At 43.0% G+C, this 57,671-nt stretch carries 47 protein-coding genes, 3 tRNA genes, 1 other RNA gene and 1 pseudogene (1 of these 52 running past the window's edge); 26 read left to right on the top strand and 26 right to left on the bottom strand.

The features are described 5' to 3' along the window. A protein-coding gene (locus tag EWV60_RS04460) for a DNA-directed RNA polymerase subunit beta' (RefSeq protein WP_043998417.1) crosses the window boundary here: on the top strand, positions 1-118 show its 3' end. The gene continues 3,890 nt to the left of window position 1, outside the view; 118 of the gene's 4,008 nt are visible here — the last part of the coding sequence; the start codon falls outside the window, past its left edge; its stop codon occupies positions 116-118. A 189-nt stretch (positions 119-307) separates the two neighbouring features. Here EWV60_RS04460 and EWV60_RS04455 read toward each other — a convergent pair. The 3 genes from EWV60_RS04455 to EWV60_RS04445 all read right to left on the bottom strand — a co-directional run bounded on the left by EWV60_RS04455 (position 308) and on the right by EWV60_RS04445 (position 1,128). After that, positions 308-381 (bottom strand) — tRNA-Pro (locus tag EWV60_RS04455). Positions 382-421: 40 nt separating this feature from the next. Next, positions 422-937: a GNAT family N-acetyltransferase gene (locus EWV60_RS04450; RefSeq protein ID WP_002736326.1), complete on the bottom strand. Its 516-nt coding sequence runs from the start codon at positions 935-937 to the stop codon at positions 422-424. Positions 938-1,043: 106 nt separating this feature from the next. Next, positions 1,044-1,128, bottom strand: a tRNA-Ser gene (locus tag EWV60_RS04445). A 748-nt stretch (positions 1,129-1,876) separates the two neighbouring features. On the opposite strand from EWV60_RS04445, the gene EWV60_RS04440 reads away from it, so the two are divergent. From EWV60_RS04440 to EWV60_RS04430, 3 genes are all read left to right on the top strand, one after another. Further along, complete coding sequence (locus tag EWV60_RS04440; protein WP_016515284.1) at positions 1,877-2,638, top strand: peptidylprolyl isomerase; 762 nt, start codon at positions 1,877-1,879, stop codon at positions 2,636-2,638. Between the two features lie 76 nt (positions 2,639-2,714). Further along, entirely contained in the window at positions 2,715-5,708 is a 2,994-nt protein-coding gene (locus EWV60_RS04435) for a peptidase domain-containing ABC transporter (protein WP_287231231.1), read from the top strand. Between the two features lie 131 nt (positions 5,709-5,839). Further along, on the top strand, positions 5,840-7,609 hold the full coding sequence (locus EWV60_RS04430; RefSeq protein ID WP_287231229.1) for a beta-barrel domain-containing protein: 1,770 nt from the start codon (positions 5,840-5,842) through the stop codon (positions 7,607-7,609). On the opposite strand, the gene hisA is transcribed toward EWV60_RS04430, so the two are convergent. Further along, positions 7,606-8,367, bottom strand: a complete 762-nt coding sequence (hisA, locus tag EWV60_RS04425; protein WP_002774339.1) for a 1-(5-phosphoribosyl)-5-[(5-phosphoribosylamino)methylideneamino]imidazole-4-carboxamide isomerase — start codon at positions 8,365-8,367, stop codon at positions 7,606-7,608. The genes EWV60_RS04430 and hisA overlap by 4 nt on opposite strands. A 426-nt stretch (positions 8,368-8,793) precedes the next feature. Between hisA and pedR the strand changes: the two genes are divergently transcribed. Together pedR and EWV60_RS04415 are read left to right on the top strand one after the other, a co-directional pair. Beyond that, on the top strand, positions 8,794-9,075 hold the full coding sequence (pedR, locus tag EWV60_RS04420; protein WP_002737431.1) for a photosynthetic electron transport-dependent transcriptional regulator PedR: 282 nt from the start codon (positions 8,794-8,796) through the stop codon (positions 9,073-9,075). Continuing rightward, positions 9,059-9,610 carry a TolB family protein gene (locus EWV60_RS04415; protein WP_002774341.1) on the top strand — a complete coding sequence of 184 codons (552 nt, stop codon included), beginning with the start codon at positions 9,059-9,061 and terminating at the stop codon, positions 9,608-9,610. Before pedR ends, EWV60_RS04415 begins: the two co-directional genes overlap by 17 nt. Before the next feature lie 220 nt (positions 9,611-9,830). Here the strand turns inward: EWV60_RS04415 and EWV60_RS04410 are convergent. From EWV60_RS04410 to EWV60_RS04400, 3 genes and pseudogenes are all read right to left on the bottom strand, one after another. Continuing rightward, positions 9,831-10,046, bottom strand: a pseudogene (locus EWV60_RS04410) (IS5/IS1182 family transposase); the annotation flags it as partial. A gap of 138 nt (positions 10,047-10,184) precedes the next feature. Further along, positions 10,185-11,048: a glycosyltransferase gene (locus EWV60_RS04405; protein ID WP_002774343.1), complete on the bottom strand. Its 864-nt coding sequence runs from the start codon at positions 11,046-11,048 to the stop codon at positions 10,185-10,187. A 64-nt stretch (positions 11,049-11,112) separates the two neighbouring features. Then, complete coding sequence (locus EWV60_RS04400) at positions 11,113-12,717, bottom strand: glycosyltransferase 87 family protein (protein WP_287231223.1); 1,605 nt, start codon at positions 12,715-12,717, stop codon at positions 11,113-11,115. A 240-nt stretch (positions 12,718-12,957) separates the two neighbouring features. Here EWV60_RS04400 and EWV60_RS04395 point away from each other — a divergent pair, with 240 nt between their 5' ends. Both EWV60_RS04395 and EWV60_RS04390 read left to right on the top strand, forming a co-directional pair. Then, a complete protein-coding gene (locus EWV60_RS04395; protein ID WP_287231221.1) occupies positions 12,958-14,616 on the top strand; it encodes an ArnT family glycosyltransferase in 1,659 nt (552 codons plus the stop codon). Continuing rightward, a complete protein-coding gene (locus EWV60_RS04390; RefSeq protein ID WP_287231219.1) occupies positions 14,613-15,578 on the top strand; it encodes a glycosyltransferase family 2 protein in 966 nt (321 codons plus the stop codon). The genes EWV60_RS04395 and EWV60_RS04390 overlap by 4 nt, the downstream gene beginning before the upstream one ends. A gap of 44 nt (positions 15,579-15,622) precedes the next feature. Here EWV60_RS04390 and EWV60_RS04385 read toward each other — a convergent pair whose 3' ends face one another. After that, entirely contained in the window at positions 15,623-15,988 is a 366-nt protein-coding gene (locus EWV60_RS04385; protein ID WP_002754785.1) for a DUF1815 family protein, read from the bottom strand. A gap of 498 nt (positions 15,989-16,486) precedes the next feature. Here EWV60_RS04385 and rpe point away from each other — a divergent pair, with 498 nt between their 5' ends. Further along, complete coding sequence (gene rpe / locus EWV60_RS04380) at positions 16,487-17,194, top strand: ribulose-phosphate 3-epimerase (RefSeq protein WP_002736739.1); 708 nt, start codon at positions 16,487-16,489, stop codon at positions 17,192-17,194. Between the two features lie 266 nt (positions 17,195-17,460). Here the strand turns inward: rpe and hisN are convergent, their stop codons facing one another. Continuing rightward, a complete protein-coding gene (gene hisN, locus EWV60_RS04375) occupies positions 17,461-18,267 on the bottom strand; it encodes a histidinol-phosphatase (RefSeq protein WP_016514762.1) in 807 nt (268 codons plus the stop codon). A gap of 354 nt (positions 18,268-18,621) precedes the next feature. Between hisN and EWV60_RS04370 the strand changes: the two genes are divergently transcribed. The 3 genes from EWV60_RS04370 to hypF are packed head-to-tail and all read left to right on the top strand — an operon-like array spanning position 18,622 to position 22,157. Then, entirely contained in the window at positions 18,622-19,116 is a 495-nt protein-coding gene (locus EWV60_RS04370) for a coiled-coil domain-containing protein (RefSeq protein ID WP_016514761.1), read from the top strand. 52 nt (positions 19,117-19,168) lie between these two features. Then, entirely contained in the window at positions 19,169-19,843 is a 675-nt protein-coding gene (locus EWV60_RS04365; RefSeq protein ID WP_016514760.1) for a hypothetical protein, read from the top strand. A 49-nt stretch (positions 19,844-19,892) separates the two neighbouring features. Then, complete coding sequence (gene hypF, locus EWV60_RS04360) at positions 19,893-22,157, top strand: carbamoyltransferase HypF (RefSeq protein WP_287231211.1); 2,265 nt, start codon at positions 19,893-19,895, stop codon at positions 22,155-22,157. Between the two features lie 88 nt (positions 22,158-22,245). Here hypF and EWV60_RS04355 read toward each other — a convergent pair whose 3' ends face one another. Beyond that, positions 22,246-22,539 (bottom strand): hypothetical protein, encoded by a 294-nt coding sequence (locus tag EWV60_RS04355; RefSeq protein WP_061431498.1) that lies wholly within the window; start codon positions 22,537-22,539, stop codon positions 22,246-22,248. A gap of 365 nt (positions 22,540-22,904) precedes the next feature. Here EWV60_RS04355 and EWV60_RS04350 point away from each other — a divergent pair, with 365 nt between their 5' ends. Next, entirely contained in the window at positions 22,905-24,635 is a 1,731-nt protein-coding gene (locus EWV60_RS04350; RefSeq protein ID WP_287231208.1) for a diflavin flavoprotein, read from the top strand. A gap of 494 nt (positions 24,636-25,129) precedes the next feature. Here EWV60_RS04350 and EWV60_RS04345 read toward each other — a convergent pair. Beyond that, positions 25,130-25,202: transfer RNA gene (locus EWV60_RS04345), tRNA-Arg, on the bottom strand. A gap of 57 nt (positions 25,203-25,259) precedes the next feature. On the opposite strand from EWV60_RS04345, the gene surE reads away from it, so the two are divergent. Together surE and EWV60_RS04335 are read left to right on the top strand one after the other, a co-directional pair. Continuing rightward, positions 25,260-26,072, top strand: coding sequence for a 5'/3'-nucleotidase SurE (gene surE, locus EWV60_RS04340; RefSeq protein WP_002778245.1), 813 nt, complete (start codon positions 25,260-25,262; stop codon positions 26,070-26,072). 47 nt (positions 26,073-26,119) lie between these two features. After that, positions 26,120-26,701 (top strand): DUF3727 domain-containing protein, encoded by a 582-nt coding sequence (locus tag EWV60_RS04335; RefSeq protein WP_002744906.1) that lies wholly within the window; start codon positions 26,120-26,122, stop codon positions 26,699-26,701. A gap of 246 nt (positions 26,702-26,947) precedes the next feature. Here EWV60_RS04335 and EWV60_RS04330 read toward each other — a convergent pair whose 3' ends face one another. From EWV60_RS04330 to EWV60_RS04305, 6 genes are all read right to left on the bottom strand, one after another. Further along, a complete protein-coding gene (locus EWV60_RS04330) occupies positions 26,948-27,778 on the bottom strand; it encodes a metal ABC transporter permease (RefSeq protein ID WP_002744907.1) in 831 nt (276 codons plus the stop codon). 100 nt (positions 27,779-27,878) lie between these two features. Continuing rightward, positions 27,879-29,237: a thioredoxin-disulfide reductase gene (gene trxB, locus EWV60_RS04325; protein WP_287231203.1), complete on the bottom strand. Its 1,359-nt coding sequence runs from the start codon at positions 29,235-29,237 to the stop codon at positions 27,879-27,881. A 105-nt stretch (positions 29,238-29,342) separates the two neighbouring features. Further along, a complete protein-coding gene (locus EWV60_RS04320; protein WP_002759689.1) occupies positions 29,343-29,720 on the bottom strand; it encodes a hypothetical protein in 378 nt (125 codons plus the stop codon). Next, positions 29,692-30,279 (bottom strand): Panacea domain-containing protein, encoded by a 588-nt coding sequence (locus EWV60_RS04315; protein ID WP_002744910.1) that lies wholly within the window; start codon positions 30,277-30,279, stop codon positions 29,692-29,694. The genes EWV60_RS04320 and EWV60_RS04315 overlap by 29 nt, the downstream gene beginning before the upstream one ends. A 134-nt stretch (positions 30,280-30,413) precedes the next feature. Next, on the bottom strand, positions 30,414-31,184 hold the full coding sequence (locus EWV60_RS04310) for an HAD family hydrolase (protein WP_002755415.1): 771 nt from the start codon (positions 31,182-31,184) through the stop codon (positions 30,414-30,416). Positions 31,185-31,226: 42 nt separating this feature from the next. Beyond that, positions 31,227-32,420, bottom strand: a complete 1,194-nt coding sequence (locus EWV60_RS04305) for a lipase family protein (protein WP_002738991.1) — start codon at positions 32,418-32,420, stop codon at positions 31,227-31,229. 220 nt (positions 32,421-32,640) lie between these two features. Here EWV60_RS04305 and EWV60_RS04300 point away from each other — a divergent pair, with 220 nt between their 5' ends. Continuing rightward, positions 32,641-33,273 carry a Uma2 family endonuclease gene (locus tag EWV60_RS04300; RefSeq protein ID WP_287231197.1) on the top strand — a complete coding sequence of 211 codons (633 nt, stop codon included), beginning with the start codon at positions 32,641-32,643 and terminating at the stop codon, positions 33,271-33,273. A gap of 48 nt (positions 33,274-33,321) precedes the next feature. Here EWV60_RS04300 and EWV60_RS04295 read toward each other — a convergent pair whose 3' ends face one another. Further along, entirely contained in the window at positions 33,322-34,272 is a 951-nt protein-coding gene (locus tag EWV60_RS04295; RefSeq protein WP_287231194.1) for an ABC transporter ATP-binding protein, read from the bottom strand. A gap of 263 nt (positions 34,273-34,535) precedes the next feature. On the opposite strand from EWV60_RS04295, the gene dacB reads away from it, so the two are divergent. Continuing rightward, positions 34,536-35,426, top strand: a complete 891-nt coding sequence (dacB, locus tag EWV60_RS04290) for a D-alanyl-D-alanine carboxypeptidase/D-alanyl-D-alanine endopeptidase (protein ID WP_002739413.1) — start codon at positions 34,536-34,538, stop codon at positions 35,424-35,426. A 145-nt stretch (positions 35,427-35,571) separates the two neighbouring features. On the opposite strand, the gene EWV60_RS04285 is transcribed toward dacB, so the two are convergent. The 6 genes from EWV60_RS04285 to patD form a co-directional block, all read right to left on the bottom strand. Next, entirely contained in the window at positions 35,572-35,838 is a 267-nt protein-coding gene (locus EWV60_RS04285) for a DUF6761 family protein (protein ID WP_002739044.1), read from the bottom strand. A gap of 381 nt (positions 35,839-36,219) precedes the next feature. Further along, the gene (locus EWV60_RS04280; protein ID WP_016516590.1) at positions 36,220-37,185 is read right to left on the bottom strand and encodes a M48 family metallopeptidase; all 966 of its coding nucleotides are present in this window, start codon (positions 37,183-37,185) and stop codon (positions 36,220-36,222) included. A 231-nt stretch (positions 37,186-37,416) separates the two neighbouring features. Further along, positions 37,417-39,552: a glycosyltransferase gene (locus EWV60_RS04275; RefSeq protein ID WP_287231188.1), complete on the bottom strand. Its 2,136-nt coding sequence runs from the start codon at positions 39,550-39,552 to the stop codon at positions 37,417-37,419. After that, entirely contained in the window at positions 39,546-39,791 is a 246-nt protein-coding gene (locus tag EWV60_RS04270; RefSeq protein ID WP_002738900.1) for a hypothetical protein, read from the bottom strand. The genes EWV60_RS04275 and EWV60_RS04270 overlap by 7 nt, the downstream gene beginning before the upstream one ends. A 55-nt stretch (positions 39,792-39,846) precedes the next feature. Beyond that, on the bottom strand, positions 39,847-41,472 hold the full coding sequence (locus EWV60_RS04265; protein ID WP_287231186.1) for an ABC transporter ATP-binding protein: 1,626 nt from the start codon (positions 41,470-41,472) through the stop codon (positions 39,847-39,849). A gap of 264 nt (positions 41,473-41,736) precedes the next feature. After that, complete coding sequence (gene patD, locus EWV60_RS04260; RefSeq protein WP_002778268.1) at positions 41,737-42,096, bottom strand: heterocyst frequency control protein PatD; 360 nt, start codon at positions 42,094-42,096, stop codon at positions 41,737-41,739. A gap of 221 nt (positions 42,097-42,317) precedes the next feature. Between patD and EWV60_RS04255 the strand changes: the two genes are divergently transcribed. The 3 genes from EWV60_RS04255 to leuC all read left to right on the top strand — a co-directional run bounded on the left by EWV60_RS04255 (position 42,318) and on the right by leuC (position 47,450). After that, entirely contained in the window at positions 42,318-44,615 is a 2,298-nt protein-coding gene (locus EWV60_RS04255; protein WP_002778270.1) for a RelA/SpoT family protein, read from the top strand. A gap of 157 nt (positions 44,616-44,772) precedes the next feature. Next, a complete protein-coding gene (locus EWV60_RS04250; RefSeq protein ID WP_287231182.1) occupies positions 44,773-45,771 on the top strand; it encodes an MraY family glycosyltransferase in 999 nt (332 codons plus the stop codon). A gap of 278 nt (positions 45,772-46,049) precedes the next feature. Further along, positions 46,050-47,450 (top strand): 3-isopropylmalate dehydratase large subunit, encoded by a 1,401-nt coding sequence (gene leuC, locus EWV60_RS04245; RefSeq protein ID WP_052275952.1) that lies wholly within the window; start codon positions 46,050-46,052, stop codon positions 47,448-47,450. A gap of 708 nt (positions 47,451-48,158) precedes the next feature. Here leuC and EWV60_RS04240 read toward each other — a convergent pair. Next, positions 48,159-50,597, bottom strand: coding sequence for a phospholipid carrier-dependent glycosyltransferase (locus EWV60_RS04240; RefSeq protein WP_287231178.1), 2,439 nt, complete (start codon positions 50,595-50,597; stop codon positions 48,159-48,161). Positions 50,598-50,734: 137 nt separating this feature from the next. Here EWV60_RS04240 and zds point away from each other — a divergent pair, with 137 nt between their 5' ends. The 6 genes from zds to EWV60_RS04210 all read left to right on the top strand — a co-directional run bounded on the left by zds (position 50,735) and on the right by EWV60_RS04210 (position 57,247). Then, positions 50,735-52,195, top strand: a complete 1,461-nt coding sequence (zds, locus tag EWV60_RS04235) for a 9,9'-di-cis-zeta-carotene desaturase (RefSeq protein ID WP_002755392.1) — start codon at positions 50,735-50,737, stop codon at positions 52,193-52,195. 229 nt (positions 52,196-52,424) lie between these two features. Next, positions 52,425-53,120, top strand: a complete 696-nt coding sequence (locus EWV60_RS04230) for an aldehyde oxygenase (deformylating) (protein WP_002739386.1) — start codon at positions 52,425-52,427, stop codon at positions 53,118-53,120. A gap of 147 nt (positions 53,121-53,267) precedes the next feature. Continuing rightward, entirely contained in the window at positions 53,268-54,287 is a 1,020-nt protein-coding gene (locus EWV60_RS04225) for a long-chain acyl-[acyl-carrier-protein] reductase (protein WP_002739243.1), read from the top strand. A gap of 359 nt (positions 54,288-54,646) precedes the next feature. Further along, a complete protein-coding gene (locus EWV60_RS04220; protein WP_287231176.1) occupies positions 54,647-55,783 on the top strand; it encodes a DUF58 domain-containing protein in 1,137 nt (378 codons plus the stop codon). An 86-nt stretch (positions 55,784-55,869) separates the two neighbouring features. Next, an RNA gene (gene ffs, locus EWV60_RS04215) (signal recognition particle sRNA small type) lies at positions 55,870-55,966 on the top strand. Positions 55,967-55,975: 9 nt separating this feature from the next. Then, complete coding sequence (locus EWV60_RS04210; RefSeq protein WP_287231173.1) at positions 55,976-57,247, top strand: MFS transporter; 1,272 nt, start codon at positions 55,976-55,978, stop codon at positions 57,245-57,247. A 36-nt stretch (positions 57,248-57,283) separates the two neighbouring features. On the opposite strand, the gene EWV60_RS04205 is transcribed toward EWV60_RS04210, so the two are convergent. Further along, positions 57,284-57,671 (bottom strand): DUF3782 domain-containing protein (locus tag EWV60_RS04205; RefSeq protein WP_287231170.1); only part of this gene is annotated, 388 nt, incomplete at its 5' end.

Genomic DNA, 57,671 nt, shown 5'->3' with positions numbered 1-57,671 from the left:
TTTCCTATCTTCCCGCGGCAGCAGTCGCTTTAGTCGCCAACCCATCAGCGACAGCTGGTCAGAAGTCGATGAGGAAGGGGGAGAGGACGATTTCGAGGGGGATTACGAAGAAGAATAATCGTCTGTAGATATCTTAAAAGGAGGAGTGGCAGGAAAAACCCTTGTTATTCCCCAAAAACCTCCTCCTTTTCCCGACAAACTCCCTAATTTTTTAGCTAACTCACCAGAGTTTGGCAATAAAAGAAGGCAGCATTTTTTGTCAACCAGAAAGGGTACAAGGTTGAGATTTGAAGAATTTTCTCTCAAGTCGGGATGACAGGATTTGAACCTGCGGCATCCTGCTCCCAAAGCAGGCGCGCTACCAAGCTGCGCTACATCCCGAAGTAAACTCTTTTTTTAGTATAGCCTAAGAGCCGCATTATTAATCGGGATACCAAAACATCCCTTTGATACCTTCGGGATCGAGAACAAAACCGAGACGACGATAGAAATCCACCACCTGCGGATCGGCGAAAAGAGTTATATTACTGATGTCCTCACCCCGCAACTTCCTGATCATAAATTTCATTAATGCTTTACCAAAGCCTTTACTTTGATAGTGAGGATGAACAACCACATCCCAGACCGTAGCATTAAAAGCGTGATCGGAAGTGGCACGAGCAAAACCCACTAAACGACGGCGATTACCTCGCACTTCCCACATCGACACCACTAAAAAACTACATTCGATCGCTTTTTTAACCTTGCGTAAAGGACGACGGGCCCAACCTACCGAGTCACAAAGTTCTTCTAACTCATATAGATCTAGCTCTCGATCGGTACTAAAAAATACTCGCGTCTGTCCGAGGTCATTCTGGGCAACCTCTACCAAGTCTCCCGAATAGTCAGGTGATGCAGTGACTTCCGAGCTATTAAATAATCTCTTCCAAAAAACCATGCCGGGGGGCTACTGCCTCAATATTATCCTTTTAGCCTAGTATATTTTATTTTCCCCTCTCTAAGAACAATCGGGCAACCGGAGTCCAAATGTGATTGGGTGAGTACGGAGAGGGTGGGATTTGAACCCACGAACCATTGCTGGTTACTCGATTTCAAGTCGAGCGCGATCGACCACTCTGCCACCTCTCCAAGGCAGCTAGACCTATATCCTATCATTAGATTCCTTGCATAAATCAAAAAATTTTCCGCAAATGAAAGGAAAAGGTGTGCATATTAGACCTCTTGCAGAAATCAAAAATCGTTGTTAGGGTTAGGAGTCAGTAGCCAGTAGTCAGTAGTCAGGAGAATTAAGAATGAATAATAATCAATTAAATGGTCTATTTACAGATTTTTAGCGTTGGCTGAATAAGTCTGTTGGTGGAGTCAGTAGCCGGTCGTCAGGAGTCAGTAGCCGGTCGTCAGGAGATAGGAGTCAGGAGATAGGAGATTATTTTATTTATTCTCCCCACACCCCACACCCCACACCCCACTTCCCACTTCCCACACCCCACACCCTGTCCCCACGAAAAACTTTTTCAGCAGACCTTGATTATGCAAGAGGTTTACTATCGGGTTAAAGATTAAAATTTCCCCTTTCCCCCTTCCCCGACTTCTGCAAGAGGTCTATTCTAGTACATTAGAAGTGTGATTAGGGGTTTCTGAGCAGGATGTTGGGCGGAGGCCGATAGGCCCGACTACTTCCCCTCACTACCCCCGCCGGGATGACCGACTTATTCCTTTAATTTCTGTAATTTTCGGCTTTCAAAGGGGAAAACTCAAATTAGAATAGGGAAGGGTGCCTTAAAATTGCTGTTTTGGCGTATAATCACCTCAATAAAATTTAGAAGCTCCTAGAGTTGATAGTTTTAAACATTTCTGTGAGGAAAATGTATTTATTATGAGTTCAATTATTGAAATCGGCGACCAAAAAATTAGCGAGTCAGAGGTATTGCCTCTTTTGGCAAAATATGGTATGTTACCCCAGTTAATCCGGGAAGTAATTATCGAACAAGCGATCGCCAATATCACCTGCAATCCCGAAGAAAGAAACGCGGCCTATTCCCGTTTCTATCAAAATAATCAAATTGCCAACGATGAGCAAATGAAATCTTGGTTACAACAAAACGGGATGGATTCCGAGCAACTAGAATATCTAATTCTGCGGGACATTAAATTAGAAAAATTTAAACAGGAGACTTGGGATAACAAAGTAGAATCCTACTTCTTGCAAGTCAAAAGTCAATTGGATAAAGTGGTTTATTCCCTGATTCGGACAAAAAATATCGGCATTGCCCAAGAACTATTTTTCCGGATACAGGATCGAGAAAATAGCTTCGCTGAACTGGCCAAAAAATACTCCCAAGGATCAGAAGCGGAAACCGGAGGACTGCTTGGACCCGTGGAACTGAGCACTCCCCACCCCCAGATCGGGCAAATTCTCAAAGCAAGTAAACCGGGGCAACTGTGGCCACCGACGCAAGTGGGAGAATGGGTCGTGATTGTCCGGTTAGAAAAATATTTATCCTGTGAATTGGACCCTCCCACCCGTCAACGCTTACGGAATGATTTATTCCAACAATGGTTAATGACTCAAATGCAAACAGTGAAATCTATCCCCGAATCAACCCCAGTCAATAGCGAGCAGGGATCGATTACATAGCATTTCCTTGCAAAACTGGGTAAACCCAGTCTTTTCGCTTAATTATTTGTCAAATTAGTCAATTTTCGCCTAGCTAATGAGTTATACCACTTTAGATTTTACCGCCTTTCTGGAGACTGTACAGCCCTTTGATCGCCTGCCCGTAGAGGTTAGACGTTCCCTCGGTCAGAAATTACAACCCTTTCGCTATGAGATGGGCAATGCCATACTCAAGTGCGATCGCTTACCCTCTCACCTCGTTCTTCTCTACGAGGGAGAGGCCAGACTTTTGGGTTACGATGCTAGGGTTAACAATTCGCTGCCGGTTACTTTGGCTAAATTGCAGCCCGGGGATTTATTCGGGTGGATGAGTCTTCTGCGCGGTACCCCCTGTGAAACGGTGATCGCTTCTTCGGAAGTCACGATCTGTTTAACCTTAAAAGAAGAGGATTTTTGGTCTTTAATCAATAATTACCCGGAATTTAAGCAATATTTCTTTGAACAAACCTCGATCGCTGAAGTTTATGCGACCCTAGGCTCCTATCTTAATCAACAGGCCTGGGGTGGGGGAGACCTGAAAGAAATTGCACAGGCTCTTTTAAACAGAGCTTGTGTGTCCTACAACCAGATTAACGATGATTATCTCTGGTTAGTCAGCGAAAATACCGACAATTATCCTATCGGCACAGTCATTACCCAAAATAATCCGACTAACACCCGTTTATTAGGTCTTTTCTCCAATCAGTTAGATGAATTCTTCGACGTAGCTCAGGGCAAGTTCTTGACAGTTGCAGCCGAATCGGCTGCGGAAACAAAAACCGATGATATCTGGGAAACCCAAGTCATTAAGGGAAATAAACCCACCCAGGTATTAGATATCCCTCAAGGAAAAATAAGCGACATCACCAGCGATATCGACCTTGACAAAACTCTCCAGAAAAACCGCAAATCCTATCCCTTTTTCAGGGGAAAAACGGAACTAGAGGCGGTGAGTGCCTGTTTTCAGATGATCTGCAAATATTTTAATATCCCCTTTCGCAAGGACGTGATCCAACGCATCCTAGGGGATCAACTGCAAAGAACTGGCAGCCTTTCCCTGCCCCTGTGTGGGGCTGTGGCCGAGGTAGTGGGACTCCATAGTCAATTAGTGCCTTTACCTGCTACTTCCTTGCCCAATATCAACCCTCCTGCCCTAATTCGCTGGCAAGACAGCATCGTTATCCTCTACGAAATCAATCAACGGGAAACCACGATCGCTGTTCCCGAACGGGGGATAATTAAACGCAAAACCAGCGAATTTCTGGAATCTTGGGGCGAAAAAGGGGAAGTAATTCTGCTCAAACCCACCAAACACACCCAGCAACAGCGTTTTGGCCTATCATGGTTTTGGCCTTCTGTCAAGAAACATAAACGAGTCTTAATAGAAGTTTTTATTGCTTCTTTCTTCGTGCAGTTATTTGCCCTGGCCAATCCCTTGATGATTCAGGTGATCATCGATAAAGTGATCGTGCAGAATAGCCCAGAAACTCTGAATACCCTCGGGGTTTTCCTGTTAGTAATTGCCGTTTTTGAGGGAATTTTAACCTTTTTGAGGACATCCCTGTTTGTCGATACCACTAACCGCATCGACATGACCCTCGGTTCAGAAATTATCGATCACCTGCTGCGCTTACCCCTGAAATACTTTGAACGGCGACCTGTGGGGGAAATTTCGACAAGAATCAACGAATTAGAGAATATTCGGCAATTTTTAACGGGTACAGCCCTAACGGTGGTGTTAGATGCCATTTTCTCGGTTATCTACATCGTGGTTATGTTGATCTATAGCCCGATTCTAACCGTTTGGGCGCTGGGAGTCGTACCGATTTTAGTTCTGTCCACAGCTATTTTCGCACCAATCGTGCGGCGACAACTGCGAGCAAAAGCGGAACGAAACGCCGAAACCCAATCCTATCTGGTGGAGGTGATGACGGGAATCCAAACAGTAAAAGCACAGAATATCGAATTGCGTTCCCGTTGGCAGTGGCAAGAACGTTATGCTCGCTATGTGGCCGAAGGTTTTCAAACGGTAATGACCTCAACTTTGGCTGGTTCCTTTAGTCACTTCTTTAACCAATTATCGGGTTTATTAGTGCTGTGGGTGGGAGCAGCCTTAGTTTTAGACGGACAACTCACTCTTGGTCAATTAATTGCCTTCCGGATTATCTCTTCCTACGTTACCTCGCCGATTCTGCGTTTGACCCAACTCTGGCAAAACTTCCAAGAAACTGGCTTATCCCTGGAAAGATTAGCCGATATCGTCGATACTCCCCAAGAAGCGGAACTCGATCGCCAAAACATCCCCATGCCCTTAATTAAAGGCACTGTCACCTACGAAAACCTCGCTTTCCGCTTCAATCCCCACGGTGCCCTGCAACTATACAACATCAATTTAGAATTCCCCGCCAGCACTTTTGTCGCTTTGGTGGGAGAAAGTGGCGCTGGGAAAAGTACCATCACTAAACTATTAGCCCGTCTCTACGAACCAGAATCGGGACGGATTCTCATCGATGGCTACGATATCAACAAAGTGGAACTCTATTCCCTGCGTCGTCAAATTGGCATGGTTCCCCAAGAAACTCTATTATTTGACGGTACGGTACAGGAAAATATCGCCCTGACTAACCCCGATGCGACGGTGGAGGAAATTGTCTCGGCAGCGAGAGCAGCTGCAGCCCACGAATTTATTATGACCCTACCCAATGGCTATAATACCCGCGTCGGTGAACGGGGGGCATCCCTATCGGGGGGACAACGACAACGGGTTGCGATCGCTCGTTCCGTCCTGCAAAGACCGCAAATTCTCATTCTTGATGAGGCCACCAGCGCCCTCGACTATAACACCGAACGGCAAGTGTTTCTGAATCTCAAGGAAGTTTTCAAGGATCACACGGTCTTCTTTATTACCCATCGTTTAGCTTCGATCAAATCCGCCGATATTATTGTCATGATGGATAAAGGGACAGTAGCGGAGGAAGGCACCCACGAGGAATTAATGGCCAAAAAAGGCCTTTACTATACTCTCTATAAACAACAGGATTCGCAAATCTAGTTAGTCAGTTATCAGTTATCAGTTATCAGTTATCAGTTATCAGTAAACGGTTATCAGTTATCAGTAAACGGTTATCGGTTCACTGATTACTGTTCACTGCTCACTGAAAAAATAAATATAGGAGAATCCCCATGAACAGCAATTCTAATAACGGTCAAAACGGCAAGGGCAATGGTAAAAGCGATGAACTGACCCAAGCAAGTAAAAACGTGGCCACTACCACGAAAAATAAAAGTATTACCCCTTCTTTACCCACTTTCAGCCCACCAGAACAATCGGTGATTCTGAAACAATCGCCCATTTGGTCGCGGACGATTATCTGGACATTAATGAGTGTCACCACTGCCGCTTTAATTTGGTCAGTGTTCGCCAAAATCGAGCAGGTGGTCGGTGCCCAAGGACAACTTAAACCCCAGGGCAAAGTGCAAGAAGTACAAGCACCGGTGAATGGGGTGGTACAGTTCGTTAAAGTTAAAGATGGCGATCGAGTTAACAAAGGGGATGTACTGGTTTTAATGGATTCCAGTGCCTCGCAAGTGCAGTTAGAATCTTTGAAAAAAATTCGCGCCACTGCTGAGAAGGAAAATCAATTCTATCGTCTCTTAATGGCGCAGGATCTGACACCGGCAGCAGTGGAAAGTTCGATCGCTCAATTAAAATTACCGAGTGAAATCGCCGATTTAGCCCGTAATCGTGCCGCTTTGGTGGCAGAAAATCAACTTTATCAAGCACAGGTCAATGAAGGTGCCTCTAGCTCTGCTCTACAAGGGGAAGAGTTAGCCCGTTTAGAGGCTGCCCGACGGGAGGCCAATTCTCGACAAGCGGCCGCTAGATTGGAAATGGAACAATTAGCAAAACAATTGGCCCAAACCAGGGTACAGTTGGCCGATGCCCGCTCCCAATTAATCAATGATCGCTTCGTCTTAGAAGAAATTAAGACTCGTAATGCCAATTCGATGAAACAAGGCCAAGAAGGCTTGGATATCGAGCGTAATATTCTCAAAGATATTGAACCCTTGGGGGATGAAGGAGCGATCGCCCGTTATCAGATTAATAAACAAAAACAATCGGTAACTGATCGCCAGAATGAATTACAGCAGCAAGAGGCTAATGGCAAAATCGATCGAGAAAAACAAGAGAAAGAAGTACAAACCCGCATCGCCGAAATTTCCCGTTTGGAACAGGAAGAAAAGCGTTATTCCCTATTGATCTCCCAAGCGCGAGAAAAGCTGATTAATACCACAGTAATCACGGAAAAAGATGTGCGCGATAAAATGGCGGACAATCAGAAACGGATCGCTGAAATCGATAGTCAGATCAGTCGCGTTATCATTGATAACAACAAGCGCATTGCTGAGTTAGATAGTCAAATTAGTCAAGCACAACAGACGATTAAATATCAAAAAATTACCGCCCCTATCGATGGTGTGGTCTTTGATCTCAAGGCGCGGCCTGGGTTTGTTCCCCAACCAAGTCAAGCGGAAGCATTGTTAAAAATTGTTCCCGATGGCTGTCCCACCCAGATCAAAGATGCTGCTAAAGGTTGTTTAGTGGCAGAGGTGGACGTGACTAACCAAGACATCGGTTTTGTGCGCGTGGGACAAAAGACCGATATTCGCATTGATTCCTTTTCCTACAGTGAATACGGCGATATTAAGGGAGAAGTAATCTCGATCGGTTCTGATGCTTTACCTCCCGACGAAAATCACCGTTTTTATCGGTTCCCTGTCCGGGTAAGCTTGAGCAGTCAAGAGTTAGTTTTGAAAGATAAATCTACTCTGCCGCTGCAATCGGGGATGTCTGTGAGTGTCAACATCAAAGTCAATGAAAATCGCACGGTTTTGGGACTATTTACCGATATGTTCAATAAACAGGTGGATACTCTCAAACAAGTCCGTTAGGCGAAAAAATTCGGGGGTACATCCTGCCAACGGCCTGAACCGATCGCGCTAATCGCTTCCGAGAGGTTAACCGCACCGGTATAAAGAGCGCGGCCCACGATTACTCCCGTTACTCCCAAAGGTTCCAAAGACAATAAACTCAGTAAGTCTGTCAGGGAACTAATACCCCCGGAGGCGATGACGGGAATTTCGACAGATTCGGCTAATTCTCGCAAAGCGGCGAGATTCGGGCCAGAAAGGGTGCCATCTCGATGAATATCAGTGTAGATAATCGTGCTGGCTCCTCTTTTTGCCATATCTTGACCGAGTGCGATCGCATCTACTGAGGAAGTTTCTAACCACCCCCTGGTGGCTACTTTACCATCGCGAGCATCAATACCAACAATTATTTGCCCCGGAAAGCTTTGACAAAGTTCGCTGACCAATTCTGGCTTTTCTACGGCTACTGTCCCCAAAATCGCCTTTTCTACCCCGATTTTTAGGAGATTAGTCACCGTTTCTACATCCCGCAGTCCACCCCCCACCTGTACGGGAATGGCAATATCATTAAGAATTGTTTCAATGGTTGACAAATTAACCGATTTACCCTCTTTGGCTCCATCCAAATCGACTAAATGTAATCTGGTTGCCCCCTGATTGACCCATTCTCGCGCCACTATTGCGGGATTATCATTAAAAACCTGCGATTGTTGGTAATCTCCCTGATAAAGTCGCACACATTTGCCATCGAGAATATCAATAGCGGGGATAACTTCCATGTTTTTCTCAATATCTAACTAAGGAGCGTTTTTTATTATATATTACCAGCCTTGTCAGTTATCAGTTATCAGTTATCAGTTTTGAGTCTGAGAGGGGAACAATCCCTCTCAACGCATTGTCCACAAAGGTTTTAAAGTGCCAGCCATTGCGGGGATCGGGGGGAAAATTCCTGGACTTTTTCCCTGAAAATTAGGTAACTGACTACCTCAAAACTGGTAAAACCCCACACCCCAAACCCCATACCCCACTCCCAGGAAAAGCTTTTTGCCGCAAACCATCTATATTAAGTGTGCATGATCAAATGGCAGTAACAGTGCTGTCTTTTCACTGATTACTGTTTACTGATCACTGATTACTGATTATCGATTCCTAGGGGAAAAAATTCTTCTAGAATGATAAGTACATATACGAGAGGAATTATACTCATGTCTGCTGGGAAGTTTCAAACAGCCGCTTCATTATCCGATCGAGAGCTAGAAATACTCGATTTAGTGGCTAATGGTTTAACTAATCAAGAAATCTCGGAAAAGCTGGAGATTAGTAAGCGTACCGTTGATAATCATATTAGTAATATCTTGACGAAAACAAAAACCGATAATCGGGTGGAATTGGTGCGTTGGGCATTGCATTGGGGTAAAGTTTGTCTTGATGATATTAATTGTTGTATCCTTCCTTCCCCGGCGCTGACCGATGATCAGGTTTCCTAAACTTCTTCGACTTTTGCTTGCGGTTAATATCATCAGTCTGGGGGGATGTAGTGATGCGGGTTTTGTCACCCCTCCCCAACAGCTTTTAGGAAATACTTTAAATACCCCTTCCTCAGAAGATAATCCCCGTTTTAACTACGATGGTCGTTATCTGGTTTTTGCCTCTGATCGCAGGGGTCAACGAACGATTTATTTATTCGATCGAGTGGCTAATCGTTTAGTTCCCCTACCGGGGTTAAATCAAGCAAAAACCTATCAAGATCAGCCAGATATTAGTGCCGATGGTCGTTATATTGTTTATGTGTCGGAACAGTCCGGTAAACCCGATATATATATTTATGATCGACAAACTCTGCAAGCAAAAAATCTCACCGAAAATATCTTAGGAGAAGTGCGTCATCCGACGATTAGTGGTAACGGTCGTTTTATTGCTTTTGAAAGTAATCGTTTCGGTCAATGGAATCTGGAAATATTCGATCGAGGTGGCGAAATTTCTCCTTCTTTACCCCCGATAAATTCTTCCCCGTCCCGATAGTATTGGGAGAGAAGGGAGAAGGGTGCGGGGAACTCACAGGTGTAGGTATTTTACAAACCTGTGAAGAGAAGACAAGGAGGACAAGGAGGGAAAGTGGACAAGGAAGTTTTTAGGCGCAAAGAGCAAAAGTGAGATGAGGAAGTATTAACAGCAAGAGTAGATTTTGTCAGAGACTGTTGTGGAAATAAACCATTTAAAGAAATAGCGGCTCTTCTCGTTTCTGTTCAGTATTTTTATCAGCTACTAATTGGGATTTTAAAGTATGATAACCTCTTTTACTACCAAAAAAATCTTTCTGTTTCTTTTGGTGGCGTTCCCTGGGAGTTTCCGTTACATCCATTAACGTTACGACCGGTATCTCTGCTTGATTTAGTAGAGCTTTTTTTCCTTTTAAACGGAAGTTTCCCGATGGTAAAAGCATCCGTCTTTTTGAATTGTCCATCTGGTAAGTTTTGATAATCCATACTTTTGCTAATAAACATAGCAAAAGTATAGATGATTTCCTGACCTAAGATCACATTTTATTCTTTTTTCCACTTCCATCTAAAAATCGAGAAAAAAGAAAAACGCTGCATTATACCATAAAAAAATTATGTAAGAGGTTTATTCTTTGACAATAGAGTTGAATTCCTTGCAGCTTGGCTAAGGAGAATTTGGGTTTAATGGGAAGGAGCAGTAAAGACATAAAACTCATCCGCAGCAAGCGATAAACAAGGATAGTTAAAGTCGTATGTTTTTCGAGACTGAGAAGATAACCATAGATATTATGAGTTAGTCTTAGATAACCATAGCGTCGGGTGATAGAAGATGGTTCATGAATAATTTTAATCTGATTGGTAACAACGACTAAATAGCCTTGATTTGCGTATCTTCGGGAAAAATCAAAGTCTTCGTAGTAGAGAAAGTAATCGGGATCAAAATGGGGACAAGTGGAAAAATTAGAGAAATTAATTAATAAACTGCATCCCGTCACCCAGTCAGGAATAAGATAGGGTTTATTTCCATAGTCTAAGGATTCCTCTACCACGTTAATTGTGCCGATTTTAGCATTAAATTTTCCCCAACCAAACCAGATTTTACCATCCGGTTCGTAAATTTCTGTACCAGCGATGGCAACTTCGGGATATTGCTGAAAAAATTTGCTTGCTTTCTCCAGAGAGTCCGGTAATAAGTAAGCATCGGGATTAACTAACCAAACGATAGCTTCTTTGTCTTGTTGATAAATCCAATCAAGTCCTAGATTACATCCTTTCCCAAATCCTAAATTTTCTCCCGCTTCAATAATCTTGACTCTTTGCGCTGCTAAAGATTGGATATTTTTATCTTCAGTGGAATTGTTAATAATGATGAGAGTAGCAGATAAGTTATCGTTGAGGGAAGCGATTAAACGCTTAATTAATGCCCCGCAATTGTAGTTAACCGTCAATAGATAAATCATTACAGATAAAAGGTAGGAGTCACTGGCAATTAATAATGGTTAGAGAATAGCTTTTCCGTACTAATTACTTTTTTTGGAGAGGACAGAGATTATACTTTTCAATTTTACTGGAAAAGGGTTGACAATTTTGGAAGTCAATCTCTAGATTTTCTTTAGCTAAATCCTTCCCTAGCTCTGGAGATTTGCTATTAAAGTCAGTCATCAGAATATAGAGATTACCCACGGTGGTTTCTGCGATAAACTTTTCAGCATTTTTTCGCATTAAAGTTCCCTCACTAACTCCCATATTTCCTCGCAATCGCACAAAACGAGTCGAAGCGGGAAAATGGGGAACTAGATAACCCGTTCCTTCATCTCCCCACATAACAATCGTGGAATTTTCGTAGGGTTTTAATGCTTGACTATCGATACCAAAGTAATTATCTGACCATCCCATTCTCCACCAGTCTAAGGGTTTGACTGTAGCGGCAATTAAGGCAAAAATAGCGATCAAGATTATAAAAACTGTCCTTTTATGAGGATAAAGATAGGCAATGATCAGGATAATTAAAACTGGTGTAATTAACTCTAAAACTATCAAGTAACGATAGATAGAAAAACCCTTTAACCAGATCAGATAGGCACTACAATAAAAAGGTAATAGAAATCCGAGAATGGGTACATGGACTAAATTATTTTTTTGCTCTAGAGAACGGCAAGAGGTGTACTGATAAATAATCACTCCCAGAAGAATGACAATTAAAAGATAGGCAATGGCAAAACGAGTCTCTTTAAATTTTACCTCAGCCACTAGGGTTTGTTCCTGCACAAAATAAAAGGGATAAAATAAAAATTGCCAAACATCTTTCGGTAAAAACCGGGTATCTTGCAGGTTAAAATCTGTTTCGATGTAGGGAGATTGAAAAATTTTGTTGAAAAAGGGAAAAAGGGGATTAGCAAAATTAGTCCACATCAGCATTATCCAATAACCCATCGTCAGGGAAAAACCCACAGCCATAGAGAGAATTAAAGTCAGAAGATTACGCAGCTTTTCCTTGATGGTATTGGTTAAAAAACTAATCGCCACGATTAAACTGATACTATACAGTGCCGTGGTCAATTTTAGTCCCGTTGCTAGTCCTAAAAGCAATCCTGCGAAAATTATCGTTTTAAGCTTAACTGGTTGATTACGACCAAGACAAGCGATAATCAAAAATAATCCTGCCAAAACAAAAACACTGCTGGTACTATCTCCGATACTGGTTCCTAATTCGGAAATATAGGCTGCGCCAAAAATACTGGTAATCGCTGCCGCTATGCTTAAAGTTATCTTGTATCTTTCGCAAACCTTATCAAAGGAGTGATAAGTGATTAAATGAACTAACCACTGATTTAAACCGTGAAATCCTCCCAAGAAAAACCCAACCACCACCGGAGGTAGTTTTAGGTAATAGATAGCAACAAAAAAAGGAACATCCATCAAAGGATTAAAGAAAGTTTGTATCTGTGCTGGGAGGACATCATACTTAAAACGTCCCGTTAATAACATATAGGGATTATAAAAATGATAATTGCGTAAATCCCAGCTAACATCTTGACCTAAGATAACTGATAAAATCCCTAGTCCGATAAAATAAACTACTGCCCAGAGGAGGGGATGAGTCAGGTTGAACCGTTTTAATAATGTCATAACTTAATCAATAATTCTGGTGAATTTGACGAGAAAACTAACCCGTTTTTGTGCCATTAGACTAATTAGTAGCTCTGGGACGAGTCGGACTTTTAGCTGATAGCTTTTTACTTGATATACCATGTTTGGCTAACAAATACAAACGGAAACTTTTAACTCCCAAAAACGTCCTTAGGCGAGTTGACCAAATTTTGATATACTAAGGTGATAAAATTGCCCACCATACTGACTCGATCGCCCATGAAGTCCAGAAAAGGGTTAATCTCAGTCAAGCAAGCTTATCTAAAAATTCTATCGGTCATCCTAGTTCTGGCGATAATTGGTTTATCGGTGGTCAGAAACTATGGTATCACTTGGGACGAACCGATCGAAGTGGATATGGTCAATCATAATCTCGAATATATCCGAGAAAACAAGCCCATATCAGAAATGTCGCGTCATTACGGCTTTTATTTTAACTACATCTCCCAGCTCATCTACGAGAGCAAAGAAAAATTTTTCCCCGCTACCCCCAATCTTCCTCCCAATCCCACTGATAAGGAGGAATGGCTATCGAGGATCTGGCAAATAACCCGGGTTAAGCACGTCGTCACCTTTCTTTTTTCCCTGATTGCCTATCTATCGGTGGTGGGAATCGTCGCTATCTTAGCAGGAATCGAATCTGCTTGGTTAGGGGTGCTAATTTTAGCCCTATTTCCTGCTTTTTGGGGTCATAGCTTCTTTAATCCCAAAGATATCCCCTTTGCAGCCATGTTCACCCTCGGAACCTTCGCTGGTTCCGTATTACTAGATAAATATTTTCAGTCCGAAAATCAGACTATTAAACTAGGATTTAACCGTTTAACCGTTTATTCTTGCCTCTACGGGATTCTCGCTGGTTTAATCACCGGAATTCGCATCGGGGGCTTTTTTATCCTCTTTTATCTCATCTTCGCCCATCTGGTGGCCCGATGGAATTTAAAAACAATCCTCAAAACTCTCTGGCGTTTTCTGCCCCTATACGCAGTTATTATACTTTTTTGGGCAATAACCACCTATATAGTCTATCCTGCTGCTTGGAGAAACCCGATTACTTGGTTTATCGAAGCGATAACCCTCATGTCGAAGTATAACATCTGGGATAATACGGTTCTCTTTGACGGTCAAAATATCCCCGGTCGTTCCTTGCCTTGGTACTATCTACCCCGGCTATTTTCCCTCACCACCCCCGTCCTCCTGCAAATCGCCGTCCTATTGGGTGTAATGGGAATTTTGACAAAAATAACCAAATTAACGCCAAGCCAGCGTGCTTGCGCCATAATCACCCTACTGCAAGCGTTTTTACTGCCCACCTTTGCTATCCTGCGTCAATCTACTCTCTACGACGGCACCCGTCACTTTTTATTTGTCATTCCCGCCCTAGCAGCGATCGCATCTACGGCCATTATTTGGACATATCATAAACTCAAGCGAAAGTCAATAAAAATCTTTCTAACGACCCTGCTAATCCTCAACTTTAGCGTCATTGTCTATGACATGATCAGTCTGCATCCCTACGAATACACCTACTATAATCGCGCCTACGGAGGCTTAAAAGCGGCCCAAGGTCAACAGGAAACCGATTACTGGGGATTAAGTCTCAAGGAGGGGATGGAATGGCTTAATCAAAATGCCGCCGCTAACTCTACCATTGTGGTTGCCGGTCCGATATTTGCGGCGGAAATGGTAGAGAATCACCAACGAAACTTTACGATAATCTATCGAGATGACTTTGCTTGGGGAAAAGCTCCCGAACCCGATTATTACATGGGTTTATCCCGATACGATTATTTCCAAGCTTTCCCCCATTGTCCCATTGTTCACGCCGTCCAACGCCAAGACACCCCCCTAACCATCATTAAACGTTGTCCTCAGCTATGATCGAAATGACCGCTATTCCGCCGATTTCCTTGCAAAACTACCGTATCGCTGCGATTATTCCCTGTCACAACGAAGAACTAACGATTGCTAAAGTTGTCTCCCAATTCCAAACTTTTCTGCCAGAAGCGGCAATTTATGTTTATAACAACCGCTCTAGCGATGATACCGTGACCGAGGCCCTGAAAGCGGGGGCGATCGTGCGTCAGGAAACCCAACCGGGAAAAGGTAATGTTGTCCGGCGGATGTTTGCCGATATCGAAGCGGATATCTATGTTCTCATCGATGGTGATGATACCTACGAAATTGCGGCAGTACGACGCTTAATTGAACGAATGCTGCGGGAACAATTGGATATGGTCGTCGGTGCGCGTCGGGAAGCGGCAAAATCCTCCCAGGCTTATCGCCGGGGTCATCGCGCCGGTAATCTATTTTTAACAGGATTCGTTAAATTTCTGTTTGGAGCGCGTTTAATCGATATGCTCTCTGGTTATCGTGTCTTTTCCCGTCGTTTCGTCAAATCTTTTCCCGCTTTGTCCAATGGTTTCGAGATTGAAACCGAGTTAACTATCCACACTTTAGAATTAAAAATTCCCTTCGCTGAAGAACCAACCCTCTACGGGGAACGTCCCGAAGGTTCCCAAAGTAAGTTAAAAACCTTTCAAGATGGCTGGCGGGTATTGGGAACCGCTATTCTACTTTTTAAAGAAATTTGTCCTTTTCTCTTTTTTAGCCTTGTCTCGCTGATTTTGGCGGTTATTTCCCTCCTCTTAGCGATTCCCGTCCTGTTTGAATACCTCGAAACCGGCTTAGTACCACGTTTCCCCACCGCTATTTTATCGGCCTCGATCATGCTTTTAGCCTTTTTAAGTTTGACCTCTGGCATGATCCTCGATTCCGTCTCCCGGGGACGAAAAGAGATGAAACGAATGGCTTATCTAGCTAACAGTTGGCTGAAAGCTTAGGGAAAAAAGCTCCCTAAACATACAAGTCTAGGTCACATCTCCAGTTAAACCGTCTCTAACCGTTGCAGCACGGAGGAGGGTTTTTTGTCAATAAATTCCGCCGGCGGAATTTGATATTTAATCAGATTGGCTAATTCCTGTAGTTGGCTGATGGCTTCCGCGCCTTCGAGTTTCATTAACTCTCGATCATCGCGCATTTCTGTCCAGGTGATGCCGTAATCGGACACGAGAAACCGAATTAGATGGGTTTCACCCAATCCCACCATAAAAGATGCGCTATTCATTTGACCGCCACAGGTGTAGCAAGATACTAGATAACCTTGATTTTCTAAGGCGATCGCTAAAGCCTGTAAATCCATGACTAAGTCTTTGACCAGTTGGCGATGCTGTTCTGCAAGTCGTTTAAACACAATTTTCCTCCTGATAACACTCCTCAAGTATAAAACCTTAACACTTTTTTAAGATTCTTTTCTGAGAAAATAGGGTACGTGAACTAAGTTTTCTTACGGATGGTAAGTAACAAAATGTAAAGAACCCCAAATCTAGGGTAGCGTAAATTTCTGAGATAGCTAAGTATATATAACTACAGAACCACCAGTTTATCCATCTTTCCACCCCCTCGATCCCAACTATTCCCATCATGCCTATTTTTAAAGTTTATGATCCAGTTTCGACAAAAAAGTTCGTAAATCTATATTGACAATTACATAAACCTATGCTTCTATGCCGGATGCGGAGGGGTGTGGGGTGTGGGGTGTGGGGTGTGGGGTGTAGGGTGTGGGGAGAATAAATAAAAATAATCTCCTGTCTCCTGACTCCTGACTCCTGATCACTGATTACTGATCACTGATCACTGATTGCTGATAAGATTGTTACGAAAATATAAACACGAAATTCTATAGTTAGCCATGACCCAAAACGGAAGCTCGAAGTCGATCGTTGTCTCTCCCTCGATCCTATCGGCGGATTTTAGTAAATTAGGAGCCGATATCGAGGCTGTGGATAAGGCAGGAGCCGATTGGATTCACGTTGATGTGATGGATGGTCGTTTTGTCCCGAATATCACCATTGGACCCCTGATTGTCTCCGCTATTCGTCCCTATACGAAAAAACCTTTAGATGTGCATTTAATGATCGTGGAACCAGAAAAATATGTGGCTGACTTTGCGAAAGCGGGTGCTGACATTATTTCTGTTCACGCTGAACATAATGCTTCTCCCCACCTCCATCGTACTCTTTGCCAAATTCGCGAACTCGGTAAACAAGCGGGTGTGGTGTTAAATCCCTCCACTCCCTTAGATTTAATCGAATATGTGCTGCATTTGTGCGATTTAGTCCTAATTATGAGCGTTAACCCCGGTTTTGGTGGCCAGAGTTTTATCCCGGAAGTTGTCCCCAAAATCCGTCAATTACGTCAAATCTGCGATGAAAAAGGCTTGGATCCCTGGATTGAAGTGGATGGCGGCTTAAAACCGGCTAATACTTGGCAAGTTCTCGAAGCGGGTGCTAATGCGATCGTAGCAGGTTCGGCGGTATTTAATGCCCCAGATTACGCGGCGGCGATCGAAGGTATCCGTAACAGCAAACGTCCCCAACCTCAATTAGCCACCGTTTAATTGTCGCAGGGGTGGGTTAGCTGTTGATTAATTAGGGTCTGCTGAAAAAGTTTTTTGTGGGGACAGGGTGTGGGGTGTGGGGTGTGGGGTGTAGGTTTTTACTGATTCCCATCTGGTCAATTACCTAATTTTCAGAGAAAAAGTCCCGTAATTTTCCCACGATCACTCCCATAACTGGTACTTTTTGATTGACAAAAAGTCTAAAAGTCTTACCCAACAAGGTTTTTAGATTTATTCAGCCAGCCTTAATTATCTTAGTATTGGCACTAACCCACTCTGCTGATTTGTTCTAAAACCTGCTGCCATAAACCCGAATTAGAGACGGCTAAAACTTCGCTAGAATCAGCTTTTAGGGGATTACCAGACCAATCGCTAATTATTCCGCCAGCACCTTCAATAATCGGGATTAAAGCACAAAAATCGTAGTATTTCAGGTCTGATTCTAGGATTACCATCGGCATGGCAGTGCAGCCGGTGGCTAACATCATATAGTTATAACAATCACCCCCAAAAGCGGTACGTTTACAGACGCTTTGCAGCTGACGAGCGATCGCTTGTTGTCGTTCTGTGATAAACATTAAGGGAGTGGTGGAGGCTAAACAAGCATTTTTTAAGGCAAGTTCTTGATCTTGACAGTAGGGATTAACAATCATCTGGTTATTATAAAGACTCCCTTTTCCCTTCACTCCTAACCAGCGATCGCCTAAAATCGGTTGATCGACAATTCCTAAAATCGGTTGATTTTCTGCCACTAGGCCGATTAAAGTCCCAAAAATCGGTAATCCTTTGACAAAAGAGGATGTGCCATCGATCGGATCCAATACCCAATAACGACCACTTTGGGAAGGAATATTGGCTCCTTCTTCCCGAATAACCCCATCTTCAGGCAATTCTCGCCGAATAATCGCCACCATCGCCTCCTCAGCTTCTTGATCGGCGATTGTTACTATTGAGGAAACTTGATCGAGTTTTGTTTCGGTTTCTAGATGAGGCTGCCGAAAATAGCGCCGGATAATCTCTCCAGACGCGTCCGCTAATTGATGAGCTAGTTGGATAGTGCGCTCAATATTCATCAATAAAAGTTATCCATACAGGAAAACAATAATATTTATTTATGTTAAAGGGAAGTGGGGATTTAGCGGAAATTTCCCTATCACCCTAAATCCCTATTGCCTCTTGGATAGTGCGATCGATATTCATCAATAAAAGTTATCCATACAGGAAAACAATAATATTTATTTATGGTAAAGGGAAGTGGGGAGATGGGGGATTTAGCGGAAATTTCCCTATCACCCTAAATCCCTATTGCTGTGTCGAACCTAGAACCATCAATGGGGAACAGCTTGATTTTGACTCCATAATTAAGTTAGTCAACAATCGATTTAATCTCAAGACGAGAAAAAATTAATCTATTAGGAGTTTAGCTGATGACGGCTTTTACGGAAAATGACCTAAAAAGGTTAGAAAATCTGATTATCAATGGACAAAAAGCGATCGAAACTCGTTTAACCTCTCTGGAGAGTGGACAAAAAGCAATCGAAACTCGTTTAACCTCTCTGGAGAGTGGACAAAAAGCGATCGAAACTCGTTTAACCTCTCTGGAGAGTGGACAAAAAGCGATCGAAACTCGTTTAACCTCTCTGGAGAGTGGACAAAAAGCGATCGAGAATAGTTTTGGAGAGATCAAAAGAGAAATTCAGGTCTTAGAGATAGGACAGACGGAAATTAAGGGAGAAATCAGGACTTTAGACGCAAAAATCACCGGTTTAAATGAAAGAGTGAAACTCATCGAGGCATCCGTGGGAAAAATTCCCGATTTAGCCGAAAAAATTGGGGAGGTAAAAAACTGGAAACAGATCGGTATATCGATTGTGACTGCTTTTGTGGGTGGGGTAATTGGTTGGTTAATTCGGGGAAAATAAAACTAGGCAATGTAACATAGTATTAAGCATTTGTATATTTTTATTAATTTTTATGGAACAGACAGCTTTAAATCTGATCGCGATTACCGTTTTTTCGATCACTCTTTCCGTATTTGTCACCCCTTTGCTGTCTATTTCGCCTTTTGTCCCCGCTTTAGCTACTTTTAGCCTCTTGGGATTAGTTACCGTTGATACTCTCACCTTTAATAACCGAGGCGTGACTTTGCTACTGGATGCTCTTTCTCCCAGTAAACACCGTCAAAGAGTTATTCACCACGAAGCCGGACATTTTCTCACCGCTTATATTTTAGGCATTCCGATCGCCAGTTATAGTTTGACCGCTTGGGAAGCCTTTCGTCAAGGCCAGGAGGGAGTCGGCGGTGTTCAATTTGACCTAGCAGATTTAGAGCAAAAAGTCAAGAACTTTACCGATTTTCCTGCTTTTTTAGAGAGAATTTCTACGGTGTGGATGGCGGGAATTGCTGCCGAAACCTTAGTTTATGGTAAAGCGGAGGGGGGAGAAAGCGATCGATTTTATCTGCAATCGGCCTTAAAATTAGCGGGGGTTCCTGAGAATAATTATGCTCAAAAAGAGCGCTGGAGTTTATTACAGGCAAAAACTCTTTTAGAAAAACAACAGACTGCCTATCAAGCTTTGGTGATAGCTATGGAAAAAAGGGCAAGTGTGGAAGAATGCTGTCGAGTGATTAGTGAAAGTTTAGTATAACGGGAAAAGTAATCAGGGATAGATTTGATAATTTCCCCGTTAAATTTTTATGAATAATCAGAGCATTCAATCCGATCAGCGATTAGCTTTAATTGTGCGCGGAGCAGTACAAGGGGTCGGTTTTCGTCCTTTTGTTTATCGATTAGCAACGGAATTAAACCTAACTGGTTGGGTGAATAATACAGCAGCGGGAGTTTTTATTGAAGTTGAGGGCAATCGAGACAAACTAGAAACTTTTTTGAATCGATTATCTTTAGAAAAACCACCTCAATCGCTAATTGAAAATATTGAGACTCAATGGTTAAATCCTATCGGTTATCAAAACTTTAGCATACGTCATAGCAGCGGCGGTGAAAAAAATACAATTGTTCTCCCCGATTTAGCCACTTGTCCCGATTGTTTAGCCGATATTTTTGACCCGAATAATCGTCGTTATCGCTATCCTTTTACTAACTGCACTAACTGCGGTCCTCGCTACAGTATTATCGAGAGTTTACCCTATGATCGCAGTGCCACAACTATGAGGGGTTTTAATCAGTGTCCCGAATGTCAAAGGGAATACGAAAACCCTCTGGATCGCCGTTTTCATGCCCAACCAAATGCCTGTCCTCGTTGCGGACCCCAAATCAGTCTTTTAGACAGTCAAGGCTCTGTATTAGCGGAAAAAGATCAGGCTTTAATAGCCACTGCTAGAGCAATTCAACAGGGAAAAATTATAGCGATCAAAGGATTAGGAGGATTTCACCTAGTTGTCGATGCAAGAAATACGGAAGCAGTGCAAAAATTGCGACAACGTAAACAGCGACCGGATAAGCCTTTTGCCGTGATGTATCCTAATCTTGAGTTAGTGAAAAAGCATGGTTATGTCTCTTCTTTAGAATCGCAATTATTGCAGTCTCCTGCTGCGGCAATCGTCCTGATCAAACAAAGAAAAAATTATCTTTCTGCTGCCGTTTCTCCGGGTAATCCCTATCTAGGAGTCATGTTACCCTATACTCCCCTACATCATCTTTTATTAGCAGAATTAGGCTTTCCTATTGTAGCAACCAGTGGTAATCTAGCCGATGAACCTATCTGTATTGAGGAAAAAGAAGCTTTAGAAAAATTAGGAACTATCGCCGATTTATTTCTAGTTCATAATCGTCCCATAGTTCGACCAGTGGATGACTCTATTATCAGGGAAATGGCGGGAAAAGCGATGATTTTGCGGCGAGCGCGGGGATATGCTCCCTTTCCCGTTAAAGTTAATGAGGGAGATTTCCCCCCGATTCTGGCCGTGGGAAGTTATTTTAAAAATACCGTGGCTATCTACCAAAAAAATCAAGTTTTTATTAGTCAACATATCGGCGATTTAGATACAGTTAATGCTGTTAATCATTTTGAAAATATCCTCGATAGTTTAAAAAAATTATACGAGTTTGCACCCGAAGTTATTGCCTGTGATGCTCATCCTGAATATCTAGCAACCAAGTACGCTTATAGCTTAAATTTACCCGTTATTCCCATTCAACACCATTACGCTCACGTTTTATCCTGCATGGCAGAACATCAGCTACAACCTCCGGTTTTAGGGGTTGCTTGGGATGGAACAGGATACGGTTTAGACGGCACAATTTGGGGGGGAGAATTTATCCATATTGCTGCCGATTCTTGGCAGCGAGTCGCCCATTTTAAACCCTGGCCATTACCCGGAGGAGAAAAAGCGGTTAAAGAACCCAGACGAGTGGCTTTAGGATTACTAGAAGTTATGGAAAATACCGATAGGATAAAATCAGCTTTTAGTGAACAGGAATGGTCGATTTTTAGGCAAATGTTAACAAAAAAAATTAATTGTCCTTTAACTTCTAGTGTCGGGCGTTTGTTTGATGGTGTGGCGGCGATTCTAGGTTTATGTTATCAATTAAGTTTTGAGGGACAGGCAGCAATGCAGTTAGAATTTGCCCTTGATGGCATTAAAACGGAAGAGTATTATCATTTTTCTTTATCCTCCGACTCCCCCATAGTTATTGATTGGAATCAGATAATTTTAGGAGTTGTTGAAGATTTAGAAAAACAAGTACAAATCGGCATAATTGCCGCTAAATTTCATAATAGTTTAAGTGAGATTATTGTAGAAATTGCTCAGAAAATAGGCAGAGAAAAAATTCTCCTGACGGGAGGCTGTTTTCAAAATCGTTATCTGACGGAAAGAACAATTAATCGCTTACAAGCTTCGGGATTTCAACCCTACTGGCAGCAAACTGTTCCCACTAATGATGGTGGTATTAGCCTTGGTCAAATTATCGGGGCTTTTTCTAGACTCAAACAGTTCTAGATAGGACAAAATTAACTTCTTGGTTAGGACAGGCAAGAGGTAGTTATAAACCACAGAGACACAAAGAACACAGAGAGCCGATTTTTTTCTAGACTGTTAAACGATGCCACTCAACGATTTTATTGCCTACTTTCAAAATAATTGCTTGACCTAAACCCAGTTCTTGTGTCACATTAACTAGATGGGCGAAATTTTGACGAGTGATTGCTAGTCCCTGCAAACAGGCTAGAAAATCGAGACAGAGAACCGTGGAAAATTCCCAAGTTTGTCGGTAAACACGGCAATTATCCGGTAAAAAAGCCACAAGAGCGCGAAAATGAGTCAAAGCGGCTTTCTCAAAATTGGCGCTAGTGCAGTCAAAAGACGAGTGCTGATAGCTCATAAAAACTTTGCCTGATAGGGAGATAGCAGGGTTTCCCTCAGACTAGCACCTCGCTTCTGGGGATCACGTTCCCTTTAGAATTTCTCAATAGACTGGCAAATCCCCCCAGAGGGGTATCCTTACCCGCGAACAAATTGCTAGAAGCTAGGTTTCTTCCCAGAGATGGTGTACTTTAGATATTGATGTCCTTCCTGCTGGCAAGATAACCTGTAAATTTCCCCACTCGTCCCCAGCGATAAAAGGCTGTATTTAGTCAAAAATCAAGTGTTGACTTTGATGCCAAACTTGCCTAGTAAAAAATGATCACAGCCTCAAGTTGCCGCTTAACTAATTGACTACTTAACTGATAACTGGTAACTAAGATTATGAATAATGCAATTGTCAAACCGAGAGATGTACAAGTAGCACCGATTGCCGTCGATACTTTTGTCTTTCGTTCCCGCACTTGGGACCGGTTAAAATTCGAGATCGAATATGGATTACAAAAGGGAACTACCGCCAATAGTTATCTGATTAAAGGTGAAAAAGTCGCTCTTTTTGATCCACCGGGGGAATCATTCTCGGCTATATTTTTAGAGGCTTTAACTAAAAGAATCGATCCGAAAACTATTGATTATATTATCCTCGGTCACGTTAACCCCAATCGTGCCGTCACCCTCAAGGCACTTTTAGAAATCGCGCCTCAAGTCACTTTTGTTTGTTCCAATCCGGGGGCAATTTCCCTGAAAAAAATTCTCGAAACCGAAGCATTAAATCTGTTGGTTGTCAAGGGGGAAGAAATATTAAATTTAGGAGCAAACCATCAATTAGAATTTATCCCCACTCCTAACCCCCGATTTCCCGATCAACTCTGTACCTACGACAGTAAAACCGATATTCTCTACACCGATAAATTATTCGGAGCGCACGTTTGTGGCGACCAAATTTTTGATGAGGGTTGGAGCGTTTATAACGAAGATCGGCGTTATTATTTCGATTGTCTCATGGCTCCCTATGCCAGCCAAATTAGCAACGCTTTGGAGAAATTAGCCGCTAAATCGCCCTTATTTTATGCTGTTGGTCACGGCCCTCTGGTGCGTTACGCGATGCACGAATTGACCCTTTCCTATCAACAATGGTTAGCAGTACAAAAATATCAAGAGTTGACAATCGCCCTGATTTATGCCAGTGCCTACGGCAACACCGCCACCCTTGCTCAAGCGATCGCCATGGGGATCACGAAAGCGGGAGTAGCAGTGACGGCGATTAATGCCGAGTTCGCTGAACCAGACGAGATCAAAACGGCGATCGAAAAAAGTGTCGGTTTTATCTTTGGTTCCCCCACTTTGGGAGGACACGCACCGACTCCCATCCAAACCGCCTTGGGGATTACCCTAGCAAATGGCGATAAAAGCAAGCTGGTGGGAGTTTTTGGCTCCTACGGTTGGAGTGGGGAAGCGGTCGATCTTTTAGAAGGTAAATTCCGGGATGGCGGTTATCGCTTCGGTTTTGAGCCAATTCGGGTTAAATTTAAACCCACGGAGGCAATTTTAAAGACCTGTGAGGAAGCAGGAACCGATTTCGCTCAAGCAGTCAAAAAAGCTCGCAAAAGCAGACAACCGAAAACTAATGTTAATCAATCCCAAAGCGATCGGCGATCGCAGGCTCTGGGCCGTTTGGTGGGTTCTCTCTGTATCGTCACCTGCGAATTGGGGGAATTGCGCGGCGCCATGTTAGCCTCTTGGGTGTCGCAAGCGACGTTCACACCCCCCGGATTGACTATTGCCGTGGCGAAAGAACGAGCGATCGAGTCTCTGCTTTATAGTGGTACGCCTTTTGTCCTTAATATCCTCCAAGAAGGTCAACATTTAGCTTTAATGAAGCATTTTCTTAAACCTTTTTCCCCCGGAGAAGATCGTTTCGCTAATATCGAAACCACTAAAGCTGAGAACGGTGGGCCGATTTTGGCCGAAGCGCTCGCTTATCTGGAATGTCGGGTGGAACAACGAATGGAGTGCGGTGATCATTGGCTGCTTTATGCGATCGCAGAAAAAGGCAGGGTTTTACACCAGGGTTTAACCGCCATCCATCATCGCAAATCTGGCAGTTATTATTAGTTTGTCGTTATGATCATTTCAGGGGGTGTTTTCAGGCAGGATAACCCACCCTGACTTGAAACAGGGTGTAGGGTTTAGGGTGTGGGGTGTAGGGAAAGAAACCTCTTTCATCTCTGGTGGTGAAAATTTTTTTCATCGGGACTGACTTGAAAATAGAGGCTGAAATAACGCAAATTCGTCAATCATACTAAATCCGTTGACTATAGGCTACATATCAGGACAGGCACTCCTGCAAGTGCCGTGACTCTTAAATTATTACAGATGTATCAGCAGCCGCGTGTAAGCATCCCACCGAAAAACTAATGCGCGGGGGGTTTGGGGGCGGCGCCACGCCCCCAACGGGGGGTTTGGGGGGTAGAACCCCCCAAAAACTTGGATTGAGCAATAAAATCGCAAGTAATACTCAATCCCTTGAGTAGAGGCTACATATCAAGAAAGGCACTCCTACCCCCAACGGGTAGGGTTGATTCATGAATCAACCCTACATTACTGAACGAGTACGGAGGGAGTCGAACCCCCGACACCCAGGACCGGAACCTGGTGCTCTATCCTCTGAGCTACGTACCCACGATAAAATACCATTACATTATACCACTAGCCGGCGCAGTAGAGAAGAAATTTCCCATGACTAGCGATCGCTCTTTAAAATTACTTATCAGTAACGATGACGGTATTTCCGCGCTAGGAGTCCGCACCCTTGCCAACACCCTCGCTGCCGCCGGTCATCAAGTCACCGTAGTTTGTCCCGACGGCGAGCGCTCTGCCACTGGTCATGGCCTAACCTTACACCATCCCATCCGGGCCGAACAGGTGGAAGGAATTTTTCATCCCGAGGTGATTGCCTGGTCCTGCTCGGGAACCCCCGCCGATTCGGTAAAATTTGCCCTTAGTGCCGTCCTCAAAGAGCCTCCCGATTTAGTTTTAGCTGGCATTAACCACGGGTCTAATCTCGGCACTGATATCCTCTATTCTGGCACGGTTTCCGCGGCCATGGAGGGATTAATCGAAGGTATTCCCAGTATTGCTGTTAGTCTGGCCAGTTTTAAAGCCTGTGATTTCCAACCAGCTGCAGATTTTGCCCTCACTTTAGTCAGAAAAGTTACCCTTAACCCTTTTCCTGTTCCCACTTTACTCAATGTCAACGTCCCTCCGGTTAGTAGTGCCGAAATCAAGGGAGTGAAAATCACTAGGCAGGGATTGCGACGCTACGAGGAAACCTTCGAGAAAAGACTGGACCCCAGGGGTAAAAGTTATTACTGGTTAATTGGGGAAGTGGTGGAAGATATCGAACAACCGGACTACAGCCATTTACCCCCGGAAGTGCCTACGGATGTGCGCGCTATTGGCGAGAATTTTATCACCATCACGCCCCTACAATACAATTTAACTGATGTACAGGGTTTTCAACATTTGCACCGGAATTCTTGGCTTGATTGAGGAGCATCTCATGATATTCTGATTCAATCATTAGCGTTTGAGAGCCTATGTCCCCTCAATTTAATTTTCAAGAAAACGAACTCGAAGAAGCGGATGTCATAACCCTCTGGGATGAGCAAGGTCGATCGCTAGACTGTTATATTGAGAATGCCTATGAAACCGATGACCTTACCTATATGCTTCTTGTCCCCGTGGATACCCCGGTGATGATTCTAGCTTGGGATGAGGAATCGGAGGAAGAAGAATCTGATGCCTTCTTAATCGAAGATAGTGAGGAAATTGAGCGGATTTTCGCCGATGCTAAGGCAGTTTTAGCCGAATTAGACCTATTGCTCAAATCCACTGCTCACACCTTAACTGTTAGTGGTGAATTACCTCCCCTAGAAGAAGATAATGTTCTCAGTTTAGAAATCGATAGCGATGAACCTTCCTCGTCATCAGAGCCGGAAGAATTGCAATTTCTCGCCAGTTTCTTTTCCGAAGACCAAAAATACTCGATTTACAGTCCCCTTGCTCCTTTGTTATTCTTAGCTGTCGGTGATGGGGAAGGGAAGGTTGAATTAGTTTCCCCCGATGATGACGGTATGGGACCGATTCTAGAGGAACTTTTGTTTGATGAACTCGATTAATTACTTGATTTTACCAAATCCGCCGACCAAATTTATCGATAAATCTAGTCACAGTATATCTTTCGGGATTTCATCATCATCGTGATTAAAACGGATTTGGTATTTTTTCTTTAAATTAGGGTGTTTCTCATAAAGATGGAGTATAACCTAATTGGGTATTAACGACCGGATCCTGTCTCCCCAAAATAAAAACCTCATACCTCACCATTAAGATAACTGCTATATCACCACAACTAGGGGAATTCCTTAAAGATTAGCTATTTTTCTGGTGATAGTGAGGATGAAAGGTTTCCAAGCAAGACTGATTAAATAACCCAATCCTGCCACTAAAATAATTGTCGCCCCCGAGGTGAGATTTAAACTATAGGATAACCATAAACCAATCAAAGTAAAGACAATTCCTAAGATAATCGCTAGGACCATCATTCCCTTCATATTTTTAACAAATTGTCCACTGATAGCGGCGGGAATAGTTAACAAAGCAATTACCATAATTAATCCCACCACCTGCATTACTGCCACAATAGTTAAAGCGGTTATTCCCATTAAACCTAAATAAATTACCTCCACGGGAATATTACGAATAATCGCAAAGGTTTCATCAAAAGATATGGCTAATAACTCCTTATAAAAGATACTAACTAAGGCTATAATTAATATATCTATGCCCGCCATTATCCATAAATCATCCCTCGGTACAGTTAAAATACTACCAAAAAGATAACTCATCAAATCAGCTTTATAACCGGGGGTTAAATCAATAAAAATTACCCCAATCGCCATACCAATCGCCCACATCACCCCGATTAAAGTATCAGCTCTCTCCCGGATGCGACGCTGTAAAAACCCCATGCCTAAAGCCGAAAAAAAGGTAAAAAATATCGCCCCCACCAGGGGATTAATCCCAAAAAAATAACCGATTCCTATCCCTCCATAGGCAGCGTGAGCGATTCCCCCACTGATAAAAACCACGCGATTAACTACTACCAAAGTACCCACAATCCCACAGGCAATACTAACTAATATTCCTGCGGCAATCGCATGGCGCATAAAATCAAATTGTAAAGCCTCTAGCATGGGGTGTGGGGTGTGGGGTGTGGGGTGTGGGGAGCTTTTTCAGTAAACAGTAAACTCAAAACTCACATCTGATAACTGATAACTGATAACTGATAACTGATTATTGATAACTTTCAATTACTTGACGAAAATCGCTTTTTTGTTTGACTCCGCGCATTTCCTTGACTAATTCCCGGTCCTTAAAGAATTGTACCGTGGGAGTCCCAGTTACTTGACCCATTTTGGCAATTTCCGGGTCAGCTTCGATGTCAATTTCCACAAAATAAATTTTGCCATCGTACTCATCGACCACTTTATCTAAAATCGGTTTCAGGGTTTTACAGGGGCCACAGGTGGGAGAAACATATTTTACCATTAACAAGCGATCGCCGTCGTGGAATAATTTCCGCAAAGCATAACCCCCAACGTGACGGGTTTTGTTAATATCAAAAGTTTCCTCCGTATCGGCCGGGGTTTCGCTAACGGTTTTCGTCTCGTAATGTTCAGAAGTGGCTGATTGACGGTATTCTTGGATTAAATTATGCTCCGATAACCATCTTTCTGCCAATAACGCCGCCATACACCCCGTACCTGCGGCGGTGATGGCCTGACGGTATTCGTGGTCCTGTACGTCTCCTGCGGCAAAAACCCCCTCGACGCTGGTAGCAACAGTCCCCGGTTTGACTTTCACATAACCCACCTCGTCTAATTCTAGTTGTCCTTGGAATAGGGAAGTATTGGGAGTGTGACCGACGGCATAAAATAACCCTCTAACGGCTAATTCACTGATTTCTCCCGTTTGCGAGTTTTTAATGCGTAATCCTGCCATTTTACTGTCTGTACCGAATACATCCAGTGCTTGGGTGTGAAAATGAACGGTAACTTTCGGATTATTTAACACCCGGTCCTGCATTGCTTTCGAGGCACGCATCGCTTCCCCGCGAATTAATAAATGGACGTGAGAGCCGTATTTAGTTAAATATACGGCTTCTTCTGCCGCCGAGTCACCGCCACCAATGACGGCCAGGTTTTCCTCTCTAAATATCGGTGTAGCACCGTCACAGATAGCACAAGCGGAAATGCCGTTACTCCAGAATTGGGCCTCGCTGGGTAATCCTAAGCGTTTGGCAGTGGCTCCCGTGGCGATAATAATACTATTAGCCTTCACTTCCCGGTCCGTGGAACGAATGGTAAAAGGACGCTGACTTAAATCCACCGAGATAACATCTTCGGTATAGCATTGGGTCCCCCATCTTTCGGCCTGTTCCTTCATTCTTTCCATCAGCTTCGGACCGGTGATTCCTTCGGGAAAACCGGGGAAATTTTCTACTTCTGTGGTGGTCATCAGTTGTCCCCCCGGAATGCCTCCCGCTTGGAAACCCTCAAACATCAAGGGTTTTAAGTTCGCACGCGCCGCATAAATCGCCGCCGTATATCCCGCGGGTCCCGAACCAATAACGACTAAATTCTCGACAGTCATAACCGTAAATGCAACTCATAACGACTACGCTTTTTAGTATAGCAGAATCAGTTACTGGTTATCTGTGTCATATGCGTCCTAACCCAGCAAGAAGTAGATTTCTGCCTAAAAATCCAGAATATCTCGGATAATAGCTTTTAAATCGGCATCAGCAGGACGTTTGACAAACTGCTCATGGCTGTAAATCCAAACCAGTTTAATTGTGTAGGTAGTCGCGCTCACCAAATACATTAATCTAATTTGCCCCGCAGCACCTTTTGAAACCCGGATATCGAGCTTGTGAAAAGTCCAGCCTTCCGGCAACTGAATTTTCCCCGGTAGAGGTTCCTGGCGGGAGTTATGGGGATATTGGTCGTCGATTAAATCTTCTAAAGTTTTGGTAATAAGTTCAACAAAGCTATTTTTGTGAACTTTTGCCAGTTTTTTGAAAGAGCGCTCGAAGTTGTCAGAAGATTCAATCGAGAAGGGAATTGAGCCAGTCATGCACTTCTCCTTTCCCAATAGGATGAGAAGATTCCGTCGCCAATGCTTCCTTCAAAACTTCAGACATGGCTGCTTTGTAGGCCGGATGTTCCTGTTCTATCAAATCAAGCTTTTGATAACCTAATGCTTTCATATCATCAAGGAGAATTGGCTCTGTGGAACTTTCTTCTGGTGGCAGACCTTTACGAGCCTTTTTCCAGGGAAATTCTGCGTGAGTCATATCACTCAACCTATAGGCGTGGTAGTTACCGAAATATTGCCAAATTTCTTCTAAAAGTTCTTTTTTCTCCGATGGCAGCCCAGACAAGGATTCTTGGCGAGGAATTGGTAATTGTTTAGCCTCAAAATCACTGTAGAACTTATAAGCAGCAGGACAAACCGGACCGTAACGCCATGCTTGAATTTCCTCCTTAAACAATGGTTCATCGTATAGGGCCAAATGCAAGCTCTGTGCATAATATAAAAGCTTTTGGACTTTCATATTAGTCATTTCAGCGTCTATACCATCCTCGTAAGCTCTGATAATAAAGTAGCGAGCCACAGTCAGGCAGTCAATCATAGCTCCACAAAATTTTTGGAATATCGACCTATGACCATTGTAGAAGAAATTGAAAATTAGTACAAGTGTATGAAGAAAGCTTAACAATGCTCATGGGGTAATGGGGGAAGTTTTAATATTCCTCGTCACTGACTCTACCAGTGGGTAAAGTCTGCCGCAAATTGAGATAGGGATAACAGTTTAATGCGGGTATCTTGAGCGACTTTTTGGCGCATTTGAGCCGTATTATATCCCCAATCGGCTAAATATAAGCCCACATCCTTTAAATCTGCTTGTTGCTCCACTAATTCCAACGCATCGAGACGATCCTCGACAAACCACAAATTAGCGGGAGATTCGGGTAAATTAGCCAGTATTTGCTGAATAGTCAGGTATTTTGGCTGTTTAATTTCCTTGCCAATTAATCTCGCTGCGGGAAAATTAATTGCTACTTTTTGTAACAATTGCTTGACAAAACGACTTTCTTTTGTAGTGATAATATAAACCAAAAAATCCGAGTCTAAAAGAGAGTCCAGGCGATCGATCGCGGGTTGATAAAATCGGTGTAAAGTTAACCAAGACTCTAGATCCGACTCAATCCATTGATCCCTAAGACCATCGAGAGCATTTGAGAGAACTTTTTTCGCTATTTTCTCCCTTTCTAGCAGATTTTGCCGAATTAACGGCCAATTATTTAAAGCTTCCTCGTCGGGAATATCGAGAACGAGCGATCGCAACAGTAAAGGCATTTCCCAACCGGTTTCGATAACGGGACGAAGTTGCGAAAACCTCGGGAAAAAATCCTCGGGAATTATTTCCGGCCAAAGGGTTTCATAGGTGCGTTTGCTAATCTGAAAATACTCGATCATGCCATCACAAAGAACACCATCAAAATCGAGTGCTAGAATACGGGGGGATTGATTCATAAATGCTGGTTTAATCTCAATAATGGCAGTATAGCGCAGCTATTAGCTATTCTTTGCTTCATCGTTGACATAACATAGCTGTCTGATGATTTCGGTGACAGAATTTTTCAGTCCCTCTACATGAATCCAACCCACATATACAGCATATACAATATTTTGATGATTGTCCTGTATATAAACATGATGCACACGATATAAATCTGAGCTTAAATAAATATAACCACTGGCATCTTTGAATTTACCTTCTAGTAATATTTTTTCTTTTAAAGGTTTCATTTTTACCACATCTTTAGTCACCCCAGATATTTTGGCTATTCTTTCTATGGCAAGAGCAACACAAGTGTTATGACTGTAACTATTACCATGATTATAATCCTGCTGATTAAAATAAATTGTCTCTACGATATTTTTAGCCACTTTATCTGATGCTAGGTAATAGGTATGAGCATTAAGGGAATTTAAGACAACGGCAGCAATTTCTACAGAATCAAAAATATTGCTGGTCGCTTCTAGATAATAATCGCTTATCAAAATCTTGGATACATCGTTTATAGAATCAAAAAGAGGACGAATTGGATAAGCAATAATATCGGAGGAATTGATCAGATTATTCCAGCGCAAACGCTGGCCTTGATGCTGGCTAATAAATTTTTCAATTTGATTGGTATCAATGCCTAAAGTTAAATTTAAAAATGGGATCGGTGAACCCATTGTTGTTACACTAGATAGGGAAACTTTGCCCCGTTCTTTACCGATAAGATCACGAATTTCATGAGCGGGATCTTTAGGATCAAAACGCTCAGAAAATAACAGATCCCAAAGGATTACAGTACCCAAAGAATGGGCGACTATATGTAATTCGGTTTCCTGGGGATAAGCTTGAACAAGATCGATTAATTGGTCGGCAATAATGCGGCGAATTTGTTTTCCTCGATCGCTGCCTAAATAGCTAAATGCGTCACCGATAAAATAAGATAAATACTCTTTTCTAAAATTTTGATAGCGAAAGGATTGCTCGGGGTTAAAATTACTATTTTTCTGTTTTTGTGTCTGTAATTCTTGGTCTATATCTCGCCATAATTTTTCGGTTCCTTTGAGAACATTTCCCCAAAATCCTGCATAACAGTAGGGAATAATCTGATTTTTGCGTTTACATTCTTCTTCAATTAGTTTAATTAATTTATTGGCATAACTAGCGTCTCTTGTGGCCACTCCATGAATAAAGTAAATCAGCATAATAGATTTATCTCAATAAGCGGTGATCGGAATCTCTCTTAATATACCCTTCTAGCTTCAGAAAAATATCAGGATGGAGCGAGATATAGTAATATATAATTAATTAATGCGATTTGTCAAGAGATGGTCGCTTAGGCCTTGCTAACCCAGCCTAGGAATTGCCATATAATACAAATGCCCGCTATTATATAATTATATTTTTCCCTTTTAACTTAGTCTTATGGTTTCACAACTAGATAAAACTAACGTCACTGAAATTATCTACCCCGATAGCGATAGTCAACCTATGGCCGATAATACCCAGCAATTTCGTTGGATCACAACAATTAAAACTAATTTAGACTGGCTATTTCGCGAGCAGTCTGATGTCTTTGTTGCGGGGGATTTACTTTGGTATCCCGTGGAAAATGATAATAAACTGCGTCAAGCGCCGGATATCATGGTGGTTTTTGGAAGACCAAAAGGGGAAAGAGGTTCCTATCGACAATGGCTAGAAAATAACGTTAGTCCCCAGGTGGTTTTTGAAATCCTCTCTCCGGGTAACACCCTCACGGAAATGGCCAAAAAACAGCTATTTTATCAGCGTTATGGGGTCGAGGAGTATTATCTTTATGATCCCCATAAAAATGATGGCAGTGGTTGGATAAGAGGGAAAAATCAGCTAGAAATTCTGGAAACTCTCGATAATTGGGTTAGTCCCCGTTTAGGTATTCGTTTTCAGTTGGGGGAACCAGAAATGTTGCTTTTTTATCCCGATGGACAAGCTTTCACCAGCTATAACGAGGAAAAACAACGAGCGGAAAGATTAGCCAATAAACTGCGGGAATTGGGCATTAATCCCGACCAAATCTGAGAGGATGTTTCTTGGCTACTATTAAAAACGGATTTGCTCTGAGAGTGCCTATTGACTAGAGGTAATACCGCGCTGACGTAATTGGTCGATAAAAAATTCTTCCAGGGAAGCACGAGCTAAATTAAGACTGATCAAGCGAACATCCATACTAGACAGGGCAGCCAGAAAAGCATCGGGTTCTCCCTGTAGTTGTCCGTGCCAACAATTATCGCGCCAATGCAAACCGAGGAGCCATTGCTGTAGTTGCTCCTCCCCACCACCTTGAACAATCACCTGATAGACATCAGCACGACCGAGAATTTGGTCGAGGGAACCGACACAGAGTAATTCTCCCCGGGCCAACAGGGCAATGCGATCGCAAATTTGTTCCACATCGGAGAGAATATGAGAGTTAAAAAAGATGGTTTTCCCCTGTTGTTTGAGGGAGTGAATAATTTCTCGCACCTGATAGCGACCGATAGGGTCCAGTCCCGACATCGGTTCATCGAGAAAGACTAATTCTGGATCATTGATTAATGCTTGAGCTATACCGATCCGTTGCATCATACCCTTAGAATATTGACGCAATTGCTTTTTCTGGGCAGTTTTGCGGTCTAATCCCACTAAATCCAATAATTCAGGAATGCGTTTTTTCTGCACAGAAGAGGGAATTTGAAAAATGCTGGCGATTAATTGCAGGAATTCCCAGCCGGTGAGATAGTCGTAGTAGTAGGCATTTTCAGGAAGATAGCCGATGCGTTGCCTGACCGAGCGATCGCCAATTGGCTGACCGAGAATCAAGGCCCGTCCAGAAGTGGGTCGGACAATCCCCAAAAGGGTTTTTAAGAGTGTGGTTTTGCCGGCCCCGTTCGGGCCTAATAATCCAAAGGTTTCGCCCTCATGGACAATTAAAGTACAGTTTTTCAAGGATTCGATTTTCTTATTTAACCAGAATCCCGTCCGATAAGTTTTTTGTAAGTTTAACGTCTCTAGCACCGTTTGACGGCTGGTATTCGTCATTGTTTTGGAATCATCTCTCCGACACTTTGCCTTTATTATCCCCAAATTGTCAGCAGTAATGTCAACGGTATCAAAATAGCCCAGTTTTGGAACCCAGAAAAATTCCAACTGGTGTTGAGAAGCGGTATCAGTGCAGTTCTGGGCTATTGCCAGCTTTCTTCTCTGGCATTGGTGTGCATTAGCGGCTAAAATCTGTTAGACAGATAACGTTGACACTTGAGCGGCAACTGGTACAATAGTGCGAACGCTTACACAAACACAGCATGAAACAACTCCTCAATTGCCTCAATTCCCTGACAGTGGCCAGTGTAGCCACTATCGCCTTGGCTTACCCCAGCATCGCTCAAGTTAATCTGTCTGTTTATCCCGCTCCTTCCTCGTCGAACGAATCCATCGAATTATACGTTCCCCCGCCAGAAAACAATAACACCAATAATAATACCTGTACTCAATTGATTGGGGCAAATATCGATAAAATTATCAGTCAAGCTCCCAATCAGTGGGGTATATTAATCGAATCTATCGATCGCCAAACGGTTATTTATAGTCATAACGCCGATCGCTATTTTATCCCTGCTTCTAATACAAAGTTATTTACCACGGCTGCCGCTTTACAAGCGATGAACCCGGAAACGACAATTCAAAAAAAATCCCTGCGCGATTGGGTGAATATCACTAATCAGAGAAGTAATAATTTCTACGCTGACACTCTTTTTCGCTTTATCGGCGGTTCTAAAAGTGTTACTGCCATCTTGGCACAATTGGGCATCGATCCCAGTGGTTTTCGTTTAGCTGATGGTTCGGGATTATCCCGCCGTAATAATGCTACTCCCCGCTCGATCGTGGAAATTTTGCGGGTGATGTATTATTCTCCTAATCGCGATACTTTCTATGCTTCCTTACCGGTAGCGGGAATTAGTGGCACCCTGAGAAACCGAATGCGTCAGACGGCCGCTACTGGCACAGTTTACGCTAAAACTGGCACTCTCACCGGTGTGCGGGCCCTATCGGGTTATCTAGAAAACCCCAACCAAGAACCGATGTTATTTAGCATTATCGTTAATAATCAACGGGTTTCCGGACAGGCTCTGGTGAAAGCGATCGATACTATTGTTCTACAGATGACCGAATCTCGTTCCTGTCAAGCTCAGTAGACATCTGCTAAAAATCCCCTGTCTCCCGACTCCTAACTCCTGAATTCTTCTCTATGCAAGAGGTCTAATCCCGGGGCGATTCTCGCGAGTCAATCCGATTTTTTTTGCGGAACTGATGGCCAAATTCCCTTAACCCGAGATGGGGTTAATAATAGCCATAATCTGCTTCAGTTTGGGTTTGGGTTTGGGGGGAGAGATATTCAAAATTAGAAGGATCTCGCAGAAAACGAAATATTTCTTCTTCGAGACGATGAATCAGATAGGGTTCTATGGAACTAGAATCGCGTAAACAGGCTAAATAGCCTTCAACGTATAGCCGGATCTCATCAAAACGCGAGCCACGGTGCCAAAGATCCACCATGTCATCGGTTAGTCTTTGATAGTAACGAATGGATTGGGTATCTTGGAGCATGGGCAGTAGAACAAAAAAAAGAGAGTGGGGGTAAGTGTTTATGGATCATCGTAGGGAGAATTGCTTCCGTCCCCGATATCTCTATTGTACCCACCAAATCGGCAAAACACAGGCGAGGGAATTTTCAGTGATCAGTAAAGGGTGAGGGGTGTGGGGTTTTACCCATTTTCAGGGAAAAAGTAGCGAAAATTTCCCCCCGACCACTGCAATGGCCAGCACTTTTTGATGGAAAAAAAGTCTAAAAGTCTTATCCAACAAGGGTTTTAGACTTATTCAGCCAGCCCTAGTTAGTAATTTTGGTGGCTTATGGACTGCTAACCCAGCAAGAGCGACTTTTTCCGTTAATTTGGCTGATTTGGCTGAGTTATGGACTTTTATAGATTATTCGTGGTTTCTTTGTCTTTTTGCCCGTTCAATTTGTGCTTGTAGTTCTGCTATTTGTCGCTGCAATCTTTCGCTTTCGCTATCATTAGCATCAACATTAATTGAGCTTTTTACCCCTATTTTGGCATAGTTTCCCCAGCGAATTTGACGATAGGATTCCGAGTTAAACCATTGCTGTAGATACTGGATTCTTTCCACGGAAAAAGGATGAGTTAAAAAGGAACCATTCCCACCATTATAAATGATAAATTTATAAATCTGGTTTAAGTTATCTTGGTCTAATTGTCGATAGGCTTCTCCTTGGCGAATAAATTCTTCTAAGTTGCATTCATGCAGGTATTTTTGGCTTCCTCCTGCACATTTCATTAAAGTTCTCAGGACTAAATTTAAATCATCGGTAACTAATAAAGCGGCCCTGTCTGCCGATAATTCGGCTTTTCTGCGCCATTCATAAAAGGCATAAACTAGACCAGTAGTAATGGCTTTTCCTAGTCCTAAAGTGATGTCCCCAAGAAAATTAGCCGCCCCCATCACCCAAAAAGACATTTGAATCAAAATACTATGATCGCATTTTAAATGACCTAATTCGTGGGCAAGAATTACTCGAATTTCTTCTTCATCTAAGAGGTCTAAAAGAGCAGTATTAAAGACTATATAGGGATGTTCTGAACCCAAAGAATAGGCATTGGCTAAAGGGTTTTGACTGACATAAAGATTCGGTTCTGGGAACATATCTAAATCCCGCAGACATTCGCGATAGATGCCGTATAAAGTGGCGTATTGACGAGGACCAACTTTTAAATCATTGCCCATTAATAAAATTTGTTGGGGACGTTCATAGAGATATTCGGAAAAACTTTTCGCTAATAAATCAAACCCCGGAACTGATCTTAAGGCCTGTTCAGCTTGCTGATCTAGGGGATGTTTAAAAGCTTGACTGGAGATATCAGGATAAGTTGGCATATTTTTTCAAGGAGAAAGGAGTCGTTAATCAGAAATAAACGGGTATTAATTGCCAAGTTTTTGAGTTTTTCTTGCCAAATTTTTCGAGAGAAGTGAGGGGGTTATAGTCGGGAACTACTTCTAGAGAACTCCGACTTTCTCAATAGGTTTTTAACTCTGCAAAATTGCTGATTCTAGAGTTGATTTTGGTGACATAGAATAGACCTGTGGGAGAAATGAGCTTTTTTCTTGTTAACTATCCTTAGCAATAATTCCTAGATTAGATAACAAAGCTTGTAGGTTAGTTTGCACGGTAGCGGGTTGGTATCTCTTAATAGTTTCTAGGGAATTATCGGCGAGTTTTTGCCACAATTCCCTATTATCATAGAGTTCGATCACTGCTTGGGCAAATTCCTCGGCAGTATCGGCAATTAAAACATCCTGGTGGTCAATTAATCCCATACCTTCGGCACCAATTCTTGTGGTAATAGTGGGTAATCCTAGGGAAAGACTTTGACCTATTTTACCCTTCATTCCCGCACCAAATCGCAGGGGAGCGACAAAAACACGACTCTTTTGAAAATAGAGTTCTACTTCGGGAACATAACCGGTGACAACTACTTGATCACTGGCTAATTCTTTTACTTCATCCTTGAGGTTACTTCCCAATAAATTAACGGTAATATCGGGACGGGATGCCCAAACTAAGGGCATAATTTCTAAACATAACCACTTAACTGCATCAATGTTAGGAGGGTGATTGTAGCTACCAATAAATACTAAACCCGATCGCTGGTCAAAAGCAACTTTTTCTGACAGGTAAATTTCTTCATGGATATTGGGGATTACCCAAACATTTTTCACTCCTAAAGAGGATAAAACTTGCTTTTCGTCTTCCGTTACTACCACGGTTGCTTCCGCTTGATTAGCATAGTTTAACTCTAATTTCTGATAGGTTTCCCAACTCCAGCTAGTATTTTGATAACTGGGATCGAGATAGTCTTTTTGCCGTTTTAAACGCAGAAAATGCAGGTCAATTGTATCATAAATAATTGGCACTTTTGTTTTTAAGCGAATTAAGTCCATATACTTATCGCACAATTCGGGACGACACAACCAAACTCCATCGATCAGAGGTAAATATTTGATTAATTTTTCTTCTAGATTATATCTTTGCGGTGTGCCATAAATAACCTCAATTCCCAGCTGTTGTAGGACGGAAGTATAGGGTTGTTCAGGATAGCCATTATCGGGAAAGAAAATCACTGAATAGCCTAAATTGAGCAGTAGCTTAAGAATATTTAATAAACGCACACAGCCGGATTCTCGATCGTATAGTGGAACGTAGGAGTCAATGACTAAAATTGTCGGGTTTCCTTGTAAACGTCGGGCAGCTTTCGGTACATTATTAGCATCGTTATCCAGGTGTTTAGTTAATACCTTTGACCATTTTTCTCGAAACTTAGTTTGATTAATAACTTGATATTGTTTGATCCCACTGGAAAGGTCTGTTCCCGAGGTGATTCCTTCGTAGTGAATAACGTTAGATTGGGGTTGATAGAGGACTTGATAACCCAATTCTCGGATGGCAAAACATAAGTCTGTATCTTCGTAATATGCGGGGATAAAGTCTTGACAAAAACCACCCAATTGCTTAAATAAATCTGTAGGAACTAATAAACTGGCCCCCGAACAATAGTCCACGGGACGCACATAATTATATTCTGGTTCATCGGGACTATCTAAGCGTCCATAATTCCAACCATCGGCAGAATTCCAGATAATTCCCCCCGCTTCTTGTTGTTTACTATTAGCATAAATTAACTTAGAACCCACCGCACCAACTTGGGGATTATTGACAATTAATTTTAATAAACTTTCTAGACAATTTTCCAGAATACGAGTGTCGTTATTGAGAAAATATAGGTATTGACCTTTTGCTTGACTAGCTCCATAATTACAGGAACGAATAAAACCAGAGTTCTCTGCATTAGTTAATACTTTAATTCCTTTAACTAAAGTGGCTAATTGTTCTAAGGTGTCATCAGTGGAAGCATCATTAACAATGATTATTTCATAAGCTAAATCAGAACTTAAGTTAACACTCAAGGATTCCAAACAGTTAAAGGTGTAGGCAAATTGGTTATAAGCAGGAATAATAATCGAGACTAAAGGATCATCACTACTGGCAATTTCTAGGGGTCGGGGTTCAGCTAGTTTAGCACTTTCGATCACCTGTTCTTCAAATTCAGAGGAACTCTTTCCTGTGAGAATTTTGATAATTTTTCGTTTCGTCTTTTTCAGTGCTGGTTTCCATCCTTCCTCCTGGAGACTAAAGACAAATTTTTTCAGCAGTTTTTTAACTTTGAAAATAATCATTATTACCATAAATACTCCTCTGGAGAAAACCAATCTTGTGCTAAATTTAAATCTCTTTCTGCTCTAACAATAGCTCCTTCCTTTAATTGTTGCTTGAGGTAGTTTCTCTGTGGTTCCATAATATATAATTTAATCGCTTCATTAATTAAATTATTATATTCTTTTTCAGGATAATCACTACTCGCCAACCATCGATCGAGAAGTTGCATGGTATCTTCAGGGAGAGTTATCTGAAGTTGTCTGGCCATTTTGTCTTTCCTAACCATATCTAGACAATAACAATTATAAACCCCTAGAGCGATTTTAGTTGCTGTCGGGATAAATTCTCGGGGCTGCGGCGATTAATTTTTGGGTGTAGGGGTGTTGGGGATGGCTAAAAATCTGTTCAGTGTCACCCATTTCAACTATTTTACCCGCAGTCATCACCGCAATTCGATCGCAGAGGAATCTCGCTAACCAAAGATCATGAGTTATAAATAAATAAGTTAGATTAAATAACTTTTGTAACTCTAACATTAACTCTAAAACCTGTGTCTGAACACTAGCATCGAGCATACTAACCGGTTCATCACAAATAACTAATTCTGGACGAGTAATTAAAGCGCGAGCAATGGCTACCCTTTGCTGTTGTCCCCCCGATAACTCTCTAGGATAGCGTCGATAAAATTCCTCTACCGGTGTCAAACCGACTCGATCTAACATTTCTAAAACCTGTTTTTTAGCCGTTTCTAGATTAACTTTTTGATGGATAAAAAGCGGATCGGCGATACTTTCTCCCACCGTCATTAGAGGATTGAGACAAGCGAGGGGATCCTGAAAAATCATCTGCATTAAGCGTCGTTTGGGACGCATTTTTTCCCCCGATAAAGTGGTTAAATCTTCTCCTAAAAATTCCACTTTTCCCCCGGTGGGTTTAATTAACTGTAATAGGGTTCGCGATAGGGTACTTTTCCCACACCCCGACTCCCCAACTAAACCGAATATTTCCCCTCGATACAGTTCAAAATTGACTTCATCCACCGCTTTAATAAATTTCTTTTCTTTTTTGAAAAAACCATCTAAAAAGTTACATTCTAGGGTATAATACTGTTTTAAATTATCCACCTTTAACACCGTTTCTTTACCTTGAATTGCTGTTGATTTTTCCTCGCGTAACTGTAGGTGTAAAGCGGCGGCTAAAAGAGAACGGGTGTAGGGGTGTTCAGGTGTATTAAAAACTGTTTTTACCGCTCCCGATTCGACAATTTTGCCCCCCTTCATCACCGCTAATCGATCGCAATATTCTCCCACCAGCGCTAAATCATGGGAAATTAACAATAATCCCATCTGTTCCTCGCTACATAAACGCTTTAATTCCCGCAGAATTTCCGCCGAAACCGTCACATCTAAACTGGTGGTGGGTTCATCGGCAATAATTAACTTAGGGTTTAATAATAAAGCTAAAGCAATGGCCACTCTTTGCCGCATTCCTCCGCTAAATTCGTGAGGATATTGGGACCAACGATTAGCGGGAATTTTTACTTTTTCTAGGACAGTACAAGCTTGACTTTTAGCTTGACGATAGGTTAAATTTCGTCGATGAGCTTGCAAAGTTTCCACACAATGATCGCCAATAGTCATCAGCGGATCCAGTCGCGTCATCGGATCTTGAAAGACTAATCCCACCGCTTCCCCGCGAAACTTTTCCAACTGTTTGCTAGACAAAGATAAAAGCGATCGCCCTTCAAAGGTAATCTCACCTTCCACGTGAGTGCGATTAGGTAATAACCTTAAAATAGCCTTACCGATGGTCGATTTTCCACAACCAGATTCACCCACTAATCCCAGAGTTTCCCCTTTGCCTATACTCAAAGATACCCCATCGATCGCCCAAGAGGGAGAACTTAATTCGGTCGGGTAGGCAATTTTTAGGTCTTTAATTTCCAACATGAGGCGATCGGTAACGATAAAAGTTAGGACTTAAGTAAGTAGTTATAATTAAATCGAAGATAGATTTTGCCTCTGATCCCCCCTGCCCCCCTTGATAAGGGGGGTGCCCCTTGATAAGGGGGGTGCCGATCCCCCCTGCCCCCCTTGATAAGGGGGGTGCCGATAGGCGGGGGGATCCCCCTTGATAAGGGGGGCATCTGATAATTTTTAACGCCTACCTACTTAGGGTCAAGTATGCCACACAAACGGCGATCGAGCATTTAATCAGTAATCGACAACTGACCCTAACAAAACCTGACAATACCCCTTTAAAGTCGCCACTCGCTCGCTAATTATCTGTAAACGCTTCTCCCGTCCTTGCCGGGCTGAGGCCAAAAATAACCAGTCCGTCTCCAGCAATCGCCACGATCGATATAGTTCCGTCTGGACTGTGCGCCAACGATTAGCCACCTCTGGGCTGAAATTGTCATCATTTAGTGACAATATCTCCCCTTCTAGACAGGTTTGTAAAGCTTGAAAAGATTGTAACCCCGTGGAAGCATCCCCATCCAGAAGGGCAAGACTGAAATCCTCCAGTTTTCTTAACAAAGATTTGTAGGCTTGATGGTAATTTGTCGGTAGCATCCAATACAAAGCGCGTTAGAATTTGTTACATAAGATTAACGATTTGCCGTCACGGTTGCAAGTCCTCCTCCCGACCAGAGACAAAAACTTAAAAGAATCCCGCCCTTTTCGCCGATCGATCCGATGCCAGTGTTAGAGAGTTAAGTAATCTGGCATCCCTTCGGCCTAATAATTTTCTAGTTATCCGTCTCCACCACCCCTATTATCCCCCCGATCCAACCATGAACGCCATCACTGCCACCCAACCAGAAACCCTCACCGCCCTTCCCCGAGCCACGGAACCGAAAAAAGCGTTAGTTTTACCCGATTGGCTGCAAGAATGCCTAATTACCTACGAAAACGACCCCCAGAATCCCGATAGCGATTTAATCTGTCGGGCCTTTAATTTCGCCTACAAACTCCACGAGGGCCAGTATCGCAAATCCGGGGAACCCTATATCGCCCATCCCATAGCTGTAGCGGGATTACTGCGGGATCTGGGGGGTGATGGGGCAATGATCGCGGCGGGATTCCTTCACGATGTGGTGGAAGATACGGAAGTCACCCCCGAAGAAATCGAGGCTAGATTCGGTGTTGAGGTGCGTAATTTGGTGGAAGCGGTGACAAAACTCTCCAAATTCAACTTTTCTAGCAAAACTGAACGGCAAGCGGAGAATTTTCGCCGAATGTTCCTGGCGATGGCTCAAGATATCCGCGTCATCGTGGTCAAATTAGCCGATCGCCTGCACAATATGCAAACCCTCGAACACCTCAACCCGCAACAGCAGCAACGCATCGCCCTCGAAACTAGAGAAATCTTTGCTCCTCTGGCTAACCGTTTAGGGATTGGGCGATTTAAATGGGAATTAGAGGATTTATGCTTTAAATACCTCGAACCCGATGCTTATCGCACCGTGCAGTTATTGGTATCGGAAAAGCGTATCGATCGAGAGTCCCGCATCGAAACAGTTGTTAACACATTGCGGGAAAAATTGCAAGAAATTGGCATAAAAGTTCTTGATTTACAGGGTCGCCCCAAACATCTCTACGGCATCTATCATAAAATGCACAATCAGGGTAAAGAATTCGAGCAGATTTATGATATCGCCGCCGTCCGCATTATCGTCGAAACTAAAGAGGAATGTTATCGTTGTTTAGCCGTAGTTCACGATCAATTTACTCCGATTCCCAACCGTTTTAAAGACTATATCGGTTTACCAAAAGCTAACCGTTATCAATCCCTCCATACCACCGTTGTTGGTTTAAATGCCCGTCCCTTAGAAGTGCAGATTCGCACCCTAGAAATGCACCATGTTGCTGAATACGGTATTGCAGCCCATTGGAAGTATAAAGAAACCGGTTCTAGTCAGACAACTTTAACCGCCGAGGATGAAAAATTCGCTTGGCTGCGTAATCTGCTCGACTGGCAAAAAGACCTTAAAGATGGCCAAGAATACATGGATGGCCTAAAAAATAATTTCTTTGAAGAAGATATCTATGTTTTCACCCCCAAAGGTGATGTGGTGGCTCTGGCCCAAGGTGCAACACCAGTAGATTTTGCCTATCATATTCATAGCGAAGTAGGTAATCAGATGAAAGGGGCAAGAATTAATGGTAAATGGTCAGTTCTTGATGCTCCCTTGCAAAATGGTGATCTGGTGGAAATTCTCACCAGCAAAAATAGTCACCCTAGTTTAGATTGGTTAAATTTTGTCGTTACTCCTAGTGCCAGAAATCGCATCCGGCAATGGTACAAAAAATCACGACGAGAAGAAAATATTAGCCGAGGTCGTGATTTATTAGAGAAAGAATTAGGTAAAACTGGCTTCGATGCCCTGCTAAAATCGGAACGAATGCAATCGGTGGCTAAACAGTGCAATTATGTGGCAGTAGATGATTTATTGGCGGCTTTGGGTTACGGCGAAGTTACCCTAAAAAATGTGGTTAATCGTCTGCAAGAAACAGTTAAAAATCAACAGGAAATTTTAACGGTCAAAAATCCGCCCGATGTCCTGACTGATTCCCAATTGATTCTACCACCTTCTCCCGTTCAAAGGGCTTTACCCGTCAGTAAATCACCGATCGCCGGTGTGGAGGGATTAGTCTATCGTTTGGCCGGTTGTTGTTGTCCTTTACCCGGAGAAAATATTACTGGTATAGTTGCCCATGCGGGGGAAGGTATTGTTATTCACCGTCAGGGCTGCTCGAATGTGGAAAAAGCCGAAGCTGAACGCTTAATTCCTGTTAGTTGGAACCCTATAGATGACCAGGGACGTTATCAAACTTATCCAGTAAATATTCAGATTGAAGTGATTGATCGCGTCGGGGTTTTAAAAGATATTCTCTCTCGTTTAAGTGACCAAAATATTAACGTTCGCAATGCCGGAGTTAAGACTAATTTCGGTAAACCCGCTTTAATTTCCCTGAAAATTGAAGTAAAAGACCTGCAACAATTTGAACGCTGTGTTACTCAAATTAAGCTGATGAGTGATGTTTTAAACGTTCGTCGCATCAGTCAGGTAAAAAGCGATCGAGAGTAAGTTAAACCTAAAATTTCTGCTAATATCCCCCAAACCCCGGAGCGCCTTAGCTTTGGAAGTGGGATGCTGACACTGACTAAAACCACGAGGGCAATATCTGCACTTTTTGTCACCGAACAGCGTAGGATCGATAATGAATCTGAGCGCAAAAATCCCTATGTTATTATCCCCACTCTCAGTCATCAGTTTTCTGATTAGTTTTCTGGTGGTTGCCCTGATTAAACAACGTTTTAGCCAACAATTGTTAGATATTCCCAATGAGCGTAGCAGCCATAGTCAACCCACACCTAGAGGAGGTGGACTCGGTTTTGTCGTCGCTTTTGCTCTGACTGGCGGCCTCAGTTATTTTCTCCTTCCCCCTTCCCTTCCTCTCATTCCCCTGTGGTTATCCCTGACTCCTTTAATTATTATCGGCCTTCTCGATGATCGTCGCGGTATTCCCTCTAGTATTCGCTATTTGGTGCAGTTATCCTCCGCTAGTATTGCGGTCACTTTTTTCGGCGCTTTTCCCCAATCGTGGCTATTAGATTTTGGTTTTGGCGGCAAAATTTTGGCTATTATTCTCACAATTATCGGACTGACTGCGAACATTAATTTTTATAATTTTATGGATGGTCTTGATGGTTTGGTGGCTGGCTGTACGGCGGTACAATTAGGATTTCTCGCTCTCTATTTTCAGCAACCAATTTTATGGCTTTTAGTGGCAGCTTTAGGCGGTTTTCTCCTCTGGAATTGGTCGCCAGCGAAAATTTTTATGGGCGATGTGGGTAGCACCAGTCTAGGGGCAATTGTCGCTATGGTTTTACTTAATAACCAAGGCAATCAAAGTCAATTTTGGTCAGCTTTAACTATCACTTTCCCTCTGATTGGTGATGCTATTTATACCCTGATTTGTCGATTATTTAGAAAGGAAAATATCTTCCAAGCTCACCGCAGTCACCTTTATCAAAGATTACAAAAATCTGGCTTGTCTCATTCACAAGTAGCGATTATTTATATGGGGATAACTCTCCTGATTGCTATTAGTGTTAACTACTTAGGAAACCTAGGAGCATGGCTGAGTTTACCTCTGATTCTAGGATTAATTGTTCTCGGAGAAATTTATCTGAACAAGAGAGTTAGCGAGCAGAATTTATCAGTGACAAGAAAAGAATAATTTTTTTTGCTATGGACTGAGGGGTTATTCAAACCTAGAGAATGTTATACTAAATCCTCTTGAAAGATTATAGGAAACGGGGGGTAAGGAGCAGAAGTAATCACTCAAATAGTTATTAGCGAAAGTCTTTTATTTCACTCAAACACTGATGGTTTTAATCTGGCAAAAACAAAGCTATTTATCTCTTATCCCTCCTAACCAAGAGAAAAGAAAAAATTAATATTTATCGGCCAGGGTTAGCTGATATGATTAGGGAGATGACTATCATTCCCAAGTCAATGAGCGCAAGAACATTATTCGATAAAGTCTGGGACGCACACACGGTTAAGATTCTTCCCAGTGGACAGACACAATTATTTATCGGACTGCATCTAGTGCATGAAGTCACCAGTCCGCAAGCTTTTTCGATGCTAAGAGAAAGAGGTTTAAAAGTATTATTTCCCAGACGGACTATTGCTACCGTCGATCACATCGTCCCCACCGAAAATCAAGCACGTCCTTTCCTTGACGATTTGGCCGAGGAAATGATCCGGGCGATCGAAACTAATGTTCAAACCAATCATATTCCTTTCTACGGCATAGGTTCCGGCAATCAGGGCATAGTTCATGTGATCGCTCCCGAACAAGGCCTAACCCAACCGGGGATGACGATCGCCTGTGGTGACTCCCACACCTCCACCCACGGCGCTTTTGGTGCGATCGCTTTTGGCATCGGCACTTCCCAAGTACGCGATGTTCTTGCTACCCAAACCCTATCCCTATCGAAATTAAAAGTGCGTCGAGTGGAGGTAAACGGCGATTTAAACCCTGGAGTCTATGCTAAAGATGTAATTCTCCATATTATCCGTCAATTAGGCGTTAAAGGCGGTGTTGGTTATGCCTACGAGTACGCTGGTAGTACAATTGAACGGATGTCCATGGAAGAAAGGATGACGATTTGTAACATGGCGATCGAAGGTGGGGCCCGATGTGGTTATATCAACCCCGATCAAATCACCTACGATTACCTCAAAGGTCGTGATTTTGCACCCAAAGACTGGGAAAGTGCGGTTAATTGGTGGGAAAGCATTAAAAGCGATGCCGATGCGGTTTATGACGATGTGGTGGTCTTCGATGCCGGTGAAATCGAACCCACCGTTACTTGGGGGATTACTCCGGGCCAAGGAATCGGGGTTAACGAAGTCATTCCCACTCCCGAAAGTTTACCAGCCAGTGAAAGAGCGATCGCAGAGGAAGCCTATCAATACATGAAACTCACCCCCGGCACCCCGATTAAAGGCACAAAAATCGATGTCTGCTTCGTCGGTAGCTGTACTAACGGCCGGATCAGTGATCTGCGCGAAGCGGCCAAATTTGCCCAAGGTCATCGTGTGGCCCCCCATGTGAAAGCTTTTATCGTCCCCGGTTCCGAAAGAGTCAAAAAACAGGCGGAAGCGGAAGGATTAGACCAAATTTTCCTAGCATCAGGCTTTGAATGGCGCGAGGCTGGCTGTTCCATGTGTTTAGCCATGAATCCCGATAAATTGCAGGGAGATCAGATCAGCGCTTCCTCCTCCAATCGTAATTTTAAAGGTCGTCAAGGTTCCGCTTCCGGGCGTACTTTGTTGATGAGTCCGGCGATGGTGGTAGCGGCGGCGATTAAAGGGGAAGTCACCGATCCCAGGGAGTTGTTAAATTAAATAGGGTTTGCTGAAAAAGTTTGTTAGTGGGGTCAGGAGTCAGGAGTCAGGAGTCAGGAGGCAGGAGATAGGGTGATGAGACAGCTTCCCCACTTCTCACTCCCTTCTCCCCTTCTCCCTTCTCTACAATAATTACTCGCAACCAGAAATACCTTGGGTTCATATCATACTTTGTGCTTTTTGTCAAAAAAACTTTTTTTTTGCAATAAAACTACATAAAAAAAAGATCATCGTTGTGGGTGAAATTGACTGATTTACCCGTCTTAATTAGGATCACCTTCTAGGTGTGGCAAGGGTTTCAACCATTGCTGCCCAAAAAAGCACAGAATAGCCCATTATGAAATTCTATCAAATCGCTGTTACCATCATAACGTCGTTGTTAAATAAAAATCTTTCTCAATTAATTCTTAAGAATTTATAAATATTGCGGAATGTTAATTTAAATATTCTTAAGTTTTTGCAATAAACTAATAATTTTTACTTATTTTTGTCCAACATTGGGTTAGAAGTCAGGAGTCAGTTATCAGTTATCAGTTATCAGTTATCAGTTAAGTAGTCGTGCAAAATAAATTTCCTAGTGAAGAAAGGCACTTATGCAAGAGGCAAGAGGCAAGGGGGGGGTTAGATTTGTGTAATTAATTTTGCTTAGGTACTTATCAGTTCACTGAGAAAACTCCCCACACCCCACACCCCACTTCCCACTCTATTTTAATTTGACTGCCATAATTGCCAAGCTTTAACGAGATTTCCCCCCATCAAGGCAGCCACTGCATTTAAAGTCTTAATTTCCTCACTATCGGGATTTAATTGTCTAGCTTTATCTAAGACTTTTTGGGCTGCTTGCGGTTGCCAATCGTACAGATAAATAAACCCTTGATAAGCATAATGATAGGGATTATGGGGGTCAATTTTAATCATTTCCTCCGTGGCTTTTATTGCCCCTGCCACATCCTGTTGTAGTACCTTAGAAATTGCTAATCCGTAGGCTAAAGATAATTTATCGGGGGGGTTTTGTTGCTGTAAACGATAGGAAAAAGCCTTGTCTGCTTGCAGCACATAATTCTGAATCGAATCGTATTGATTGATACGATTAGTTAACTCAAAAATTGGTTCAATACCCGTTAATCCTTGGCCAATATTAGCAGACTTTAAGCGCAATTGGGTCACTAAATCTAATTGGGGCGTTGCTAACTTGGCAACTTGAGGATCGATAGTAATTTGAGCATTAGTTTTAATCGGATAGGTTTCGCCAGTTTCCCGATTGAGATAGACAGCAGATAAGCGATAAACTCCGGGGGTTGCTGCCGACTGCATGGCAGTTTTTTCAGTGACTTCAAAACCCTTTGGTTGCTCTTCTGGAGTTAATTTTTTTGCCATTAATCCCCCCATAGCAATACCATGATCGTGCATCCAATAATCCTTACCGTCCACTTCTTGCCAAGTTAAAATTACTATTCCTGACTTTAATTGTTGCCAGTCTCCGGCCCATTTGTAAACCACGGGAATGGGTTGATTAGGAGAGGCTTTTTTGGCAATGGCAATCTCTCTTAATTCCACCTGTTTTGGCGCATTTTCAAGGGGTTTAACCGTGACGGAGGGGTCTATTTTACGGTGTAGGGAAAGGGTACTATCATCCGGTAGCTGCCAAGTTTTTTCCACTTGGAAATCTGATCCGGTGGCGACTCGATTAACAATTTTTTTCTGGACATCGGGGACGGAACCCTGTTCACCAGTTTTAGTTAAAAACCAATCTAAAGAATTGACATCCTTTTCTATATCTTCTTCCCGAACTCCCACCTGTCTGCCGGCAACCTGGGAATTATGTTTACCACCGTAGAAAGAGAAGGTATGTTGATTTAATTCGGGGGTGGAAGGTAAAACCCCTAGGGTGCTGCGAAGATAGGGAGAATCGGCTAGAATCTCTTTAACTACTTCTTCGTGCTGCCAACCAGTTTTTAAATAGGGATGGTGTTGTAATTTGGGACTGAAAACGTTAGTAATTATATCTCCCCCCAAGGGAAATAAATTTAAGCTGGTGAGGATAGCGGCAATAGTTATCGTTCCCCAACGGATACCAGGGGCAAAACGACCACGCCAAGATAATAAACCAACGGATAAAATTAAGGATAAAGTCGGTAAAAGCGGCAAAATATAACGAGCATCTTTATTGATATTTAGGGATGATAATAGGTATCCCCCCAGCAGAAAAACTCCTAACCAAATCCACACAGGACGATTAACCTTATCTTCGGTTTTTCTATGACGTAATGAGATTAATAATCCCACCAGGGGAACTAATAACAATACCCAAGAAAGAAAATAGGGTAAAACTTGGGCGTAAAATGTCCAGGCATCAGGACTGGTAAGAGGCGGATCTCCCTCCAAAATCGCCGAATCTACCGTGGCACGTTTGCTCGCAGTTAACATTAATAACCAATTCGTCCGATACCAGGGAAACATTAGCAATGCTGCCGTCAAAAAACTCAGCATTAATTGCGCTAGATTACCCCAACGTTTTCGCCAAAGATTTTCGCCCAATACCCACAAAATCGGCAAAAAGAGGAAAAATAGGGCGGTTTGTTTGACTAACATCCCTAAACCGAAAGAAATCCCGAAAGCGATCGCTTTTAGCCAGCCTTGACCACTAAATCGCCACCATGTCAAGCAGAAGTAAGAAAACGTTACAATTGCCGCTAAGGGAAAATCTAAGAGATATTCGAGGCGATAATAGTATAAACCGGGTAGAAATTGACAGATTAAGACCGCCCATAAAGCCACAGTCCCATTAAAGAGGATAATTCCCAATCCATACACAGAAAAGAGCAGTAGGGCGCTATAGATGGCCATTACCCACATACCCGCGTCAAGACTAATACCAAAGAGATTAAAGAAGGGAATCGTTAAAAGATAGGTTAAAGGGGGAATTTTCGGCGACATTAGCCATAAACTGCGCCACCAATCCCCATCAAACCAGCGCGGATTTTGGAAAGCTTGGGTATAGATAATCCCACCGTTGAGATAATCGGCCTGATCCCAAGCAGGAATAGTATGATCGAGACTAAACCAGAATCTATCGACTAATATCCCCAATATCCAAATAATACTGACAATAATTAATCCCTGTCTCCCCTCTAGCGATCGCTTCAAAATGACTTCTCCCTAGTGCAACTCTCAATTATTCTGCCACGCTCTCAAGCGCCCCTGAAAAAATCGCCAGCAAGAAACACCAGACCGATCGGGGTAAAATAAAGATTTAGTGAAAAATTGTAACAGGAACTTGACAAATGCGAGTGGTGATCGTTGGTGCAGGGTTAGCGGGAATGGCAACAGCTATCGATCTGGTCGATGCGGGCTGTACAGTAGAAATCTTAGAATCTCGTCCCTTTGTCGGTGGAAAAGTCGGTAGTTGGGTAGATGCGGACGGTAATCACATCGAGATGGGCTTGCACGTCTTTTTTGGCTGTTACTATAATCTTTTTGAGTTAATGAAAAAAGTGGGCGCTTTTCAATCCCTACTGCTCAAAGAACACACCCACACTTTTATCAACGAAGGGGGAAAAATCGGCGAATTAGACTTCCGTTTCGCTGCAGGTGCGCCTTTTAACGGTTTAAAAGCCTTTTTTACCTCCTCCCAACTCTCGGCAGCCGATAAAATCTTTAATTCTCTGGCCTTAGGTACCAGTCCCATTGTCCGCGGTCTGATAGACTTTCAAGGAGCGATGAAAACGATTCGGGATCTGGACTCGATTAGTTTTGCCGATTGGTTTCGTAGCCATGGCGGTAATGAAGGCAGTTTAAAAAAAATGTGGAATCCGATCGCCTATGCCTTAGGATTTATCGATACGGAAAATATCTCGGCCCGTTGTATGCTGACGATTTTCCAATTTTTTGCCGCTAAAACCGAAGCTTCCGTCCTGCGGATGTTAGAAGGTTCCCCCCACGAATACCTGCATAAACCGATTATTAACTATCTGGAGGCCCGGGGTGCCAAAATCTCTACTCGTCGTCAGGTGCGGGAAATTCTCTATTCTGGAGAGGGCGAAAATCTGCAAGTTAATGGCATGATCGTCGCTAACGGAGAAACCACAGAAACTATCACCGCAGATGCCTACGTTTGCGCTGGTGATGTCCCCGGTATTCAGCGTCTTATTCCCCAAGATTGGCGAAAAATGCCGATTTTTGACAATATTTTCCGACTAGAAGCCGTCCCCGTCGCTACGGTACAATTGCGTTTTGACGGTTGGGTGACGGAGTTAAATGATGCCGAAAAACGCCGACAACTGCAAAAAGCGGTGGGAATTGACAATCTTTTGTACACCCACCAAGCGGATTTCTCCTGTTTTGCAGATCTTGCTCTCACCAGTCCTAGGGATTATTATCGCCCCGGAGAAGGTTCTTTATTACAGTTGGTTTTAACCCCCGGTGACCCTTTTATTAAAGCTAAAAATGAAGATATTGCCCAGCACGTTTTAGCGCAAGTCCATCAGTTATTTCCCTCCTCGCGGGAGTTAAAGATGACTTGGTTTAGTGTGGTGAAATTGGCCCAGAGTCTCTATCGGGAAGCACCGGGGATGGATGTCTATCGTCCCTCGCAAGCGACTCCTATCCCTAACTTTTTCCTTGCTGGTAGTTATACCCAACAGGATTACATTGATAGCATGGAAGGGGCCACTTTATCGGGTAAACAGGCAGCCAAAGCGATCCTACAACAGGCCGAGCGCCGGAAATCTTTAGCCACGGTTTGAGCAAACAGCCGGCAATCTCCTCCCTTGAGAAGGGATTGCCTCTAGATTTGTTTTCAGTGGCAAAAGATAACCCCTATAGTTAACTTGGCAAGTCAGCCCCTCAGGCCAAGCTATACAAAAAAGACCGATCGAGCTAGACTCGTAAAAAGATCACTCCATCTAGAAGGCTTACCCTAGACTGGAAAGAATGTCGGAAAAATCTCGTCAGAAATAGGAGTCAATCGAGTTTATGCCAGAGCTTGCTGTACCATTAGAGCTTGATTTCACCAGCGAAACCTATAAATCAGCCTATAGTCGCATTAATGCCATCGTTATTGAAGGCGAATACGAGGCCAATAGCAATTATATTCAATTAGCAGACATCCTCACCGATAACAAAGAAGAGTTACACCGTCTGGCAAAAATGGAAAACCGTCACATGAAAGGTTTTCAAGCTTGCGGCCAAAATTTGCAAATCACTCCTGATATGGATTATGCCAGAGAATTCTTTTCCTCTCTGCACGATAACTTCCAAATTGCCTACGCAGAAGGTAAAGTTGTCACCTGTTTATTAATCCAATCTTTGATTATCGAAGCTTTTGCGATCGCTGCCTATAATATTTATATTCCTGTTGCCGATCCTTTTGCCCGTAAAATTACTGAAAGCGTAGTTAAAGACGAATATTTACACCTCAATTTTGGCGAAGAATGGCTAAAAGCGAACTTTGAAACCGCTAAAGAGGAATTAGAAGCTGCAAATCGCGCTAATCTACCCATTGTCTGGAGAATGCTCAATCAAGTCGAGGATGATGCTCGCGTCCTCGCTATGGAAAAAGAGGCCCTCGTGGAAGACTTTATGATTAGCTACGGGGAAGCGTTAAGCAATATTGGTTTCAGCACCCGTGATATCATGCGGATGTCTGCCTACGGATTAACTGCCGTCTAAAGCTTGAGCATCGAGATTTCTTTTTTTCCCCTGCTGCCGCTCAACACAGAGCGGCTCTTTTGTGTATTATATTTAAGAGTCTTAACGATTTCTTAGCAATATCCTAATTTTTATCTAGTGCCATCTAGTCTAACGAAAGAACAATCAATGTTTGGTCTTATAGGTCATCTTACCAGTTTAGAACACGCCCAATCGGTCGCCGACGATCTAGGTTATCCTGAATATGCTAACCAGGGATTAGATTTTTGGTGCGCTGCCCCCCCGCAAATTGTCGATGATTTTCATGTCACCAGCATCACGGGGCAAACCATCAGAGGAAAATACATCGAATCCTGTTTTTTACCGGAGATGTTGTCGAATCGTTGGGTAAAGTCTGCTATTCGTAAGGTGCTAAATGCCATGGCACTCGCTCAAAAAAGTGATATCAATATCACCGCACTCGGCGGTTTTTCTTCAATTATTTTCGAGGAGTTTAATCTCAAAGATAATCGACAGGTGCGCAATATCGAGCTAGATTTTGGCCGTTTTACCACCGGTAACACCCACACCGCTTACGTCATCTGCACTCAGGTGCAAACCCTCGCTGACAAAATGGGCATCGATTTAGCTCAATCTACCGTCGTGGTTTGTGGGGCTACCGGAGATATCGGCAGCGCCGTTTGTCGTTGGTTAAATGAAAAAACCGATACAAAAGAACTAATATGTGTGGCACGCAATCAAGAGCGTTTACAATCTCTGCAAGAGGAGTTAGGACGCGGTAAAATTCTTCCCCTAGAGGAGGCTTTACCCCTGGCTGATATCATTGTTTGGGTGGCTAGTATGCCTAAAGGGGTGGAAATTGATCCGGATAAACTCAAGCGCCCCTGCATTATTATTGATGGTGGTTATCCGAAAAATTTAGGCACGGTGTTAAATGCCCCCGATGTTTCTGTGATTAAGGGCGGCATTGTCGAGCATTCCCTCGATATTGACTGGAAAATTATGAAAATCGTTAATATGGATATTCCCTCTCGTCAAATGTTTGCCTGTTTTGCTGAGGCGATTTTATTGGAGTTGGAGGGTTGGCAAACTAATTTTTCTTGGGGACGCAATCAAATTACCGTCCCTAAAATGGAACAAATCGGTGCAGCTTCCCGCAAACACGGGTTTCAACCTTTGTTATTTTAACTAATATCTCCAACCCCCCACCGACCACGGAATTAGAAGTTTCAGGCGAAAAATAATTAGAGTGGGCGCTTGACTTTAGCGGCGGCTTGGGTTATGCTTGTTTCATAATGGGATGTTTGTGTTTATATTTGAATGCTTAGATTCCGATTATGAATAAACTCTTTTAAAAATATTATCCCAAAATCTGCCGACAAAAGCAAGCAAAATTTTGCCATCAATTGTTAAGTTTTGTTAAGAAAAATAACAATAGTGACAAGGGATAGGACTCCCTTCGCTGATCAGAGGGCTTTTGGGGTAATTCTAGAAGTGTGGGTCTGATTTTTAGCCTTCCAGCAAAGACGACAAAACCACTAAACCCTATGAAAACTTGGTTAGAAGATCGCGGTATTTTACCCGCTTACGGTGGTGGGGTAATCATTGGCATTACCCTCTGTTTTTTCGGAGCGGCGACTAATACCATGGCGGGATGGTTGTATGCTATCTGTGGCACGACAATCGCCATTTTAATTTTATCGATAATTTTACCCCGTCGTTCCCTTCTTCCCCTGAAAGTGCGTCGTCTTGCCATTGTACCCGTAAGTGCGGGAGACGATCTTAGTATTAGCCTAGAGATAGAAAATACTAGCAATCAGCCGATAAATCTGTTAGAAGTGACAGATATCCTGCCTATAGTTCTCGATCAGCCAAAAATAACCCCAATAGAAACGATTGCCCCCAAAAGTTGCCATCGTTGGACCTATTATTTACCCACCAGTAAACGGGGTATTTATCACTGGCAAGAAGTACAATTAAGAACAGCAGCCCCTCTCGGTTTATTTTGGTGTCGTCGTTGTCATCAAGCAGCGGCTAAAGCTTTAGTTTATCCCCAAATTTTACCCTTACAACAATGTCCCCTAATCGATTCCCTCGGTCAAGAGATGGCACAAAAATTAGAAAATAATCGCTATTATCAAAGGGCTAGTCAAGGACTTACCCGTAACCTGAGACAATATCGCCAGGGTGATTCTACCCGTTTAATTCACTGGAAAACTAGCGCCCGTTTGGGAGAATTTCAAATTCGGGAATTAGAAGTGTTAACGGGAGGACAGGAAGTGATTATCTGTCTCGATACCCTCTGTGATTGGCAAGAAGACAGTTTTGAACGGGCGATTATTGCCGCTGCTTCCCTCTATTTTTATGCCCATCGTCGGCAATTAAATGTGAACCTCTGGACCGGTGAAACGGGTTTAATTCACGGGGAGAGGATCATTTTAGAAACTTTAGCCAGTATAGAGGCAAAAGCTAGTCAAAAAAACGCTAATCTGCCTAATTTACCGCTAATTTGGTTGACAAGTAACTTCAATTCCATCGAACAACTCACCCCCGGCAGCCGTTGGTTATTTTTCCTCGCTGCTGATTCTAGGGAGAGTCCTTCACCCTTAATCCGACAGTTTAGCGGATTGGCGATCAAACCAGAAATTTCTCTACAACAACAATTACAAAAACCCCCTCGTTGAGAAAATTTCTGTTCCCAGTCTAGATTGAGAGGAAATTCTCTGGAAAAAAATGCCAGTATCCCGGAAAAAGATGTTATGATAGAAAAGACTCGGACTCATGCGATCGCAACGCCTTAACCTTGTCAGGACCGGAAGGTAGCAGCAATACGGGATGCTTGTGACTGGCGTGATCTCCGGGTCTTTTTGTTGCCTGTGACGGTCACTGTCGTGAACGCTTTCAAAACTTTTCGATCGCTTACTGCCGAAACTCGTCGTCAACTACTCTTTCTCTTCGTCACGGCGCTGTTTTTCTGGATAAGTATCACCACTCTTGTCCCCACTCTCCCCATCTATATTGATTCCCTAGGCGGTAGCAAACAAGATATCGGCTTTGTCATGGGGGCCTTTGCCATCGGTTTAATTTTATCGCGCAGCTGGTTAGGCAATCTAGTTGATCGCCGCAGTCGCAAATTAGTGGTTTTATTTGGAACTATTGTCGCCGCTACCGCACCCCTCGGTTATCTATTTTTTCGCGATCTTTCCTCTTTATTCGCCGTCCGCGCCTACCATGGTCTCAGTATCGCCGCTTTTACCACTGGTTACAGCACCCTAGTGGTGGATTTTTCCCCCGTTCGTCAACGGGGAGAGATAATTGGTTATATGAGCTTAACTGCACCCATAGGCATGGGAATCGGTCCAGCTTTAGGCAGTTATCTCTACGAATCGATCGGTTATGACGGTTTGTTTCTAGTTTCCGCCACTTCAGGAGCGATCGCTTTTCTCTTGGGTTTCTCTATTCAAGAACCGGACTTCAAGAAAAAATTAGCCCAAATGAAGGCAGAAAATCGAACAATTGAGCGCAGTTTCTGGGCATTATGTCAAGAGCGAGCTTTTTTAGTCCCCACCCTAGTTTTTCTGCTGGTTGGTACTTTATTCGGCGGTTTAGTCGCTTTTTTACCCCTGTTTCTCCTCGAAAACCAGATAGCTTTCAGTCCTGGTCTATTCTACAGTTGTGCGGCAGTATCGGGCGTAATCGGGCGGATTTTGTCGGGAGGAGCCAGCGATCGCTATGGACGCGGTTTATTCATCACTATTAGCGTTTTTTGCTATGGTTTATCCATGTTGGTTCTATCTTCTGCCCGATCTCCTTCGGCTTTAATTTTAGCCGCTATTCTCGAAGGTACGGGAGGGGGGATTTTATTCCCTATGTTACTGGCTTTAATCTCCGATCGCTCTGGGCCCCAAGAACGCGGCCGGGCCTATTCTATCTGTATCGGCGGTTTTGATGTGGGAACAGCCTTAGCCGGTCCAATTCTGGGGGTTTTAGCAATTTCCTACGAAACTATGTTTAGTTTATCGTCAGGATTAGCTGTTATCGCTCTCTTTCTCTTTTTTACTCTCTCTAACCCCACTATACGCCATTCTTTTCTCTTCGCTTTCGGTTTAGAAAAAGATCGTTATGCTCTGCGCGGACAATTACAATAAAGCTTACTGAAAAAGTTTTTCCTAGAGCAGGGTTATTTAATAGGTTTGAGGCTGAAAATTATCGGGAATATCTAATTCAAATACTTGGTCATGAATCCGAGCCACATAAAGCCCTTCTTGCAGAATTTTTTCGCGTAATTCTGGGGATAAATCAACCGCCGCTAATATGCCATAGAGTTTTTTATCCTTGTGTTCAGGAAAAAAGCGGCGAAACCGTTGCAAAATACTTTTTAATTGAGTAATATCTTCCTGTCTAACATGACTTTTAACCTCAACGATATAGGCAATATTTAGCTCACCATTGGTATAGGCAAGAACATCAATTTCTAGGTGTTGTCCTTCTTTACTGACTCGGACACTGGGACTGATAACCTCCATACCAAATTGTTGTCCGAGAATCGTTTCCATTGAAGGAAGGGCAAGT

Source organism: Microcystis sp. Msp_OC_L_20101000_S702 (assembly GCF_007095705.1).
Lineage (GTDB): Bacteria > Cyanobacteriota > Cyanobacteriia > Cyanobacteriales > Microcystaceae > Microcystis > Microcystis ichthyoblabe_A.
This window is presented reverse-complemented; position numbering and strand designations above follow the sequence as displayed.

What these genes read in the sequence shown, in the direction of transcription:
- EWV60_RS04450 (WP_002736326.1), bottom strand. Translation starts at nt 937, where the DNA reads ATGGTTTTTTGGAAGAGATTATTTAATAGCTCGGAAGTCACTGCATCA.
- EWV60_RS04440 (WP_016515284.1), top strand. Translation starts at nt 1,877, where the DNA reads ATGAGTTCAATTATTGAAATCGGCGACCAAAAAATTAGCGAGTCAGAG.
- EWV60_RS04435 (WP_287231231.1), top strand. Translation starts at nt 2,715, where the DNA reads ATGAGTTATACCACTTTAGATTTTACCGCCTTTCTGGAGACTGTACAG.
- EWV60_RS04430 (WP_287231229.1), top strand. Translation starts at nt 5,840, where the DNA reads ATGAACAGCAATTCTAATAACGGTCAAAACGGCAAGGGCAATGGTAAA.
- hisA (WP_002774339.1), bottom strand. Translation starts at nt 8,367, where the DNA reads ATGGAAGTTATCCCCGCTATTGATATTCTCGATGGCAAATGTGTGCGA.
- pedR (WP_002737431.1), top strand. Translation starts at nt 8,794, where the DNA reads ATGTCTGCTGGGAAGTTTCAAACAGCCGCTTCATTATCCGATCGAGAG.
- EWV60_RS04415 (WP_002774341.1), top strand. Translation starts at nt 9,059, where the DNA reads ATGATCAGGTTTCCTAAACTTCTTCGACTTTTGCTTGCGGTTAATATC.
- EWV60_RS04405 (WP_002774343.1), bottom strand. Translation starts at nt 11,048, where the DNA reads ATGATTTATCTATTGACGGTTAACTACAATTGCGGGGCATTAATTAAG.
- EWV60_RS04400 (WP_287231223.1), bottom strand. Translation starts at nt 12,717, where the DNA reads ATGACATTATTAAAACGGTTCAACCTGACTCATCCCCTCCTCTGGGCA.
- EWV60_RS04395 (WP_287231221.1), top strand. Translation starts at nt 12,958, where the DNA reads ATGAAGTCCAGAAAAGGGTTAATCTCAGTCAAGCAAGCTTATCTAAAA.
- EWV60_RS04390 (WP_287231219.1), top strand. Translation starts at nt 14,613, where the DNA reads ATGATCGAAATGACCGCTATTCCGCCGATTTCCTTGCAAAACTACCGT.
- rpe (WP_002736739.1), top strand. Translation starts at nt 16,487, where the DNA reads ATGACCCAAAACGGAAGCTCGAAGTCGATCGTTGTCTCTCCCTCGATC.
- hisN (WP_016514762.1), bottom strand. Translation starts at nt 18,267, where the DNA reads ATGAATATTGAGCGCACTATCCAACTAGCTCATCAATTAGCGGACGCG.
- EWV60_RS04370 (WP_016514761.1), top strand. Translation starts at nt 18,622, where the DNA reads ATGACGGCTTTTACGGAAAATGACCTAAAAAGGTTAGAAAATCTGATT.
- EWV60_RS04365 (WP_016514760.1), top strand. Translation starts at nt 19,169, where the DNA reads ATGGAACAGACAGCTTTAAATCTGATCGCGATTACCGTTTTTTCGATC.
- hypF (WP_287231211.1), top strand. Translation starts at nt 19,893, where the DNA reads ATGAATAATCAGAGCATTCAATCCGATCAGCGATTAGCTTTAATTGTG.
- EWV60_RS04355 (WP_061431498.1), bottom strand. Translation starts at nt 22,539, where the DNA reads ATGAGCTATCAGCACTCGTCTTTTGACTGCACTAGCGCCAATTTTGAG.
- EWV60_RS04350 (WP_287231208.1), top strand. Translation starts at nt 22,905, where the DNA reads ATGAATAATGCAATTGTCAAACCGAGAGATGTACAAGTAGCACCGATT.
- surE (WP_002778245.1), top strand. Translation starts at nt 25,260, where the DNA reads ATGACTAGCGATCGCTCTTTAAAATTACTTATCAGTAACGATGACGGT.
- EWV60_RS04335 (WP_002744906.1), top strand. Translation starts at nt 26,120, where the DNA reads ATGTCCCCTCAATTTAATTTTCAAGAAAACGAACTCGAAGAAGCGGAT.
- EWV60_RS04330 (WP_002744907.1), bottom strand. Translation starts at nt 27,778, where the DNA reads ATGCTAGAGGCTTTACAATTTGATTTTATGCGCCATGCGATTGCCGCA.
- trxB (WP_287231203.1), bottom strand. Translation starts at nt 29,237, where the DNA reads ATGACTGTCGAGAATTTAGTCGTTATTGGTTCGGGACCCGCGGGATAT.
- EWV60_RS04320 (WP_002759689.1), bottom strand. Translation starts at nt 29,720, where the DNA reads ATGACTGGCTCAATTCCCTTCTCGATTGAATCTTCTGACAACTTCGAG.
- EWV60_RS04315 (WP_002744910.1), bottom strand. Translation starts at nt 30,279, where the DNA reads ATGATTGACTGCCTGACTGTGGCTCGCTACTTTATTATCAGAGCTTAC.
- EWV60_RS04310 (WP_002755415.1), bottom strand. Translation starts at nt 31,184, where the DNA reads ATGAATCAATCCCCCCGTATTCTAGCACTCGATTTTGATGGTGTTCTT.
- EWV60_RS04305 (WP_002738991.1), bottom strand. Translation starts at nt 32,420, where the DNA reads ATGCTGATTTACTTTATTCATGGAGTGGCCACAAGAGACGCTAGTTAT.
- EWV60_RS04300 (WP_287231197.1), top strand. Translation starts at nt 32,641, where the DNA reads ATGGTTTCACAACTAGATAAAACTAACGTCACTGAAATTATCTACCCC.
- EWV60_RS04295 (WP_287231194.1), bottom strand. Translation starts at nt 34,272, where the DNA reads ATGACGAATACCAGCCGTCAAACGGTGCTAGAGACGTTAAACTTACAA.
- dacB (WP_002739413.1), top strand. Translation starts at nt 34,536, where the DNA reads ATGAAACAACTCCTCAATTGCCTCAATTCCCTGACAGTGGCCAGTGTA.
- EWV60_RS04285 (WP_002739044.1), bottom strand. Translation starts at nt 35,838, where the DNA reads ATGCTCCAAGATACCCAATCCATTCGTTACTATCAAAGACTAACCGAT.
- EWV60_RS04280 (WP_016516590.1), bottom strand. Translation starts at nt 37,185, where the DNA reads ATGCCAACTTATCCTGATATCTCCAGTCAAGCTTTTAAACATCCCCTA.
- EWV60_RS04275 (WP_287231188.1), bottom strand. Translation starts at nt 39,552, where the DNA reads ATGGTAATAATGATTATTTTCAAAGTTAAAAAACTGCTGAAAAAATTT.
- EWV60_RS04270 (WP_002738900.1), bottom strand. Translation starts at nt 39,791, where the DNA reads ATGGCCAGACAACTTCAGATAACTCTCCCTGAAGATACCATGCAACTT.
- EWV60_RS04265 (WP_287231186.1), bottom strand. Translation starts at nt 41,472, where the DNA reads ATGTTGGAAATTAAAGACCTAAAAATTGCCTACCCGACCGAATTAAGT.
- patD (WP_002778268.1), bottom strand. Translation starts at nt 42,096, where the DNA reads ATGCTACCGACAAATTACCATCAAGCCTACAAATCTTTGTTAAGAAAA.
- EWV60_RS04255 (WP_002778270.1), top strand. Translation starts at nt 42,318, where the DNA reads ATGAACGCCATCACTGCCACCCAACCAGAAACCCTCACCGCCCTTCCC.
- EWV60_RS04250 (WP_287231182.1), top strand. Translation starts at nt 44,773, where the DNA reads ATGTTATTATCCCCACTCTCAGTCATCAGTTTTCTGATTAGTTTTCTG.
- leuC (WP_052275952.1), top strand. Translation starts at nt 46,050, where the DNA reads ATGAGCGCAAGAACATTATTCGATAAAGTCTGGGACGCACACACGGTT.
- zds (WP_002755392.1), top strand. Translation starts at nt 50,735, where the DNA reads ATGCGAGTGGTGATCGTTGGTGCAGGGTTAGCGGGAATGGCAACAGCT.
- EWV60_RS04230 (WP_002739386.1), top strand. Translation starts at nt 52,425, where the DNA reads ATGCCAGAGCTTGCTGTACCATTAGAGCTTGATTTCACCAGCGAAACC.
- EWV60_RS04225 (WP_002739243.1), top strand. Translation starts at nt 53,268, where the DNA reads ATGTTTGGTCTTATAGGTCATCTTACCAGTTTAGAACACGCCCAATCG.
- EWV60_RS04220 (WP_287231176.1), top strand. Translation starts at nt 54,647, where the DNA reads ATGAAAACTTGGTTAGAAGATCGCGGTATTTTACCCGCTTACGGTGGT.